Source organism: Cytobacillus gottheilii (assembly GCF_018582665.1).
GTDB classification, from domain to species: Bacteria; Bacillota; Bacilli; order Bacillales; family Cytobacillaceae; genus Cytobacillus; species Cytobacillus gottheilii.
In genome coordinates, this window is record NZ_CP071709.1 from 2,854,705 (window position 1) to 2,912,375 (window position 57,671).

The window sequence follows — 57,671 nt, forward strand, 5'->3', positions numbered from 1 at the left end:
ATAATTCAACACAATATAAAACTAGGACATACCAATGATATATCAATAATTATGTAAGGTCAATATAATCCTGTGCACAAAGTTGGAAACAAAGTGATTAATATTGCTTTCATTCATTATTTTGCCATTTCCGAACAAATAAATTCAATAGCTGTTTCACTTGATCTTCCAGAATTTGATTTTTATACTTCTCCTCCATATGCTCTAATGGCAGCGAAGGCAGCCAGATCAAGTCACCTTCCAGGTTTCCTTCATGCATTTTCCAATTACTGTCACTAGTTACATAGAAAACATGTGAAAATCCTTGTGACATTAACTCTGTTTCCCAGTGCTTTATATCACTGACAAGTTTATCTTCATTTGCATTCTTTAAATAGGAAAAACCAGGAAGCATTAATAATCTCCCTTTAAACTGTCTCTCTAATTGAACGGAGAGCAATGATATGAATTCTGTCATGCCTACAGCCTGCTTAATATCATCGCCGAAAGAGACAGGATATAAAGGCAGAACAACTGTATCAATATATTGTTTTTCCTTTATAAACATTTCAATGTCCTCTGAATTCCACTTCATCCAAATCACCCCAAAAAGATACTATTTTAGCTAATCATAACATGTCCAGGAATCGGCAACAATGATCCTATTTCAGCGAATGCATTTTTACAATGTGTGTGTTTCAGCAGAAGTCTAATCGAAAAAATATATGTATCCATTCAAAAAAAATAAGCCTGCACAATTGTACAGACTCTTTCTATCACTTTTTAAGTTTTTTTAATTGATCTGTTAAAGCTGCAAATGCTTCCTTATCATGACGATCTAATGCCTCATCAATAAGGGACAGCAATTTTTCTTTTTGAAATTTCTCAATGCTCTCAGTAAGGAATCTTTCCGCTATGATACGGTCCTTATCACTTATTTGCAGCTTCTTCGGCATAAATGGATTCTCTTCGAGTACAGCTGCATACTGATGGGCTTGATTTGACGCATGGAAGTTTAACTGAATATAAATCTCTTCTTCTCTGTTTAGCCGGATGTCATGAAACGACTTTTCCGCGTCAGTTGTCATCACATTGCCTTTATAAAAGCGAAAAGGCGCTTCATCTACACAATGTGCTGACATGATTAAACCTCGCGGACAATATTGTGCCTGGTCCACAAAATGAACCTTCTCCATTAAACCATCATGACTCATCAGATAGTTTAAAATCCAGACACATTCCCGTCTCTTCAGTTGATAGTGATTCAAAAACCAGCGAATAAAATCTTTTTTTTCGTTGACAGATACAGGGGCCGTCAATGTGATTCCCTCCTCTGCTAACAGCCAGATTTTTAGAACGATCCTTTACATGTATTCGTCTGTAATCCGTGCCAATACATCCGCATACTCCCCATTTTCCGGATCGAGCTTTATGAGTTGCTTAAAGATTTCTGCAGCTTCCTCTCTTTTTCCTTCCTCAATTAGAAAATAACCGTACTCAGAAAGAAAATCCGGCTGCTGTTTAAAATAAGTATATGCAAGCTGATATTTGTTTAATGCCTGTGAAAATTCTTCAAGATGCTGATAAGCTACAGCAGCATCCCATAAAATTTGCGGCTCCTCATTTTCAAACTGCTCCATTAAAGTGACAATTTCAAGCATATCTTCATATTGTTCCTGCTTTAAAAATACTTTATTTAAAGTTAGGGCAGCTTCTGTATATTCAGGATCAAGAGCTAACGCCTGTCTGAATAAATCAACAGCTTCATCTTCTTTTCCCAGTTTCAGCGCAAGCTTTCCTCCATAGAAAAATAGCTCCTTATTAAACTCATCTTGTGCAATGCCTGTTTTGATGCTATTAAACGCATTTTCCAGCTCTTCTTCGCGCTCATAGCTTTTAGCAAGATGATAATAAAGTGAATGATATTCGTGATCTAATTCTTTTAATTCATTAAACTTTTCAATGGCTGTACGATTAAATCCTGCTTGTAAGGCAGTAAAGGCATAGCTGAATAAGGTATTGATCTCAAGTTTATGCTCTAATGCTTTTTCAAAGAAAGGCAATGCATCCTCAAAGGCTCCAGACGCACTTAAAACGTCGGCAAGTCTTTCGTTTACATTTACCCCCGCAATAACTTCATCAGTCTTTAAGACCTTCTGGTAAGCCTTTATGGCGTCAAGAAACTTGCCTTCCTCGGAAAATAACTCGCCGAGCGCAAAATCAATGACACGCTCCTCAGGCAGGATAGACTTTGCCTGTAAAAGCTTTTGTTCACTTACTTCAAACAAACCCTGCATTTGGTATAAATCAGCAAGGAGCAGAAGAGCTTGGGGGTAACTTGGATCATTGTGATCTATTTTTTCAAGAACAAGAATCGCTTCCTCTTCATTGCCAAGATCGATCTCTATTTCTGCCAGTAAAACGAGCAGCTCCCCTTCTTCTGGATAGGCTTGTAATAAGCGTTCGAACAGGGCTTTTGCTTCTTCAAGAAATCCGAATTGGAGCAGCTCCTCCGCTAACACAAACCTTTCTTCGTGGGATCCATCTTTTAATATATCTTTATAATTGTTAATTGCTTCTTCATGCTGACCGTTTTCTAATAGAGAAATGATTTGCTTAACTTTATCCATGTATTTTTCCTTTCGCTCTCTAATCTCCAAATGTAAAATAAGAAGGAGTTTTAATAAGTACGTGTTCCCCGGCTCCGGGTCTGTACATAACCTCATCACCGGCTCGGATTACTGTTCCTTTATGAACCGTAACCGCTAACCTTTCTTTATGATAATCATTAAGCTCTAATTCTTCAATTTTTATGATTTCCCTGCCAGGAAGATAAAGATTATAGGAGAGCTCACTTCCTATTTGAATTGCCGCTTTTAAAGGATAGATGCCAATTTTCGCCAATATACTTTTGGACAGATTTTGCTTTTCCGGCAGTTCCCCCAATAAGGCAGGGATTTTCTCATTCTTAACAATCATCTTCCACGTCTTTAATGCCAATGTCCGCTCGGAAGGCTGCTCGTATTTTATAACAGGGATCAAAGGACTATTGTATGGAAACATGGCTTCTCGAATCCAGCCCCAAGGCATATTTTTCAATTCTTCAACACTATCTATTTCTATAAATAATGCGGGAATCCTCTCCTGTTTCGATTTTAACAAAAAAGATGTTGTTAATAGTCTCAGGGGGATGCGCACTCCGATTATATAGTCAATCGGACTGTTAAGCAAATTTGTTTTCAAACGCTTAATATTGGTTTTAAGATCCTTTTCAAAGTGCACATAGACGGATGTCAGCACTGCAGTAGTTCCTTTTAAAATATACTCCTCTGTAAAATAGCTTTTCTGATTAAGATGAGAGCCCAGATTTGGAAATTTTGAATCATACATCACATGGATTGGTGTCAGCAAAAAAGAATTGGCATTCATCCTCATATGCTTATAGCGTGGAAATGCAGTTTTCAACGTGGAAATTTTCCCTTCCTCAACGAAGAGTGAAGACTCTTTAATTGTATCTCCGCTAACAATATTTGCATTTTCAATAATGTACGCCATCAAATCACCCTCTTAACGGTCTTAAGACAAGCTATGAAGATGGTGTGAAAATAATGACTAATACATCTTAGAAAATAGAGCATAACAAGTTGTTTCAAGAAAATTTCAAGTTAACTATTTTTATAGGATCAAACAGTAAAAAACAGCCCAGTCATCAGTGGTCTGAATTTCCTAACCACCGTTTCAGGCTGCTTTTTTCCTTGCAATAATTTATTCTGCAATCAAACTCTGTAAGTGCTCAAAAAAATTCGGGTATGAGACCGAGATGGCTTCAGCTTCTTCTAATTGGATCTCTTCTTTGCTGATGACAGCAGCAATAGCAAGCATCATTCCAATGCGGTGGTCGCCGTGGCTTGATACTTTGCCGCCTGAAATAGCCGACTTTCCATCAATCACCATTCCATCATCGGTTGCAGTAATCTTCACACCAAGTTTACGGAGCTCATTCACAACCGTATCAATACGATTCGTTTCTTTTACCTTCAATTCCTCTGCATCTTTTATAATCGTTTGACCCTCTGCTTGACTTGCGAGAAGAGCAATAATCGGAATTTCGTCAATAAGCCGAGGAATTAATTCACCATCAATGACAGTCCCTTTTAAAGCCGATGTCTGAATGGTAAGATCTCCAGCTGGTTCTGCCTGTCCGTTTTCGTATGGAGCCACTTGTAAATTTGCTCCCATTGCTGATAACACATCAATCATACCTGTACGCGTTGGGTTTAAACCGACATTTTTTAAGGTGATCTTACTGTTTGGCACAATGGCACCAGCTGCGAGAAAAAAAGCCGCTGAAGATATATCACCAGGAACATGCACCGTTGTGCCTTTAAGCTCTTGACCGCCTTGCACACTGACCTTTAATCCATCAACTTCCACTTTCCCGCCAAAAGCCTTGATCATTTTTTCTGTATGATCCCTTGTTCTTGCCTGCTCGATGATTGTTGTTGTTCCTTCTGCCTGCAGGCCAGCAAACAACAATGCCGATTTTACCTGGGCACTCGCAATCGGCATTTCATATGTAGTTCCCTGTAAAGGACCGCCATTTAAAGAAATTGGCGTGAATTCTGCATTTTTTCTTCCTTGAATGCTTGCACCAAATTGCTGAAGCGGCTTTGTTACTCTTGTCATTGGCCGTTTGGCAATTGATTCATCCCCAATCAGAACGGAGTGAAAATCTCTGCCAGCCAAAATTCCCATCATTAGTCGAATGGTTGTGCCTGAATTACCAACATGTAAAATATCTTCAGGTTCTTTTAAACCAGCTAAGCCTGATCCTTTAATAACCACCTGATCTTCCTGTAAGTCTATTTGGACACCAAGTTTTCTAAAACAGGAAATTGTGCTTAAACAATCATCCCCTTGCAGAAAATTCGTTACTTTTGTTTCTCCAGTGGCGATTGCCCCAAACATGATCGAGCGATGTGATATTGATTTATCACCTGGCACCTGTACGTTTCCTTTTAATCCAGGAATATCATGTACTAGCTTCACATTTTTTACCTCCTATAACCCTATTGTTGTGTCATATTGTGTATGATGCTTTATACAAGAAATGGCTCTGCTGCGATCTTCGTCTGTTTGAAAGCTGATGACGAGCACACCCATAATATCTTCCCTTGTTTCCCGTATGCTTATATTTGTAATGCTAATTTCTTCTTTAGCTAAGTATCCCGTAATTTCCGAAATGACACCAGGATAATCAGGCACATCTACAAACAAATCATAAAAAGCGGGAATAGCCCCTTTCTGCTTTTGGGGCAGATCATCACGATAATGCTTGGCATCGGCAAAATAGTGATGAATTTCCGAACCACTAGCAGAAGTAAGCATCGTTTTCACTTTTTCCATCTCAAGCTGCCAATCCTCCAAAAGATCGAGCAGGACAGCTTTGTTGTGCAATAAAATGTCTCTCCACATGTTTGGATTACTTGAGGCAATTCTTGTTATATCTCTAAATCCACCAGCAGCTAAACGTGCTACAAGCTCATGCGTTTCGCCAGACCTCTTAGCCTGATGAACAAGGGAGGCTGCAATAATATGCGGAAAATGACTGATAACCCCTGTTAATTGGTCATGTTCTTTTGGACTGACAACTAAAAATCTTGCATTGGTTCCTGAGAGCCAATTTTGCAGGAGATCTAGTTGATCTTCTTTAATATGCTCTTCAGGTGTGAGCAAATAAAAGGCATTTTCAAAAAGCAGCGGGCGAGCTGCAGAAACGCCGCTTTTATGTGAACCTGCCATTGGATGACCTCCAATAAAGGCAATGTTCTTTTCTTTGAATTTCGCACCTGCACGAACAATCTCCTGCTTTGTACTTCCAGCATCCGAAATAATAACATTTTCCTTAAGCTCGAGCCTCAATAATTGATGAAGGATATGCTCGGTTTCTATAACAGGAGCTGCAATTATAATCAAATCAGCCTTCACCGCTTCCTCATCAATTGAGACTGCTAATTCATCTACAACTGTCAGCATCTTTGCTAACCTTCCTTGTTCTTCATTAACATCATAGCCAACAACCCAAGCTTTTTCATGAGCTTTTTTAATTGAAAGGGCAAGAGATCCGCCAATAAGCCCCAATCCGATCATCAATACTCTTCCTTGCATGTTATGACCTCTCCCTTTAAAACGAGTTTCACACTGTACCAATCATTAGTTTCTTGCTTGTAGTAATAAGGAAAGACTCAATTTCTGTTTAAATTGAAAAAAATTCAGAGGCAGATCGATCACCTCTGAAACTATTTTAATTTCGTGCATTCTGAACTTTGAGATATTGCTCCATTGCAGAAATAACTCCTTCATTCTGCTGTTCTGAACCGATTGTTACTCTCACTGCTTCAGGAAATCCAAGCGCTTTGCCGGAACGGACAATATAACCTTTTTCTAGTAAATATTGAAAAACTTCATCTGCATCTGCAGCAAAATCGATTAAAATAAAGTTTGCTTGGGAAGGGTAATACTTCAGATTCCTGTTTTTGCAGAAAGTATAAAACTGTTCTAATCCCTTCCTGTTAGCTTCTTTACAGTTTTCAATAAAAGATTGGTCTCCAACGGCAGCTATTGCTGCAGCCTGAGCAAATCTATTTGCATTGAAAGGTTCACGGACAGGCTCTAAGCCGCGAATGATCTTCTCATTAGCAATTCCATAGCCAATTCGAAGACTGGCAAGGCCATATATTTTTGAGAAAGTTCTTAACGCAATGACGTTTGGAAAACGTTCTACAAGTTTTACAGAATCATGATAGTCTTCTGCAGTGGTATACTCACAATAAGCTTCATCAATTACAACTAAAACATCTTCAGAAACTTTTTCTATAAATGCAATAAGATCCTTTTCAGGAATATAGACACCTGTTGGATTATTTGGTGTACAGATCCATACAACAGATGTATTCTCATCGATAAGCTCCAGCATCTTATCTAAGTCAAAGCCGCCATTCTTAAGCGGTGCTTCTCTAATCTCTGCACCTTCAACAATAGCGTTATGCTTGTATTGAGGAAAAGTAGGAGCAGATGTAATGGTGTTCGTCCCAGGACTTAGCAATGCTCTTGCTATCATTAAAATAATTTCATCGGATCCATTTCCAAAGATTAATTGACTTGGTTTTACTTTCAAAAAGCTTGAAAGCGTATCACGCAGTTCCTGTGCATAACCATCCGGATATAAAGCGTAATATGAAAGGTCCTTCTGCATAGCATCAGATGCTGCCTGGGAGCAGCCAAATGGGTTTTCATTTGATGCCAGCTTTGTGATTTCTGCTAAGCCATATTGCTTTTTCACTTCTTCAATTGATTTTCCTGGCTGATATGGTGTTAAACTTAAAAGCTGTTCCTTCCATTTCATCGTTATCCCCACCTCTAATTAAAAAGCCTCATTAATAGTGTTTATTCTTTTTCCGTTTCCGCCAAGTCCGGTCGCAGCGAAATGGCATTACGCAAGTATACATGATTTATTTCCTGCTGTGATCTGTCTGTATTGACATGCATCATCACCCGTACACACAGAGACAAGGATTCTGGCACAGGAATTTCTCGTGTACACATGACAGGAACGTATTTCCAGCCGTCAATTGCTCTCATTGCTTTTGCAGGAAAACACGCAGTCAGATCTTCTGTGACTGAAAAGAGTACAGAGGCAACTTGCTCCGCTTCGAGCTTATTTTCTTTAATTATTTCTTTGAGCAAAATTTCTGTCTCTTCTAAAATGAGCTTTTCACTGTCTTCGTCAACCGTGGTTGCTCCTCTAATCCCTCTGATCACTTTTTTTCCTCCTTTACATCCTGTCTAAGTATTGTTGCTTTTCGTCTTATCCCTTTTTGACAAAACGCTCAAGTTCCATCATTAAAGCTTCATCATCTATTTTCATCATCATTGGATTTCCTATTGCTTCAAGCAATACGAATGTAATGGAAGAACCAATAGTTTTTTTATCTTGCTTCATGCGCAGCAGAAGTTTTTCAGCTGGAATTTCAGCTGGGATCTCTGTTTCGTATCCTAATGTAATTAGCCAGTTTGTAAATTCTTCATCATTAAAAGCGAATTTATTATACTTTTTACTTAATTGGATGGCATACCTCATGCCGACAATAATCGCTTCTCCGTGTGACCAGCCGCCATAGCCCATCTCTGCTTCAACTGCATGACCAAGTGTATGGCCAAAATTTAAAAAGGCACGTTTACCTGTTTCTTTCTCATCTTCTCCTACTATATTCGCTTTAATCTCAATACCTCTAGCTAAAAAAGGCTGTATTAGCCGTGCTTGAATATCTTCTATTGTTTTGACCTTTTCTTTGAGCTCCTCATAAAAAGAGAGGTCATGAATAAGAGCATGTTTGATTACTTCTGCAAATCCAGATCTCTTTTCTCTTTCTGGCAGTGTATGCAAATATTCTAAATCATAAAAAACGGCTTCTGGCTGGTAAAAGGCACCAACCATATTTTTCCCGAGCTCATGGTTAATCGCCACTTTTCCTCCAACCGCACTATCGTGTGCCAAAATGGTAGTAGGGATCTGGATGAAAGGAATACCGCGCATATACGTTGCAGCAACAAACCCGCTTAAATCTCCTACTGCTCCGCCGCCAAATGCCAGTATGAGTGATTTACGGTCCAGCTGCTGTTTTAGCGCAAAAGTCAGGCATTCATGGTATACTTCAAACGTTTTTGCATTTTCACCATTAGGAACAATGATATGACTGGATTCAAAGTCTGAAAGCACTTCAAGCAAATCTTGTAAATATAATTTGCCAATGTTTTCATCCGTTATAATCATCAGTTTTGTCAGCTGAGGAAATTCATTATGTAAAAAAAGGGGAAGCTCATGGATGATCTTTTCCCCTATTAAAACTGGATACTCTTTTGAAGAAGTTTGAACAGAAACAGCCTTCATTAAAATTCCCTCGCATATGTTCTTTGCATTTCCACTGTCTCCAGAAGAGTCTCGAAGCGGTCTGCATAAAACTGGCTCATAAGTGCTGAGGCAAGCTCCCATGCCACTGCATGCTCTGCTACAACTGCTGCAGCAGGAACAGCACAGCTGTCGGATCTTTCAATGCTGGCCGTAAATGGTTCTTTTGTTTCAATATCCACACTTTGCAATGGTTTATACAGTGTAGGAATTGGTTTCATAACACCACGGACGACGATTGGCATTCCCGTTGTCATACCGCCTTCAAAACCTCCGAGGTTATTAGACTTGCGGTAGTAGCCATCTGTTTCGTTCCATGCAATTTCATCATGCACTTCACTTCCAGGTTTTCTTGCAGCTTGAAAACCAATGCCAAATTCTACTCCTTTAAAGGCATTAATACTGACAATGGCGGAAGCAAGCTTCGCATCCAGCTTTCGATCATAGTGAACATAACTGCCAACTCCAGGAGGCATGCCTTCAACAATTACTTCAACAATACCGCCAATTGAATCACCATTTTGCTTTGCTTCATCTATTAAGTTCATCATTTTCTGTCCAGCATTTTCATCGAGACAGCGGACAGGAGAAGCTTCGGAAATTTTCATCATTTCATCAATTGGCGGATATTCTTTAATATCTGCACTAATTCCGCCAATTTCACGAACGTGAGAAGTAATTTTTATGCCTAATAGGCTTAGTAGTTTTTTGGCAACAGAACCAGCTGCAACCCGCACAGTTGTTTCACGTGCTGAAGAGCGTTCCAGTACATTTCTCATATCTCTGTGGCCATATTTTAAAGCACCATTCAGATCAGCATGTCCAGGTCTTGGTCTTGAAATGACCCTTTTCATTTCAGCCAATTCGTCCTCATTTAACGGCTCAGCCCCCATTATTTTGGTCCAATGCTTCCAGTCATTATTTTCGACTGCAAGGCATACTGGTGAGCCAAGGGTATAACCATGTCGTACACCGCTTGTAATGTTGACTGTATCTTTTTCAATTTGCATGCGGCGCCCTCTTCCATGACCTTTTTGGCGCCTTGATAATTCTTCATTTATATCCGAATCGACTAGCGGCATCCCAGCTGGTAACCCTTCAATGATTGCTGTCAGCTGTGGCCCATGTGATTCTCCAGATGTTAAGTATCTCAAAACTCTTTCCCCCTTCAACTTGTTAAAGGATTATGTACCAATATAACATATGCCCTTATGTAAAACATAGAAAAATTTTTGAATTTCGAAAATTTTTCTTGTTTGATCAATTGCAGTCATTTTACCATGAAGGCTTTAAGCTGAAAAGCAGAGTGCTGGTTGGGAGATGCGGCACTGTCGATAAAAATAAGAGAGTTGGCTGGGGCAAAACTAGATTAATATGTCTTGAATACGAAATTCAATGTTCATGGTTTGGTTATTTAAACTAGCATGTTCTACCCGCTTTCCTCTATTGTCCACAGAAGTCGAGTGTTCTCCGCTCATTACACTTATGAATGAAAAAGATATATTTTAGAAATACAAATAAAAAACGAATGTTAGAAAGATCGACTTTCTAACCATTCGTTTCTATGGTCGTGCTATATAATGTCCAGCATCTTCTTTTCAGCTTTTTTTATAAAAGAATGTATCCTCTGTCTGGAAACCATATTTTCCCGGATTGAAAATCTGTTCTGTGCTTCCGACAAAAAAGAACCCTTCTGGCTTTAATGCTTGGCTGAATTTATGATAAAGGCCATCTTTGGCTTCTTCCGTAAAATAGATGAGAACATTTCTGCAAACAATTAAATCAAAAGGCCCGCCAAATGAATCAGACAGCAGATTTTGCTTTTTAAATGTCACCGTTTTTTTGATTTCATTTGAAATTTTATATAAACTGCCTTCTTTTTGAAAGTATTTCTGTTTCATTTCAGAAGGAACTTCATTTAAAGATCTTTCAGGATAAATCCCAATTTTGGCGCGATCAATGACCTTTTCATCCAGGTCTGTTGCGAGAATGTTAATTTGGGCGAGCGGCATCACTTTTGACATAATCATAGCAAGCGTATAGGGCTCCTCACCAGTAGAACAAGCTGCACTCCAAACCTTTACTTGCTTTGTTCTTCCGTATATTTGAGGCAGGATTTTATTCTCCAATACCTCCCACCGCTTCGCATTTCGGTAAAATTCCGATACATTAATGGTCATACGGTCCAAGAAATCATCCAGAAGGCTTTTATCCTGGTTGATAGCGTGAAAAAAATCACGAAATGATGTAAATCCTTTTTTATCGTATAAAGACTCCAGGCGTCTTTTCATTTGTGCTTCCTTATATGCCCCTAAGTCAATTCCTGTCTTCTTCTTAATATTCATTATAAATTCCTGATATTCTTGAACCATTTCTATTCTCCTCTATCGATAGTCCTAGTTAAAAGTATAACGGAAAATAGAAGAAAATAGAATCACCTAAATTTTCTCTTAAACATTGTATACGGTTACAAAAAACCACTTGCAAATGCAAGTGGTTTTAAGCTTAGCTATGTTCTTAAATTTATACAATGATTAATTAATCCAATCATTCATTAATTTATTATATTCAACTAATTCTTCTTGTTTAAAGAATAAGCCAATTTCACGTTCTGCACTTTCAGGAGAATCTGAACCATGAATGATGTTTTTGCCGACAATCACACCAAAGTCTCCGCGCACAGTTCCAGGAGCTGCATCCTTTGGATTAGTAGAACCCATCATTTGACGAGCAATTGCAATCACATTCTCGCCTTCCCAAACCATAGCAAACACTGGGCCAGAAGTAATAAAATCAACAAGCTCACCGAAAAATGGACGTTCTTTATGTTCACCGTAATGCTCTTCGGCAAGCTCTTTTGGAATACTCATTAATTTTGCTCCAACTAACTGAAAGCCTTTCTTTTCAAAACGAGAAACAATTTCACCAATTAAATTCCGCTGTACCCCATCAGGCTTGACCATTAAAAACGTCTTTTGCATAGTCTCCACTCCTAAGTTATATGTATATGGCTGTCATAGACAATCCACGAAAATATTAACACTTATTTGACAATTATTCAACTTCAAATTTTTCTGTCAAATAAAATAACTTAGAAAAGTGAAAATCAAGTTAGAATCGCCGCTTCCCGATCACACGCACAAGATCTCGAAATGCCCGCTTTGAGCGGTTAGTTGGAAGTTCGTCAATCAGCACAAGTGCCTTTTGCAAATATTGGTCACTGACCTTTAAAGAGCGTTCGATTGCACCAGAATTTTTAATAAGCGTAATGATTTCTTGTATTTGCTCACGTGTTGTATGCTCTGAAACATTGATCATTTTATCATGTATTTGCTTATTTTCACTCGCAAATAATGCGGGAAGTGTTATATTTCCCTGAAGCAGATCACCGCCAGCAGGCTTTCCAAGCTCTTGTTCTGTTCCGATAAAATCCAGCACATCATCTATGATTTGATATGACATGCCAATATAATAGCCAATTTTATATAATTTTTTGTGCAGCTCTTCCTCTACATCAGCAGCAATGGCTCCTAGCTGACAGCTGACAGCAATTAAAATAGCTGTCTTTCTTTTGATTCTGCGCAAATAACTGCGCAGGTTTTGATCAAAGTTATATTTGTCTTTTATTTGCTCAATTTCACCTATGCAAAGTTCAACTAGTGTATTAGATAATATTTGATGTGCATATGGCTTATCGATATTGGATATTAGTTCAAGAGCTCGCGCAAATATATAATCGCCAGTATACATGGCGATTCGATTGTCCCACTTCGCTTTTATGGTCAGCTGACCTCTGCGCAGCTCTGCATCATCAATCACATCATCATGAACAAGTGAAGCCATATGAATCAGCTCAAGTGAAACAGCAACATCCTTCATTTTGTTGATGTCATAGTCTCCAAATTTACCTGCAAGCAATACAAATACAGGTCGCAGTCTTTTCCCCCCTGCTTGCAATAAGTGCAGAGAAGCCTGGTGAAGCAGCGGTGACTGGGCTTGAATAGCGTTTTCCAATGCTTCTTCTATCACGTTTATATCTGAATTTAAAAATGAGTACATCATTTTCAATTTCATATCTTCATCTCACCTAGCTTATAAATCCCTAATGCATCATACACTTAGTAATGAACAAAGCATTCAGATCCAATATTATTTTTCCTTCATCCCTATGTGAACAGCAGCTACTCCGCCACTGTACGATTTATAATGAACATTCGTCAATCCAGCAGTTTTAAATAATTCTGCAAGCTCCTTCATGCCGGGAAAATCCTTTGCCGATTCGTGCAGCCATGCATATTCATCAAAGCTCTTTGCAAATAGTTTACCAAAAAACGGCATGATATGACGGAAATATAAGTAAAACAGCTGTTTATATACCGGCAGAGTAGGCTGTGACGTTTCAAGACAGACGACCTTTCCTCCTGGCTTAACAACACGGCGCATTTCTTTTAATACCTCCAGATAATCTGGTACATTTCTAAGGCCAAAACCAATTGTTACAAAATCGAATGAATCATCTGGAAAGGGAAGCTCCATCGCATTGCCATGCACTAGCTTTACATGGTTTAACTGCAATTCTTTTACTTTTTGCTCTCCAATTTTGAGCATATTTTTACTGAAATCCAATCCAAAAACTTCCCCTTGATCTCCAACGGCGTCAGCTAATGCAATGGACCAATCAGCAGTGCCGCAGCATACATCAAGCGCTTTTGCACCCTTAGGCACATTCATTCGTTTCATGACATCCTTACGCCATCTAACATGCTGCTGAAAACTAATGACAGAATTCATTTTGTCATAATTCCCATAAATCTTCTCAAACACCTTATGAACGCGTTCTTCTTTTGATTGTTGCATGCTTACCCTTCCTCCGCAAATGATTTCACCTTATGTGTATCATAATCTATCATTGCCTGAATTTTTTGCTGAAGTGAGCTGTTCATATAAGGAATTTGTTTGTACAATTTTTCAATTTCCTGCCTTGTATTTTCTATATACGAATCAGCAACTGATATTAATTCATCTCTATAGTCCAATGAGCTATTTTGCAGATCAGCCTCTGGAAAAACAAGCTCTCCTAATGCTTCAAAAACAATTGAAGGCTTCTCTTTAAAGAAGCGATCTCTTTCCATTAGAAGCTTTTTGTAAAATAAAATATTCGCTGTGAAGCCCTGTAAATTCTCACTATTAAAGTAAGTAAGAACTCTTTCAAAAAGTGCAGATTCTATTTTCTTTACCGAGTCCATTAAGGTTTTAATACTTTTACTATCTTTACGATAGACAGAAATTTTATGTTCATTAACCTCTTTAATTCCTTCTGCAAGCGTACGAATCATTCCTACATCTTCAATTGATGATAAAATTTTATAATAAAGACCGCTATAATAAGTTCCCGCTAAAATAGTCAGCTGTCTGCTTTTATGCAATTCGGCATTCAGTTCTCCATTTTCAACGAGTTCATGAGTGTCTAATGCTATTTGGACGAGCATTGCAGTCACAGCATATTGTTCGGCTTGCATTTTTGGCAGATCATATAGAGAAAAAATTGAAGTGAATAATAAAAGTTTATCTTCATCTATAACGGGTTCATTTATATATTTAAATAAGTATGAGTGTTTGACATGCTCATGTATTTGTGATTTCACATCTGCTAAATTAGTGGTAAGTTTTTGCATGCAATCACCCTTGATTCAAAAGTTTTCATCTATCTACCATTGAGTCAGACAGCCGGTCCTAAAAAACCTCTTTTACTCTTAAGGAATAAGCAATCATGTTTTATTGGCGGAATAGATCTATCTATTATGTTTGGCATTTTTAAAAATAAAATGATATGTATATATAATTTTTACGTTTAGCTTTTTCATTTAATAAACAAGGTTCAATTCTATAAAAAAAGCACCTGAAGCGGTTACTTTTGAACTTGTATTTGACTTTGCCACTGCCCATTTAAGGCAGAGACAATTATATCATAAATCACAGTACCATGTTAGAGGAATATAAAAGGAATTTGCACGCTGCCAGTTTAGCAGCGTGCTTATTTCTTTGCATCGCTTTCAATTTCTCCATAGGATGTCTTTATAATTGCATTTCCTCTAATTTTAATCGCTGATGTATGCTCCGTAAATTGTGCGATCAGCACTTCACCTTCATCAAGTTTTTCAGAGTGATGAAACTTTGTGTCGGAACCTCTTGTAAGTCCAATTACATTTACACCATCTTCAATAGCTTTGATGACAATATAATCATTATTGTTTTTTTCCACCATGATCATCCTTTTTCTTGAAGTACTAAGGCAGAGAATTAATTGTTGAGAATTTCATTGCTGCTCTGCCCATAAAACATGTTCCTTCAGTTTAGCTTGAATTGCTATCGCTTATTTCTTCGCTATAAGTGAAAGTACTTCTGAGCGTGAAATAGCATCCTCTGCAAAAACTCCTCTTACTGCAGATGTAATCGTTTTTGAACCAGGCTTTTTAACACCGCGCATTGTCATGCACATATGCTCTGCTTCAACAACAACCATAACGCCATGCGGCTCTAATGTTTCAAGAATTGAATCTGCTACTGTAGATGTAATTCGTTCTTGAAGCTGCGGACGTTTCGCAACAGCCTCTACTGCCCTTGCCAGCTTGCTTAATCCTGTTACTTTTCCGTTTTTCGGTATATATGCTACATGTGCGACACCAAAAAACGGGACAAGATGATGTTCACACATAGAATAAAACGGGATATCTTTCACTAACACGAGTTCTTCATGATCTTCGCCAAATACAGTCTGGAAATATTCTTTAGGATCCTGATTTAATCCCATAAATACTTCTTCATACATTTTTGCCACTCGTTTTGGCGTATCTAATAGCCCTTCTCTATTGGGATTTTCTCCAATAGCTTCTAGTATGAGACGGACTGCTTCTTCTATCTGTGCAGTATTAACTGATGCCATGATTGTTCCTCCTAATCATCACTGGTTCTTATAGCTCATAACTTTCATATTAGCATAATCTATGACTTACTAGCAAAAACATCTTGCCGAATCGTTTAAGGCCGATCTATTCATCCTAATGTTTAGCTTGAACAATCTCTCTCAAGGTCAAGTTGCTAACGGAAGCCCCTTTAGCATAAATTTACATTTCTTAAGCACAAACAAAAACCGCGAGAATGATCTCGCGGTTTCTATCGCACATATATGTACTTATTTTACAGCGTCTTTAAGCGCTTTTCCTGGTTTGAAAGCAGGAACTTTGCTTGCAGCGATTTCGATTTCTTCGCCTGTTTGCGGGTTGCGGCCTTTACGTGCTGCACGCTCGCGCACTTCAAAGTTTCCGAAACCGATTAGTTGAATTTTATCACCGTTTTTAAGCGCTTCTAAAATTGTATCGAAAACAGCATCGACTGCTTTAGTAGCATCCTTTTTGGAAAGCTCGCTAGCTTCAGCAACTGCGTTGATTAGTTCTGTCTTGTTCATTACTTTCACCTCCTCCCAAAAACAATATAACTCAGTAAATAGATTCTTACATTCATTTGTAAACAAAATTACTGAATTCTATACGTTGTGACGTATATTTGTTTAAGCATGCCTTATCATATATCAACTCGCGGAATTTTTCAATCAATAACGCAAAAAATCCTTTTGTGATAAGGGTTTAAGCATCACAACAGTAATTCTGTTAAAAGATTATCATAATCATTTATGCATATCAAGAATATTTCACGATTTAATGGGAATCTTTTCTTTTTTGAAATATAACTGTAATACGCCCAACAGAAAGATGTATTCCCCATCTTGCACTTTGACAAACCACTAGAATATATTTATACCATTAAATGTTCTACTTTTTTCTATTTATCCTTCCTATGAATTATTGTAGTTTATTTATGATTAAATGCAAAAAAAAGACCCCTAAAAGGAGTCCGTTGCCTTGCATCCATATACTTATAGGATAATGGCGATTAGGCCGCCAGAACCTTCATTAATGATTCTTTCCAGCGTTTCTTTCAGTTTATAGCGAGCATTTTCAGGCATAAGGGAGAGCTTTGCTTGTATGCCTTCTCTTACTATCGAACTCAGGCTTCTGCCAAAAATATCTGAATTCCAAATGGATAGCGGATCGTCCTCGAAGTCCTGCATTAAGTAACGAACCAGCTCTTCACTTTGTTTTTCCGTGCCAATGATTGGTGAAAATTCGGATTCAACATCCACTTTAATCATATGAATGGATGGTGCCACCGCTTTTAAACGGACTCCAAATCTTGAGCCATGACGCGTAATTTCTGGTTCATCCAAGCTCATATCAGCTAAAGATGGAGCGGCGATCCCATAACCTGTTTGCTTAACCATTGTAAGCGCATCAGATATCTGATCATATTCTGCTTTCGCATGAGAAAATTCCTGCATAAGCTCTAATAAATGATCTTTTCCTCTGATCTCAACACCGACAATTTCCTTAAGCACATCATCATACAAGTCATCCGGAGCAAATAGATCAATCTCCGCTATTCCCTGCCCCATCTCAATCCCTGCCAATCCAGCGCGCTCAATGAATTCAAAGTCTCCAAATTGATGGACAACCCGATCGACATCTCTTAATCTTTTAATATCCTTCACTGTTTCCTTCACAGCTTCCTGGTAGCTCTCACGAAGCCAGTGATCCTCACGGAGTACCATTACCCAACTTGGTAAGTTAACATTAACTTCGAGGACTGGAAACTCGTAAAGGGCTTCTCTCATTACATTTAGAACATCTGACTCTCTCATTCCCTCCACACTCATCGCAAGGACAGGAATATCATACTGTTCAGCTAATTGCTCTCTTAACGCCTCAGTATTCGGGTGATGAGGCTGTACGCTGTTAATCACCATAATAAATGGTTTTCCAACTTCCTTCAGTTCGTCAATCACCCTAGCCTCTGCCTCTAAATAGCTCGATCTTGGAATTTCACCAATTGTACCATCCGTAGTGATGACGACACCAATGGTAGAATGCTCCTGAATAACTTTTCTCGTGCCGATTTCAGCTGCCTCATGAAAAGGAATCGGCTCTTCATACCAAGGAGTATTGATCATTCTTGGACCATTTTCATCTTCATAGCCCATTGCCCCAGGAACTGTATACCCCACACAATCGACAAGACGAATATTTACGTTAAGACCTTCATCAACATGTACAGATGCAGCCTGGTTTGGAACAAATTTCGGTTCTGTTGTCATGATTGTTTTCCCTGCAGCACTTTGCGGAAGTTCATCCTGAGTACGTGCCCGTTCAGCTTCATTTTCCATGCTCGGTAAAACAACTAATTCCATAAATTTTTTAATAAACGTTGATTTCCCTGTACGTACTGCACCTACTACTCCGAAATAGATATCGCCTCCGGTTCTTTCGGCAATATCTTTAAACACATCTACCTTTTCCAAGTGATCCCCTCCTGAATCTCCGAGTTAGTGGGAAATATTATCCTATTAAGTATATCTGGACACTATATGTTTATGATGTTGTCCTACATCGTTATGCCAACTTTTTTATAAAATTTCCCCTCTCCCTAAAATAAAGTATCTTTCTATATCTCTTATCCTTTGTAAACAGTGTATTCACCAGGTTTGAGAAGCTAATATTTATGAATAGCAGATAAGAACTAATCATGAATGTTAACAAAGGAGTATTGCTGATTACTCGGCAGTATAGTAAAACAAAAAAAACCTTTCTCTTACAATATATTTTGTAAAAGAAAGGTTATGACTATTTCACCAAAAAGATTGGTTCACTGTCTTCATTTATTGTGTAAGGCAAAGAATAGGAAGGCACAAAAGGAGAATCTTCCACTAAAATATTCCGGATGTCTTCTCCCTGTTTTAACGTAGTATCCGTTTGATCTACAGCCTCAAATAAATCACTGCGATAATCAACATAAATTTCACCATCACCTGTAATCACAAATGGCAGATTTCTGCCGGAGTACGGGCTGATAGCTACAGGATCCTCTTTATAGCCGAGTTTTTCAAAATCGAGAGTGAATACATGGCTTTCGATTTGCTCTTTAAAAGGAGGGTACTCATGACCTTTTAAACGGATTTTAATTTCGCGGATCGTTTCAGCCATACGTAAATCAAAGATCCTTACAGCAGGCTCTGTTTCGGCATTTACGATGACATATTGAAACACACCACCCATTTCAAAAGCATTTCCTGGCGGTTCGGCCATAAATGCAGGGGTTAGCTTATTAAAATCAATTAAATATTTTTGATAGATTGGCGTATCCATATCCTTCGTTTTTATCGGGAGAAGCCCCGTATTTGTTTCCCTGAATTGGTCGACTGCATTTTGAACAGCAGCAAGCTGATCCTCATATGGAATTTGATTCTGCGCCAGCCGCTCCTGTGGATATGCACAGCCAGCCAAACATATTAATATAGTGGCTGCACCTATTAAACGCAGCAAGCTTTTTTTCATGATTATCAATCCTTTAGTATGTATATCTAGTGTTTTTTGCAAAAGACTTCTGTTCTGAATGGGAACTCCAGACAGCAGAATGATCTATCCCTTAAACAGAATTATTCAGGTGTAGGTCCTCCAAATACGATCAGGAATATAATAATACCGCTAATAATCATAAGAATATAGGCAATAAAGGCTGTAATAAATTTTAGTGTTTTATTTTTTAATTTAAATCGGCTTAAGTATATTAACAAAATGGATATAAACATAAAGCCCATGGATGATAGAGAAATCCACATTTTCATTAAAGAATCTGACATTCATTTCACTCCTTTTTCCGAAAAGTATTATAACATAGAAAAAGCAGGAAATATAGGCTGTACACAAACGTTTTCATGCTTATTAAAACCTTTGCACCCTTCCTTTTCTTTGTATAAAAATAACCGGGAAATCGGAAGGGGCATTTCCAATTTCCCGGCAATATGACTAAATTAACCTACACCCTGATCATGTTACCAGTTTGCTTCGTTGCATTGTATGCAATTCCATTTCTTCCTGTATCGTTTAAATGCCTATATTTTTCAAATAAATTACCGCCATTGATCATATAAAGCAAATGAATGAACAGAAGAAAGAAGTCTAAAATGGCGGTTACTGGCCGCCAAGCAAATTTGTAAGGTCTTCCATTTCATGCGTTTTTCCACGTGCCATTAGCAATTCTACAGCGTCTTTTGCACTGACATTCTCAAAAAGCACACTATAAAGCACGTCTGTAATCGGCATTGTTACTTGATATTTTTCAGCAAGCTGATGAGCAGCCTTCGTTGTGCGGACACCTTCAACCACCATGCCCATATTATCAAGCACTTCCTGCAAATTCTGGCCTTTACCGAGTAAGTTTCCCGCTCTCCAGTTTCTGGAATGAACGCTTGTACAAGTAACAATTAAGTCACCAATCCCTGTTAAACCAGAGAATGTAAGCGGGCTGGCACCCATTTTAACCCCTAAACGGGCGATCTCAGCCAATCCTCTTGTGATGAGCGCTGCCTTGGCATTGTCCCCATAGCCAAGACCATCTGTAATCCCAGCAGCCAGTGCAATAATATTTTTTAATGCTCCGCCTATTTCAACACCGATAATATCAGGGTTGGTATAGACACGAAAATGCTGATTAATAAATAAATCTTGAATTCTCTCTGCTTCCTCTAATTCTTTTGAAGAAACAGTAACTGTTGTTGGCTGTCTTAAACTGACCTCTTCAGCGTGGCTTGGGCCAGAAAGCACCACTACACTTTTTAAAAGATGGGAGGGTGTCTCCTCTTCAATCATTTCTGAGATGCGCATTAAGCTATTCGGCTCTATCCCTTTACTCACATGCACGATTGTCATCGGGTCTTTTCTGATTACAGCAATTTTGTTGACGACTTCACGGATCGCTTTGGTCGGAACAGCAAGAACAAGCACCTCTGCGTCTTCTATAGCTTCTCCGAGGGATACATGACCGATAATATTTTTTGGCAAAGTTATATCCGGTAAATATTTTTGGTTTGTATGATGTGTATTAATTTCATCAATTTGTTCTGGTTTATGACCCCAAAGCCTTACATCATGTCCGTTATCAGCTAAAACCATGGCAAGGGCAGTACCCCAGCTTCCTGCGCCAATGACGGCAATTGATTCAACACTTTTCATTATCATCACCGCTTTTTAACTTATTGTCCTGCTTCAAAGATTTAGGCTAATCGCCTTACAGAGCCTTTATCACAGATTTGTATCTATAAAACCTGTCCTAATGTACAGTGCTTTTATTGATTTTATTTTCTTTCGCGAGAAAAAATCTTAATCGGTGTGCCTTCAAAGCCAAAAGCATCTCTGATTCGATTTTCTAAGAAGCGTTCGTAAGAGAAATGCATGAGTTCAGGATCATTTACGAAAATAACAAAAGTAGGCGGTTTAACTGCTACTTGTGTTGCAAAGTAAATGCGCAGTCGTTTTCCTTTATCTGTTGGAGTTGGGTTCATAGCAACGGCATCCATGATCACATCATTCAGTATGCTCGTTTCAACACGCAATGCATGATTTTCACTAGCAGTATTAATCATTGGGATCAGAGTATGAATCCGTTTTTTCGTTTTAGCAGATAAAAAGACAATTGGCGCATAGTCGAGGAACAAAAAGTGCTCTCTAATATTCGTTTCGAACGCTTTCATCGTTTTTTCATCTTTTTCTACAGCATCCCATTTATTCACAACGATTACCACTGCACGGCCTGCTTCATGTGCATACCCTGCAATACGTTTATCCTGTTCGATTATTCCTTCTTCTCCGTCTATTACAACAAGAACAACGTCAGAACGTTCAATTGCACGAAGGGCTCTTAAAACACTGTATTTTTCAGTTGTTTCGTAGACCTTTCCTTTTTTCCTCATGCCAGCTGTATCAATGATGACATATTTCTCACCGTTGTAAGTCAGCTGGGAGTCAATTGCATCTCTAGTTGTTCCTGCCACATTACTGACGATTACACGATCTTCTCCTAAAATGGCATTTACTAAAGACGATTTGCCGACATTTGGTCTGCCGATTAAAGAGAATTTAATGACATCATCAGCATATTCATTTCCGCCATGTTTTGGAAAATGCTTAGCAGCCTCATCCAAAAGGTCTCCTAAACCAAGTCCATGTGAACCGGAGATTGGAAAAGGTTCTCCAAAGCCTAATGCGTAAAAGTCATAAATCTGGTCACGCATTTCTGGATTATCAATTTTATTCACACCAAGCACAACAGGTTTCTTTGCCTTATATAAGATTTTGGCAACTTCTTCGTCCGCACTAGTAACACCTTCACGGCCGTTAACAAGAAAGACGATAACGTCTGCTTCTTCTATGGCAATCTCTGCCTGCTGTCTAATTTGCTCTAAGAAAGGCTCGTCCCCTATATCAATACCGCCTGTATCGATAATATTAAAATCATGTGTAAGCCATTCTGCAGAGCTGTATATACGATCCCTCGTTACACCGGGAATATCTTCGACAATGGATATTCTTTCTCCTACAATTCTGTTAAAAATAGTTGATTTACCAACATTCGGACGTCCGACAATAGCCACTACTGGTTTTGCCATAACATCACCCCTTCAAGGTTTTTATTTATACTTTAAAATCGTATAGGTTATCAGCGCTGGAGATCATTCGACGCAGTTGCTAATTTGGAATAAGGTATAAGTGCAACTAAGCCTCTGGCTTCGCCTTTCAGGCTTGCCAATCAGCATGTTCTATTTAAGAGCAATATGACGAGTTATTCTGTAATAAACAATGAAAATCATTCATATCTCAAAAATAACCCTTCTATGAAAAAGAAGGGTCTAACTTCACTATTTTATCAGAGCTTCTTCATAGAGGCAACATTTGGATAAGTTTTGTGCTATACTCTTCTGTAATTTATATGATTAGTGCTTAACAATAACATATAATTCCTCTGTTAACATATGGGCGATACCATCTAATATCGCTTCCAGATTTGCTGCGATCGTCTCCATTTCCTGTTTGCTGTCACAATAAAAAACAGCAGTTCCGCCAGGTATTTTGGAAGAATTGGTTGTAATGGCTGCCAATATATATTTTTCTAAAACCATTCTTTATTTCCCCTCGCCTTCTACATGACGTTCGCTTGGCATCCTAATCGCATTTTCAAGGGTTGGAACAGCTCCAATTATTTTAATTGCCCGTTTTATATCCTTTTCCTGCGGCAGAACGAACACCCCAACACGACCATCATCCAAATCTCGCTTAGCAAGCGGAACGAGCGCTGGTGTGCCCGAATCTCTATAAACACCAAGAGCAGTTGAAACATCATGTAAAATCGCTTGACGCTGGCCAAGGTTTGCAATTGTTGATCTGGAATTAAAGTTTTTTGGCTTTAAAATGAACCCCATTCCATACCGCAGTACTTCTTCTTGCCGCTGAGGAAGACCGATATTCATAATATAAATATTGTCAACGTAAAGACCAGGACCATCAAAACGAGGCTCTACATATTCTATCTCAACAATATCCTTTAAACGCCCGCCGGACATAAGCACTTTAGCGATCAAGACACAAATAATTGCAGCGATCAGGGCAGCCCATACATTTATTAATAAATAGATTAGTGTACTTACTAGTGATGTAAAGATGACAAGATAATTTCTGCTCTCAAACGCAATGGCGATTCCTTCAATATACGTCTTGCCTCTTGGCACCATTTCGTAGCTGTCCAGCTCAGTTAAGGTGTTTCTTTCCATATTGCGAACCTCACGAAATTGAGAGGCTGCTAACGTTAAAAACGTAATGGCCGTAAAATCCTCTTCCATGATTGAAGGGATTGCTACTGTCCCAAGTCCCGCTGCGATAAACCCAAGTGCTACATGAATAATTTTGCCATGCAGATAGGTAGGGTATTGCCGATAATCTGTACGCAGCATGTACATTCTTGTTGCAGTTCCAATAATCAAACCAAATAAAATGGGATATGTATATTCACTCATGATGGTTTTCCCCTCTCTTTTTCAAGCTGGTTAAAGTAAGACCCTAAATAGGCAGTAATATACTCTACTCCATTCCATAAAAGCAGGATCAGAGCAGCCAGTGCCAGAACATCTAAATAAACAAAAGACCCTATTGTATAGGGAAAAGAAAATGAATGAAAAATAATTCCATTAACCACTTCTCCATGTATTCCAGCTGATGCAAGCAGCAAGACCCGTTCGAATCTTTTTCTCATTAAAATTAAAGATACAAGCACCATCATGACAGAAAGCATCCATTCTCTGTCCATAATGACCCATACAGGATCAAACATTTCAAATAAATGAAAACTAACATATGCTAAAACTCCAATTAACTGGCACACCAAAAAATAAAAAAGCTTTTTGTTTTTATATTTAGCCAATAATGAATAAACGGTTAGAACGACTAAAATAGCCGAAAAAGAAACAGAAACAGCATCAATAGAAAAGTAATAACCTGAAAAAATAATGAGCAGCAATATCCATGCTGAAAACCCTAGCCTATAACGCTGTTTCTTATCTATTAAAAAGCTGGAAAGAATCCAAATTCCCCACGCTGTAAAATAAAATATTATTCCGTCCAACCCGACACCTCCTATCATTACCATTATGACTAAATCCTATGTATTTTAATCTTTACAGTATAAACTTTCAGGAAAGCTTCATCTTAAACATAGGAGGTGTGTATTATGGGAAGAGATCGTCAAGAAAAGAAGCTTAAAAACAGCGGAAGAGTAGAATCTGATCGTGATCAGGCACTCCACTATCCTGGAGCAACAAAATTACAAAGCCCCAAAGAAGCAAGAGCCCTAAACGACAACATGAAGACACAGCATTAACAGAAAAGCGGAGGCGGCTCGCTCAGCTGCGACAAGCATAAGGCGAGCCAGGCAGAAGGTCGTTCTTTGACCTTTTGACTGGATTGACTTATGACCTCGAGCAGCTAGCCGCCGGAGCTAGACAATAAAGAAATGCGGAAGGCGCTTGCTCAGGGACGACAAGCTTAAGACAAGCCAGGCAGAAGGTCGTTCTTTGACCTTTTGACTGGATTGGCTTAAGACCTCGAGTCCCTAGCGCCTGAAGCTAGACAATACGAAAAGCGGAGGCGGCTCGCTCAGCTGCGACAAGCTTAAGACAAGCCAGGCAGGTCAAATCCGTTCTTAAAATAACAAAGGTCAATATTCATTTTTTACACACAAAAAAAAAGCAAGCAGAGATATGTAAATATCCCTGCTTGCTTTTTATATGATATGAATCTCAATTACTTGATAGATCTCTGGCTATAAATTTCCGTGTTGACGCCTCTTTGCTGTAACCAATGGTGCACATCACCGCTTAGAAGAAGTGGAGCTTGCTGCAGTTGTTTGAGGGTCTTCGCTCCTAATGCGGTCATAATCATTTTTAACTCCTGGTGCAGGAGACCGATTTCATCAATGAGATTCTCTAAATCCCCTTTAATAAGCACCTTTAAGAGGGCACCAGCCATGCCTGCAGCATTTGCACCAAGTGCTATGGATTTGGCAGCCTCTGTACTCGTTTGAATACCTCCTGATGCTAGGATAGTTATATTTCCTTTGTGCGCTGATGTTTCGGCAATTGAAACGGCTGTCGGAATGCCCCATGAATCAAAAAATGGGATATGTCTTTGTCTCCGTTCATTTTCAATTCTTGAAAAATTGGTGCCGCCAAAACCGCCAACATCTACAATAGCTACTCCTGCTTCTTTTAGTTTCCAAATCGTTTCTTTGCTAATCCCAAATCCAACTTCTTTCACTATGACCGGAACTTCCAAATTATGTACAATGTGTTCAATTCTTTTTAACGCCCCAGTAAAGTCACGATCACCTTCAGGCATAACCAGCTCCTGAACTACATTCAAGTGAATCTGAAGAGCATTTGCCTCAATCATATCGACAGCCGCTTTTGCCTGGTCAAGAGTGGCTTCACTGCCCAGATTGGCAAACAGAATGCCATCAGGGTTTTCTTTCCGAACAACTCGATAAGATTCTGCTTCGTTCTGATCTTTTAAGGCTGACATTTGTGAACCCACCGCAATTGCTACACCAGTCTGCCTTGCAGCGATGGCCAGATCACGATTAATCTGGTAGGTTTTCTCTCCTCCGCCTCCAGTCATTGCATTGATAAAAATTGGCGAACTTAATAATAGTTCGCCAATTTCTGATGCTAATGATATGTGATCTAGACTTGTGTCTGGCAGGCTTTGATGGATAAAAGTAACGTCTTGAAAACCGGTAAGTGACTTTTGCCCGGTAGATAGCGCGTTTTGAATATGATCCCATTTCCTTTTTGCTCTAGACACTATTTATCACCATTATTTATTTAAATTCTTTAATTGGTCGCCAATCATTTCACCAAGCTGGAAACCTTTAGATTCTTCTGGCAGTTCATAATCTGTTGGAACTTCTTCCTCTTTTTCCAGCAGATCTTTAATGCTTAAGGACAATCTTTGCTCCTCTTCATTTGCTTCAAGTACTTTTACTTTTACTTGTTCGCCTTCTTTCAGCACTTCATGTGGAGTGCCGATATGTTTGTGAGCTATTTGAGAGATATGAACAAGCCCTTCAACACCAGGGAATACTTCAACAAATGCACCATAAGAAACAAGTCTTCTAACAGTTCCGTCTAAAACAGTGCCTTTAGGCGCTTTTTCGCCGATTTGATCCCATGGTCCAGGAAGTGTTTCTTTAATAGAAAGAGAAATCCGCTCATTGTCGCGATCAACACTAAGCACTTTTACTTTTACTTGCTGGCCCTCTGCCACTACATCAGATGGCTTCTCAACATGTTCATAGGAAAGCTGAGAAATATGAACTAAACCGTCAACCCCGCCGATATCAACAAATGCACCGAAGTCTGTAATTCTTTGTACAGTACCATCCAGCACTTCACCAGCTTTTAAAGAGTCAAGCAATTCGTTTTTTTGCTTTCCTTTTTCTTCTTCAACAACTGCTTTGTGAGATAAAATCAAACGATTTTTTTCTTTATCCAGCTCAACAATTTTAAAAGTCATTGTCTTGCCTTTATAATCAGAGAAATCTTCAACAAAGAATGCTTCAACTAAAGAAGCCGGTACAAAGCCTCGTACGCCTAGATCAACGACAAGACCGCCTTTTACAACATCCTTAATTTCTGCTTCGAAAACTTCACCATCATTGTATCTTTTTTCAAGGTCTTCCCAGGATTTTTCTGCGTCTACTTTTCTTTTTGATAAAATTAACGCTTCTTCTTCAACTTTTAATACTTCTAGCTCAAGTTCTTCACCTTCAGCTACAGCATCACTTGCTTTTTCGATATGCAGGCTTGAAAGCTCGCTGATTGGGATAATCCCGTCCAGCTTGCTGTCTGCAATATGCACAATTACTTGTTTTTCCTCAACTTTTGTCACTTGGCCAGTAACTTTTTCTCCAACTTCAAAGGTTTTCACTTCTACATCATTCATTTCTTCTGACATATGTAATCCTCCTTAATCCAATGGCTGCTTCAGATTTTATGCTGGAAATCCATCCGCAACATTTAATTGTAAATTGAAGCAAAATGGTTATGATCTTATGACACGCACTGCTTAGTTTGTGCCGTATACTCAATGCAGCGATTAATCACTGCACAGCTACTGCAGCTATAGCCTAAAATATGATTAAAGACTATTTTCAGAAAACATTGTATTTAAATGCAATACAAAAAACGCCTTTTATTAAACTTCTTACAAATGGCTGTTTTTGTCAAGCAAGAAGACTTATTGATAAGCATTGATCAGAGTGCGAATTTCATTCATAATCATATCCGTCGTTTCTTCTGCAGATGCCTTTCTATTGCGCAATTCCTGGATGTTGATTGGCTTACCATAAACAACTTTAATTTTTCTAAAGGGTTTATACGGGCCAATTATAGCACATGGAACGACTTCTGCACTTGAGCGGAGAGCAAAAAATCCAGCTCCTGCCAAACCTTTTCCCAGCTCACCATTTTTACTTCTAGTTCCCTCTGGAAACAGACCTAAAACATTGCCCTCTTTAATAATTTTGAGACCATTTCTTAAGGCTTCCCGGTCACTCATTCCCCTTTTAACCGGAAAGGCATGAATTTTAGGCAGCAGCTTCCCCAGCACGGGCACATTGAACAGCTCTTCTTTTGCCATAAAGTATACGGGGCGTGGCGCCGTAATTCCTACTACAGGCGGATCTAAATTATCTATATGGTTGGCACAGAGCAAAACGCCGCCTTCTTTTGGGAAATTTTCTCTCCCGATCACTTCATAACGGTAGATCGGTTTTAATACTGCATTTACAGCAGACCTTGCAAATCCATATAATGTCATATCATTAATTCCTTTCAGCAGCTAAAGCTAAAATACGATCTGCTACTTCCCCAATAGACATAGATGTAGTGTCGATTTCTTCAGCGTCTTCTGCCTTCCTCAATGGTGCAACTTCCCGCTCGGAATCCAGCTTGTCCCTTGTTGCAATTTCTTTCTTTAGCTGTTCTAGGTCAGTTGGGAATCCCTTCGATTGATTTTCAGCATGACGCCTTGCAGCCCGCTCATCTACAGATGCAAGAAGAAAAACTTTTACCTCAGCATTTGGCAATACATGTGTGCCGATATCCCTGCCATCCATCACAACTCCGCCTTCAGCCCCAAATTCCTGCTGTCTGGCAACCATCTCTGCCCGAATGGCACGGTGTTTTGCTACAGCTGATACCGAATTCGTGACTTGAGCTGAACGGATATCATTTGTAACGTTTTCACCATCAAGAATAATAATTTGTCCCTCTTCACCAGGCATAAGCTCTATACTCGTTTTTTGCAGGACAGCAAGTAATTCCTGCTCATTTTCCAGATTCACGTGATTTTGGATCGCTTTATATGTGAGCGCTCTATACATGGCACCTGTATCTATATATATGTAAGATAGTTTTTCAGCAACGATCTTTGCTACTGTACTTTTACCTGCAGCAGCAGGACCATCAATAGCTATTGAGATTTTCTTCATAGTTCCTCCTGTAAAACAATAATATCGAATTTATTTTAACACAGAAATAAGAGAATCGGTGTTCATTTCGTGTGATAATCTCTCAAAATGTAGCATTCCCTATTTTAAAAATATGACTTATTTTTCTATTTGTTAAAGGTGTGCAGATATCATTTCCAAAAAAAAATCAAAACCTTGCTAAAAATATAAAAAAAGCAAGCAAAAATCTGCTTACTTTTTAGAGTTAAAGGTTTCGAGCAGTTCAGTAAAGTTCTGATCTGTGACTCCTTCATATTGAGTTAGCTGTTTGATTTCAGGAAACACATTCCATTTGTGGAAAAAAAGCTGAGAACATAGCAAGAAAAGAAACTGCACAACGATTATTTTTAAAAGAATACGTTCAAACGTTTTCATAGCTAAACCTCTCGATACTTGTCTGATATTCCAAGTATGGAGAAGTTTTCGTTATTTTATGCTTCAATTCCGCGTTTTTTATAGGCAAGCTGACGATCAAAGCAATAGCGCAATAATAATTGCCGTTCATTCGGAGTAATGTTTGAAAACTGAACTGAGATTTTTCGGTTATTCTCCTTCGTATTTATAATACGGACAATCTTGCTCTTTAAGTTTAGATAATGGTATTCGCCGCCATGCATAAGGAGAACAAGCCATAGGTTTACATTCATTTCTGGTTCTACATGAATTTGTGATTTTGTTGAAAAAGAGGCTCCCCCTGCACTAATATCCTCTGTAACACAAACTAAGGGAGGAAAATTCTCCTCAGGAGAATGCAAAGCTGCATCAACAGCCGTTTCAACTCGTACATATTGCCGGCGCTGAATTTTCATCAGCTGTTCATCTCCAGGATATGTAAGCATGATCATCGGAACATTGCGTTTGACTTTGCCGGCAACCTCACTGTCAAATAGGTAAACTGCACCTGCAGCAGCAACAAAAGAAGCTTTTAATTGTGTGCCATCCAATAAGAAGGCCGTTTTATGTGTTTCCATGTTTTTTGGATAATCTATGTATATATAGTGTTCTGACTGATCAATTACTTTACTTTGATACCTCTCCCCGCTTTCAGAGTATTTTGTCTCTAATATAATTGTGTCCCCTATCTTAATCAATTACCGCACTTCCCCTGTCCGAAAGGATAAACTTGTCAGTTAATTATGACATGTGACTCATATATGTTGCAAGACCATTTTACGAAATACACAGGAAATAAGATATAGTTTATAGAAAAAAAAGGAAAAGCTTAGTTCGCTTTTCCTACACCACATCTTCATATACAGGCTCTGCATTCTTTAATTTATCTACTTTTTCTTCAATGCCTGTATCTGCATTAATATAAATTCGATACGTATCTTCCCCTAAAGTACCCATAAACTCATAACAGAGTACTTCTTCGCTTATATCATTGATGATGATTGCCAGCCGGTTCTCCATAACCTCTACTGCTGGATTAATCTTTTCTCGGGCTTCATCAACTGTAATCCCTGGATCAGGAATTTCTCTTGCATGATGCGCTTTTAAATAATCTTCAGCAGAGAAGCCTAAGATTTTGCCATTATCAAGAGCCATTTTCATTTTGATGGAATCCGGATATACACGCACACCATCTTGCGTAGAGACAAAAGTGAAAACACCCATGTTGTCATATTGCGCACTTTCAAAGAGATCAAGATTTTCAAATTGATTCTTCTTTAAAAACTCAACCGCTTTGTTGCTTGCTTCATTTAAACTGATTTTTTGATCTGTTACTTCCCTTGACATAAGGTACCAGATCGGATATCCGCCTTTTTTGGTTATATCCATATTGGCTTCCTGTTTTGATTTTTTATCTTGAAGTGTCACACTAAAGAAGCCGTAGTCAGAGCCATCTCCATTTTCCGTCACTTTTACATTCACATCATTGCCTAATCCAGCATATTCCTTAGCTTCTTTGATCGCTGCGTTTTCTGTAATTTCTTTACCCTCTAGATACTTAAAGTTTTCATCCTTCTTCTGCATGTTGACAAATGCAGGGCCAAAATCAGTTTCCCCGTATCCATCTACAGTCTTTTCAACCGTTTGAAAGCCGTCAATGATTGTATTATCTCCTGCTTCATCTCCTGCTGCCAATGCCATTTCAACGTCCATCCAGCGCAGATTATTTTCCAGTACCATATGCTGAACTTCACGCAAATCATTTTGAACATCTGCTGCTTGTGTGTATAACTGTTTTAGTGAATCGTATTCTTTGTCTGATAAAGGTTCTTTATTTAAATCTCTGACTGCAGTCTGATAGCTGAAATCTCCTATCTTCGCCAAAAATTCTTCTGTTTTATTGAATGGCAGCAAAGAAAGGGGAAGCTGACCGACATCCGTATGTGCTTCTGAGGTAACCCTCCATACCTCAGCAAGTGCCGGTGACAAAGATTCTCTTGAATTCATTGCTAATGTTGTTCCAATTTTATCGTGCAGCAAATCAATCTGATAGGTTAGATCATGAAATGCTCTCTGATAGTTATTTTCAGCGTTGATCAGGATGGCATTTTTTTCTCTATGCTCCTGATACCCCCAAAAGGCTGTTCCTGCGACTCCTAATGTCAGTACACCAATTAAAACGCCTCTTAGCATGCTTTCACCCCTTATTTACAGAATATATGTTTTCCAATTCTCTTAATTTGCGGACGTGTCCATATCCAGCCGCTTGTTGCCGTGTCTGGGTTAAAATAGTATAAAGCATTTCCGGTAGGATCCCAGCCATTAATGGCATCTAATACTGCTTCACGTGCTTTTTCGTTTGGTGTGAGCCAAATTTGCCCATCAGCTACAGCTGTAAAAGCTCTAGGTTCGAAAATGACGCCAGAAACGGTGTTTGGAAATGTTGCACTTTCTACCCGATTCAAAATAACTGCTGCAACAGCAACCTGCCCAGTATATGGCTCTCCGCGTGCTTCACCATAAACCGCATTTGCCATTAACTGTATATCATTTTCAGAATATCCGTTTGGCATATTTGCTGCCGTTGGTTTTTGCTGAGCAGGTGCCTGATTTGCCGCTCCTCCGCCATTCCCAGTTTGTCCTTGAGTGCCGCCGGTTTGTCCTTGGTTACCGCCAGTTTGTCCCTGAGTCCCGCCGGTTTGTCCTTGGTTACCGCCAGTTTGCCCTTGAGTTCCGCCGCCAGATTGACCACCACCTGTCTGTCCTTGTTTAGCAGGCTGTTTCTTTTGGTTTGCGCCACCGGAAGGAGCAGGTTTTTTCTGCTTATTTAAATCTACACCGCCATAATGAGTAAATTTATTACCTTTGTTAATTTGCTCTTTCACAAATTGCTCGTTATAGTTTGAAGCTTTCGCTAACTTTTCTTTCGTTTTTTGACCAGCAAGCCCATCAATAGGCAAACCGAATTCGTATTGAAAATTCCTTAATGCCCAATAGGTTCCCCAGCCAAATACACCATCGATTTTTCCATTGTAAAAACCAAGATATTGCAGCCTTGATTGAAGTTCAATGACATCATCTCCAACAGCTCCTTGCTGTATGACCTGATCAGAGAAGGCAGCTGCTTTTTCGCCATTTCCAATCAAAGGAATCATCAGCACAAGAAAGGAGATTATGATCATTATCTTGGATAGAAGCAACTTTTTATTCATGTATAATAACCTCCAAAAGTAATTCTTTATTACATTAACCCTATTTTCTGTAGCGTCTGGATTTTTATACAAAAAACTAGGATCAGATTGAGTGGGGTATTTTACCAATGGAGATCTTTCAAGAAGGAAGTCTGATAAGAGAACAAATAAGAATATGTAGCCACACCTTTGAATTTCTTTCAAACAGCTGTTTACATAGTATTTAATAGCAAAAAAGCACTGATAACATCTAGGTTATCAGTGCTTTTTTATATGACAGACCATTTTATCTATAAGATCTTTACATGTTTAAAGGGGGTTCAAATTTGAAGGCGTCCTGATTTTGCCGGATGGTTAAAATTCTCGCCTTTTTCACCTTTCTCATACCCAGCCACCATAGGAAAATCATAAATGGTACCATGAAATACGGCCAATACTTGAAAGTTAATAAAATGTAATCATATGTGCCATGCAGCAAAAAAGGCACAAATAAGGATAATATAAGCCATTTTCCTCGAGAAGTTGCTGAAAATTTCACTTTTCCTATATAATAACCCATGATTACACCAAAAAGGGCATGACTCGATACAGGAAGAAGCGCTCTGCCTACAGCATGTTCAATGCCAAGTGCAAATAAATATAATATGTTTTCAACTGTTGCGAATCCTAATGAGACAGATACACCATATACAATGCCATCGTATGGCTCATCAAAATTCACATGCTGATAGACTGTGTAAAATAAAATAAACCATTTGAAAAACTCTTCCAGCATGCCAGATGTGAGAAATGCACTAATGAAGCTGGAATCAATTAAATGCTCCGTTTCCATGACATGCTGGATAAACATGATGGGAAACACCAGCAGCGCACCTGACATGAACGTTTTAAACACCATTGAAAAGGGCTCTGACTCATATTGATCTTTCAAGTAAAAATAGCTTAATAACGCTAAACCTGGGGCAATTCCCGCAGATAATATTCCAAACATGAGCCAACCTCCTTTTCAAATCGTCTCTATAATCGTAACATGATCATATTGGATTGAAAATGCATTACAGTATAATTAATTATATTCTATATTTTTCAAATTAGGGAGGACAAAGCATTGAATCGAAAAAAAATTCTGCTTATACATACAGGAGGCACCATATCTATGAGTGAAGACAGCTCAACTGGTGCAGTCTCAACAAATGAAAAAAACCCATTAACAGATAAAACAAATGAATTGCATGCTCTTGCTGATCTTATAGTGGAGGAGCCCTTTAATTTACCTTCGCCTCATATTACGGTAAAAGAAATGTACATATTAAAGAACTTAATTGAAGATCACGTAGAAAGGAAAGATATATCTGGTGTTGTCATTACACATGGAACTGACACATTAGAGGAAACGGCCTATTTTCTGGACTTAACAGTTGACGTGCAGCTGCCGGTTGTACTTACTGGCGCCATGCGTTCAAGCAATGAAATCGGTTCTGATGGATTATATAATCTAATATCTTCTATAAGAGTGGCAATGAGTGAAGAGGCTCATTACAAAGGTGTTCTTGTTGTACTAAACGACGAAATACATACAGCCAAAAATGTCACAAAAACGCATACCAGTAATGTTTCTACATTCCAAAGTCCTCAATATGGGCCAATTGGAATCGTAACGAAAAGAGGCATTCTTTTTCACCATATGCCAACAAAAAAAGAGCTATATGAAATAAAGAATTTAAACCAAAAGGTAGCACTATTGAAAGCACACGCCGGAATGGACTCTACCCTCCTTCATGCCATTAAAGAACTCAATTATGATGGAGTGGTTATTGAGGCACTCGGTCAAGGAAACCTTCCTCCTGCTGCTATTGATGGGATTAAAGAAATGACAGCTGCCAACATTCCTGTTGTCATTGTTTCAAGGTGCTTTAACGGAATCGCCCAGGATGTGTACGGCTATGAAGGCGGAGGCAAACACCTAAAAGAACTAGGCGTCATCTTCTCAAACGGATTAAACGGCCAAAAAGCCCGCCTAAAACTAATGATCGGCCTAGCCAACCAACAAACCAAACCCGAAATCGAAAAAATGTTTGGGTTATAAGAAATGCGGAGGCGGCTTGTTCAGCCCCCCCCCCCGAGTATAACAAAAGGCTGTTCCATTCAGGAATCAGCCTTTTGTTTTTGAACGATAGAAGCTGCGATTTCAGCTCCATGAAACCTGCCATTTTCAATAAAAATCTCATTGGCATTATTGCCTGCAGCAATAACACCAGCTATATAAATACCCTCTACATTCGTCTCCTTCGTTTCCTCCGTATATAAAGGTCTTCCAGTACTTTCATCAATTCCTATTCCAACGCTCTTTAAGAATTGATGATCCGGATGATAGCCTGTCATTGCAAAGACGAAATCATTCTCTATTTCATGTGTCTCACCATTTACTTCATAAATGACTGTATCATCTTTGATTTCTACTACATGGGACTGAAAAACCATTGAAATCGCACCCGACCGGACCAGTGAATCAAATTCGGGAAGGATCCACGGCTTTACGCTTGGTGAATAAGACTCTCCTCTGTATAAAACAGTCACTCTTGCACCTGCTTTTACCAATTCCAAAGCAGCATCTACACTAGAATTTTTCCCGCCAATAACCACTACATCTTTATCGAAATAAGGATGAGCCTCTTTAAAATAGTGGAACACTTTCGGTAGATCTTCTCCAGGTATGTCCATATAATTTGGATGATCATAATATCCAGTCGCAATAACGACGTATGGTGTTTTATATGTTTGTTTGTCACTAACAACCATAAACTGTCCATCTTCTTTTTTCGCAACAGATAACACCTTTTCATATGCATGAATGTCCAGGTTCTTTCTTTTAACTACTTCACGATAATACGTTAATGCCTGATTCCGAGTTGGTTTATGTTCCACTGTAATAAAAGGCACTTCACCAATTTCAAGTTTTTGGCTGGAACTGAAGAATGTCTGATGTGTTGGATAATGGTAAATGGCATTGACAATATTCCCTTTTTCGATAACAAGCGGACTAATTCCGACATCCTGAAGAGCAATTGCAGCTGCCAGGCCACACGGTCCCCCGCCTATTATGATTGCTTCTTGTTCATTCAAAAAAATCAGCTCCCCGATCTATAATTAAATTCTGTTATGTATGTAGAATTGCTTTATGTCTCGCAATGCGAATGTAGAAACACATCCGATTTTTATCCTTCTTCAATTCTACAATTGTATACTTACCCTATACGCAAAAGCGACGAGCTTAAAAGATACAAAAAATCTCCCATCCATATATGATAGGAGATTTTTTAAATACATACAATGAATTCACATTATTGTTGAAAATTAAATCCAGCCGCGGAACCTTGATGCTTCAGCCATTTTTCTAACACCAACCATATATGCAGCCAGGCGCATATTCACTCGGCGTGTTTGAGCGAGATCATAAATATTATTAAACGATTTACTCAATATTTTCTCAAGCTTCTCTTCCACTTCTTCTTCAGTCCAATAATATCCTTGGTTGTTTTGCACCCATTCAAAGTAAGAAACTGTAACACCGCCAGCAGAAGCAAGCACATCAGGAACAAGCAGGATGCCTCGTTCTGTTAAAATCTCCGTTGCTTCAAGTGTTGTTGGGCCATTGGCTGCTTCCACTACAATACTCGCGCGGATTTTGTGGGCATTTTCTTCAGTAATTTGGTTTTCAATAGCCGCGGGAACTAAAATATCACAATCCAACTCAAGCAGCTCTTTATTTGTAATCGTATCATTAAATAATTTAGTCACAGTTCCAAAGCTGTCACGGCGGTCCAATAAATAATCTATATCAAGACCTTCAGGGTCATATAACCCGCCATATGCATCTGAAATACCAACCACTTTAGCGCCAGCATCATGCATAAATTTAGAAAGGAAGCTGCCTGCGTTTCCGAACCCCTGGACAACCACTCTAGCACCTTTAAGGTCAATTCCTCTCTTCTTAGCAGCTTCATGTATACAAATCGTTACACCTTTAGCAGTAGCCGATTCACGGCCATGAGATCCACCAAGCACTAATGGTTTTCCTGTGATAAAACCTGGTGAGTTATATTCATCTATTCGGCTGTATTCATCCATCATCCATGCCATGATTTGTGAATTTGTAAATACATCAGGTGCAGGAATATCTTTAGTAGGTCCAACAATTTGGCTAATTGCACGTACATAACCACGGCTCAACCGCTCAAGTTCGCGGAAAGACATATCACGTGGATCACAGACAATCCCGCCTTTTCCTCCTCCGTATGGCAAGTCAACAATACCGCACTTTAAACTCATCCAAATAGATAGAGCTTTGACTTCTTTTTCTGTTACGTGAGGGTGAAAACGTATACCGCCTTTTGTTGGGCCGACGGAATCATTATGCTGCGCCCGGTAGCCAGTAAAGACTTTAACTGTTCCATCATCCATTCGAACTGGTATCTTAACCGTCATTAATCGCATTGGCTCTTTTAAGAGCTCATATACTTCTTCCGGATAACCCAGCTTTTCCAATGCTTTATGGATAACTGTTTGAGTTGATTTTAAAACATCATGTTTGTCTTCATTGTTTTTATGATCAGTACCTTTATCGGCTACCATTTGTAAACCTCCTAGAAAAATCACTTTCTTTAGTTGTCCGCTTTCATGACATAGTATACACTTTTGATTGATTTATGCAAGAAGAAAAAACTTATTTTACGCATTTTTCTATCATTTTATGTAAACGCTACCAACGTTGATGCAGCAAGGGAATTTTCAGTATATTCTAATGATTTCAGCATCAGCTTCTGCTAGTTCTATCAGCTTCTCTTCTTAGTCTTATTCCACTTTGGATTCCAATTCCTTTTTCACTCTGCTAATTGTTCCTATCTTTTTCATTTGAGGAACTGTGAGGGATGAATTACAATCATAAGCCTCCTCTCTAACAGCCAAGTGGAGGCTTACTGTTATGCAGTATTAAGGGCTGCTTTCTAAGATAGCACTCACCCATGAAAGTAATGATGTATATTTTGGATCGCTTTTTCTTTGATTACCGGCTTTCCATATTCAAGTAAATAATGACTGGTAAGACTACTTAAACTGCCGTATTCTTCTGTTAAGGCAAATAATTGTTTTGCAGCTTGTGAAGAATCAGCCTTTAATATACAGAAGTATTTATTGTTCCAGTAGTAGACGCTTCCTCCATCAAAACCATTCCTATACAATGTCCCTGCAAGCAGGATAATGTCATCAAATTCGTTAAATTCATAGACGCTCTCTTCTGTGCTGTCTATTGTGACCTGCATCTCAACAAAGCCTTCTTGCAGCAGTTCTTCTTCTTCAGTATGCTCTTCCATCGTAACGATCATAATCATCCCTTGTGCCTGCACAGAAAAGATTTCCACTGCAACTGATCCATGTATTTCAAACCCAAAAGTTTCACTTGCTTCTTCTAGCATTTCATGAAATAACTGATGCCATTTCAGTGAATCTTTCCAAATATCCTCTTTTGTCAAACCTTTGTCTATTAAATCGTCCAATGAAAGGAAAATTTTGATTTTGTTATAATTCAAACGTTCTAAGCGCATATTTATGCCCCCTGCTGAACCAACTCTTGCGATAGTGTATGAAAGAAATCTGAGATGGTGATTAGTCCAATGCTGTCATATTTAACAATTCATCATTGCTGTTGGCAAACAGGGATTTATACTCACTTTAACACATCAGTTACCATTAGAGATTTGAGTTTTTAATTGTGAGAACATGGGTTTCAGCTTTTGCTCCTAGCCGAAGAGGCAGCGCGGTAGTGCCATAACCATTACTAACCAAAATGGTAGCGGTGTCCGCCTTTTTTATCTTCCCCTTTTCATACAAACCAAATCCTAAAAAATGAATTTGCCCTCCATGTGTATGTCCGCTTAGAACTAAAGAAATACGATGATCATTCTTCAGTTTGCTCATAACTCTTGGCTCATGACTTACTAGTATTCTAAAATCAGCGTCTTCTGCATCTTTTATCGCTAAATCAAGACGATCCTTTTTTAAGCTGATATCATTAATTCCTAATAGCGCATAAGATTCATTTAACGCAGACTTGAAGGTAACAGCACAGTTATCCAATATTTTTACACCGCATTCCATTAGCAATGCATTCAATTTTTTAACATCAACCTCATAATCATTATTTCCCCAAATGAAATATACCGGCGCAACACTCTTTAATTTCTGCAGATTCTCTTTTACTCTTGACAAAGGAACCTTTTTCTCCAACAAGTCTCCGCCGATAATCACCATATCAGGGTTGGAAGCAGAGGCTTCATTAATAATATCCTCATGGATTTTTCTCTTATGGATATCTGATATAAAGAAAATCTTAACTTCTCCGAACCCGATCGGAAAATCATCAAAAGCTAATTCCTGATGCAGGATTCTATTGGCAAATGCCTCTTTTACCATATATAGAAGCAGAAAAATCATTAATAGTACGAACAGCACGATAAAATAAATCATATGAACCCCCAAAAAAGCTCTCAAAGAGCGTCATCCATTTTCAATTTCGTCAAAGCGACGAATGTTATGATTTTATCACACAATTTTTAAAAGTATAAAGAAAACTCGCCATCAAAGGCCAGCTTATTTAAATGACTATTTAGTGTATGTAATGGGAAAGATGGAAGTTCCGAGGAGAATATATAGTTTGCACCTTGTACAATTCAATAGCGGGGCTACACTTATCATGCTTAATTGCCGTCAAGAAATTCTCTTCTTGCAGCTTTTTCTTTTATTATATTTTATTGAAATTGAAGGTATTTTTTAAAAGTAACAAAAAAACCGGATGATTAGAAAGTGTTATGTTCTAATCATCCGGATGGATCACGGTACTAACTATTTATGTCCCAGCCCATTGCCTCTTACATTTCCTGAATGCTTATAATTCTAAAGCCTGAGCTTTCCAGTTTTTTAGTAAACTTATCTATATTTTCATTCTTTTCGACTTTCATTACAATACGCCTAACAAGCTTATCTGTCTCATCAAAGGTTACTAAGGAAATAATATGCTCGTGGAATTGATGAGCAATTTCTGCAAGCCGTGCAATTCTGCCCTCAGATTCTACCGATGTAAAAGCAATTCTTACTCCTGGGCGATTGGTGCCAAAAGCAGATTGAAACTGTGCGAGGACATCAAATCTAGTCACAATCCCAAGGAACTTCTGATTTGGTCCTACTACAGCTAACAGCGGGAAATCTTTTAATTCCAGCAATGTATTCTCAAACACTTCGCTTCCCTCTAAGTATTTGTCTACAAAAGTAACAATATCTTTTGCGAGCGTATTGTTTAGATAATCTTCTTTCGATCCGCCTTTTGAGAAAAACGATTCATAAATGTGATATCTCGTAACAATTCCAGCATATTGTTCGCCTTTTAGTACTGGAAGCGCATCAATTTTGTGTTCCTCCAGCTTCTCCAAGGCAGCTTGTAAAGTTTCATCTTCCTGAATAGTTATACATCCATGCTTAGGAATCATGCTATTTTTTACAAACATTAAAACCACCTCACCTATTCTTTTCAGTATATACGTATATTTCCACATATCCATGAAAATACCTCTTTTATGAGCAAAACTAACTTGAATTTCACATTTAATTCATAAACTATTTTAAAACATTAAAATTGATATCAAATGAATAAGTTTTCACTTGACTGTTACCCAAAAATTAAATTCTTTACCCATTTGTATGATGTAAACCAAGTGCCCGAAGCAATTAAAATAAAATATTCTTCACTGCATACTAATTCCTTTATAAATATATAAAACAGATCCCAATATAGATGGTATTTACGATTTAATGTTATTTCAGAATAAAAAAAAGAAGCTCAGCGCTTCTTTTTTTATTCACTATTTATTTTCATGATATAAATTAACATCAAATGTTTTTTTCATCATTTCATATACCAAGTGGCGATTTTTCCATTCTTCTTCTTTTTTCCATAAATCCTTGCTCTTGTCGATGATTTCACATCTTAAAGCATTAAATTCTTTATCCGCTTTTTCGCGTTTTTCTTTTAAGACATTCATAAAGCCGTATAAAGCAACGATAAAGACCAGCATATACATATTAAATGGCAAATGAACAAATGCAGAAAACATGGCCTCAAAAGAATAAGAGTATGGCTCCATAACATTCTTATATAATAAGAGAAGATATAAGAATGAAGCAATTACCACGGCCCACATGACATATAAATGCCAGAGCTTTAAATTATCAAATTTTTTCTTTTTATCCACGACTTTTTGCAGCATTTGCCTTGTAGCCTGATCTGTTCGGTGATCCAGTTCAATAATGGCTGTTTCCATCCGTACCCCTCCCTATCATCCGTACATCATATGAGCTTGTACGCTTAAATATGATCAATAAGGGGTAGTTATAGTTATTGATTTAAAGGGATTTTTAAGACTTGTCCAGCTTGAATTTCATTGCTTGAAAGGCCATTAGCCTGCTTAATGATTTCTACTCCATCAGGAGAACCATAATAATTCATGCTGACCCGAAACAATGTTTCACTTGCTTTCACAGTATGATAGACGATTTTCCCTTCTGCTGGTTCACTATTTTGCTTATTGCTCTCATTTGTAATTTCGTCTTGCTGCTTATCGGTGTCGTCTGCTGGCTCTTTTGGATTGTTCTGTTCAGGTTTATTAGAAGAATCAGGTTCAGAGGGCTGTTCAGCAGGATCAGCTTTCTGATCTTGATCCTCCGTTTGCTGCTTGTCCTCCTCTGGCTGTTCTTCTTTGTTCTCGTCCATTTGTTCATCTATTTCAAAAATCACTTCATTTTCATTCTCGTTGTTTTTCCCGTAATCAAACGTCTCAAAGCCTGAAGAAGCTGTCGTCGTTTCACTATCTCCCCAATTCGCATACGTGTAAACAGTAAAAATAATAATTGGAAGCAAAATAAAGAATAGAGCAAGCAGCCGAATCACTGGGTATTTAACTTTAATACCTTTTTTCGTCTGCTTGTTTCTGTGCACCCTGCTCCGTGGAGGAAGCTCCTCTTTCACGACATCTGTTTTCTCAGCAGCTTTTTTGGTAATCTTTTTTCGCAGCCTTTCTGCTTGATCTCTATATGGACCCTCTTTATTCATAAATCATCCCTGCCTATACTGAAGTATTCGTGTTTTTTCCATACTTAATAATGACCCCAAGTAAAAAATCAATCAAAAAGTGCATGAAAATAGTCACAAATAAATTTTCTGTTATAACATAAATATAACCAATAAAAAAACTGAGTGCCACAATATTTAAAAATAAATACCAGTGAAATAAATATCGAAAATGAATAAGGGCAAAAACAGCGCTTGAGATAATAAGCCCAAAATGAGTTTGTATGACACCGCGGAAGAGGATCTCTTCGCTTATGGCCACCACAAGTGAAATAACTGCGATGTGCCATACTGGACGCTTGCTGAAAATTTTTGCATTCAATCCGCCATCATCATAATAAGATTTCGGCAGAATCTTCATCATGATAGTATCAAAAAGAACAACAAGAATACCCGCTCCGCCGCCAATTAACACGATTTCTTTCATATCCCATTTAAACAGAGCGAACATTTCACTGTATTTGTCAAAAAATATCCACGCTAATAACGCTGAAAGTGCTAGCAGAATAACTTGCGTCAAATATAGGTGAAATACGAGCTCACGATCAGAAATTTCCTCCAATAAATCACTTTGGCGATTCTTCAATGCTCTCCCTCTCGTTTCTTCAGCAGTATGTCTGCCAATCTTTCTTTCCAGTTGACCTCTTTGTGTTTGCTTTCTGTATTTTCTGCTTCTATGCGCTCAAATGGCACTATCGAAAATCCGCAATGATCACAGCAATCATTCATCTGCTGCTGCTCCGACTCTTCAAAGTAATCAAGCAGCTGAAGTCTTCTGCACTTTTCCGAACGGATCCAATTGACCATTTCTTCAATTTTACTTTTTTTACTATCCAGACGTTCCCTAATAAAGTTTTTAAATTTAGAACTGAACACTGAGAAGTCATTTCCGTTAGCCAGGCAATTCTTTAAGTAATCAAGAGTTAATCTAAGCTGAATTTCATTCAATCCGCAAATCAATGATAATTCTTCTTCAAACTCTGTCACATTCTGAAGGGTTGGTTTTTGTTCATTCAGCCAGTTTTCAAGAAGGGATATTTGTGATTCATCCGGCAGCTCTCCTTCAATTAACTGATGCTGAAGCATTTCATCTCCCGCACTATAAAGCATAAATGCAATAGAGGGATGACCATCCCTCCCGGCTCGGCCAATTTCCTGCACATACGATTCAAATTGCATCGGCATATGAAAATGAATGACATATCGGATATTTTCTTTATTGATTCCCATCCCGAAAGCACTTGTGGCACATATAAGATCCAGCTGCCCATGAAGAAATTGCTGCTGAATGAGCATTCTAGTCTCCTGCTCAAGACCACCATGGTATGGCATCACATTTCCGACTCCCTGCTGTTTTAAATCAGCAGCTATTTGCTCTGCCAATTTTTTACTTGAAAAGTAAACAATACCGGGTCCTTGTAATCTTTTTGCAAGTTCAATTAAGCGATCCCTTTTTTCCCGATAATGCTGAAAGTGCTCTACAGCAATTGTAATGTTAGGTCTGTTAACAGAATAAATAATTTGTTCGCAATCCTGAAGTGAAAGTGAATGAATGATATCGGCACGGACTTCACTTGTTGCCGTTGCTGTCAGGGCAACTGTCAGGGGATTTCCCAGCTGCTCGCGAATATAACCCAGCTTTAAGTAATCTGGTCTAAAATCATGACCCCATTGCGATATACAATGAGCTTCATCAATAACAAACAAGGCGATATTTAAACTTTTCATTCTTGCTAAAACATTTTCTGTCACCAGCATTTCCGGTGAGATAAAAATAAATTTAAATGTATTTAATTGTCTTAAAGCATTCAGCTTTTCATCAAACGATAAAAAAGAATTAATGGCAATGACACTTTTTTCTCCATTTATTTTCAGCTGATCAACCTGATCCTGCATTAAAGAAAGCAAAGGGGACACAATAACTACTTGTCCATTTAGCATATAACCTGGCAGCTGATAACAGAGTGATTTCCCTGTACCTGTTGGAAGCATAGCCAGCGTATTTTTCCCTGCTAAAAGGGTGGTAATAACTTCTTTTTGACCGCTTCTGAAATGGCTATAGCCAAAACGTTCTTTTAATACTTCTTCAATTATCATAGTGAGTCACCAAATACCGCAAGCACTAACCTTATTTCAAAATACTGTGCATGCGGAACAATCGTTTTAATATGTTTTAGCTGTTTCGATGTTACTTTTTTTACTGCTTCTGCTATTTCGGCCACATTTTTATCAGTAACAAATCTTCCTATTTCAAAATCAGGCTTGTTGAGTGCAAGTTCGACAATATGGTCCTCTATTGTGTTTCTCTTTAGCTTTCTAAAAGTTGCTATTTCTTCAATTGTGAAGCCCTGCTGCAATAATTCTTCCGTTCTTTGCGCAGAGACGGTCATCGTAAATTCAGTTTCAGCAGACTGTATTACTTTATTCAGCAATGGCAATTGAACAGGTTTCTCTTTTATCACCGTAAGCATAGTATGCAGAATACTTTGAAACTGCAGCTCAAAATAATCCTGGTCCATTGAATACTGTAATGCTGCCTGTTCTTTCGTAAGACCAATTGTCTCCGCTCCGGTCAGCCTGCTGATCAAAAACTCCGGCTGTATACTTGTGCTATTTTCTAGACAATCGACCACTTCATTAAACACTTTTTGGGCAAGAACTTGCCTGTCCATCTTCGTGTCCTGTAAAAACTGTTTAAGCCATAAATGTGTTTCTTTTTTACGCTGAATCGGCAAATATTTAGAATTGCTATACATGAGGTTTGAAATAACCTGTACGAGCAATGAAAGTCTTTCCCAAAATACAACAGATAGCTGATGATATTTCCAGCCGTTTAAGTTTACAGGCAGCGGCTGCTTTTTTAATTGTTCCTTTAGTGCCTCTCTGCCCAGGTCTGTAAGACGATACTGAGAAGGTTCATATTCTAAAATCCATATTTCCTTTATCATTTCTGACAGGTGCTGATCAAATTGCAGCCTTGTCATAGAAGGATATACACGAAAAAATGGTGTGAGCTGAAAAAGAAAAGCATCTTGGATCGTTTGGGAGGATTTTTTACCGTTTAATAAATGGAAAACTGAATAGACGGTGCGTTCATCTGCTATTCGGTGGAGGCAATATAGGATAATGCTCTTTTTATAACACCCAAACATTGTATTGTATCCCCTTTTCAAATTTCGTATAAATTAAAAAGTGAACAGTTATCTTTTAAACCGTTACGATCATTGTATCATGAAAGAAAAAGGGTTGTTTAATGTAAGCGTTTTATTCGTTTACAAAACACGAAAACCCTACTGTGATAAGTATTCTCAACATCTTTTTATTGAAAAGTTGAAGTTTCAGTTTTACAATAGGAATGAGGGACGAGATTCTGCAGCGCGCAGAAGAACAAGATATATTTCTTTTTTTAATTCATTCAGGAGGTTTTTTTAAGATGGCTAAATATACAATCGTTGACAAAGATACATGTATCGCATGCGGGGCTTGCGGAGCTGCTGCTCCAGATATTTATGATTATGATGATGAAGGCATTGCCTTTGTTACATTAGATGATAACCAGGGTACGGTTGAAGTTCCTGATGTTCTAATGGACGATATGATGGATGCTTTTGAAGGCTGTCCAACTGATTCTATTAAAGTGGCAGATGATTCCTTTGAGGGAGATCCGCTTAAATACGAATAAAAAAGGTTTCTTCTAAAATCTCCTTTCAGCTGAAAGGAGATTTTTCTTTTTAAGGTGTAAATAAAAAGAGCAGCTTCTTAGGCTGCTCTTTTTACATTTAAACGGCACTTTTAAGTGTATTTTGACTTTGTTTGGTTATCCATACACTCATTTTAGAGTAAATCAGCATAAATACGGCTGCAATCAATAATCCTTTGATGATATTAAAAGGCAGGATCCCCGTAACAACCATTGTCCGCATTTCAGGAGCAGACATCGCAGGAAAATTCAAAAAGAATGTGTACGCCGGAAGAATCACTATATAATTGAGTACGCTCATCATAATCGCCATGATGATTGAACCCGAGATCAGTCCAATTGTCATTCCTTTTTTCGATTTAAGACGATTGAAAATATAGTAAACGGGAAGAACAAATAAGATTCCAGCAAGAAAATTCGATATATGTCCAACAGGAACTCCAGTAGCACTTCCTGTCATAAAATAATCCAGAATATTTTTAAATAATTCAACCAAAATGCCAGCCAGCGGTCCAAAGATTAATGCAGCGATTAGTGCAGGAATATCACTGAAATCAATCATTAGAAAGTTTGGAAATGGCGGCAGCGGGAAGTTCAGCAGCATTAATACATATGCGATACTGCTCAGCATTCCAATTGCTACATAAGCTTTTACATTCAATTTTTTCATTTTTTCCTCTCTCCTTTTTAGGCTATCTCTCCTAAAGAAGAAAGGTTCAGCAAAGTAAGCGGCATTAAAAAACCCCCAAGTGTGTACTTGAGGGAGAAATAGGCACGCTTTAATAAACGCTCAAAATCCTGCATTTTTTGAACGCTTGCGGAACCTCCATCTTCTCCCATCCAGACTGTACTGTCGGCTTTGGAATCGCACCAAATCCTGCTTAATTTAACGTATGGCTTGTGAGTGAAGTGCATCATCACACCATACAATCAGGCTCGCGGGCTTAAAGCATTGTGCTTATCACCGCCGGTCGGGAATTTCACCCTGCCCCGAAGATAGACCATATTAAATTATCATACAGGTACATTATACTGAAGAAAGATCCTTTTGTGAAGAAATAAATCTCAGACCAAGTATTTTAACTCTTTAAAGCGTTTCCTTTTTACATTAGTGCATAATTTAAATTGACAGACTATTGGCGTTCTTGTAAAATAGTCAAAAAAATCGCACTCTCCAGGGGGATCTTATGTATACCGTATTAGTTTCAGATGCTATAAATGCTGAAGGACTCAAACCGCTTCTCGACATGCCTAATCTAGAAATTATTCAGAAGAAAAGTGATGATCCATCCGTTCGTCTTGAAAGCATTGATGCTTTGCTTGTCAGAAGTGCTACTAAAGTTACTGAACAGCTGTTGGATCAAATGCCTAACTTGAAAATTATTGGCAGAGCAGGAGTAGGCGTAGACAATATTGATGTTCCGGCTGCCACTAAGAAAGGGATCGTAGTCGTCAATGCACCAGACGGCAATACAATCTCAACGGCGGAGCATACCTTTGCTATGATGGCTTCGTTAATGAGAAGGATTCCACAAGCTTATGTAAGCGTAAAAAACACAGAATGGAAACGCAGTACATTTGTTGGAACGGAGCTTCATGGAAAAACATTAGGAATTGTTGGATTAGGCAGAATCGGAGCAGAGCTTGCTAAACGCGCCAAGGCTTTTGGCATGACGATCACAGTCTTTGATCCATTTTTAACTAAAGAACGTGCAGCTAAACTTGGCGTTGAATCCGCATCACTAGAGCAGTTGCTTCAATCATCTGATATTATCACCGTACATACACCACTCACTCCAGAAACCAAAGGACTTATTAATTCTAAAAGCTTATCACTCACCAAGAAAGGCGTATATTTCTTAAATTGTGCACGCGGAGGTATTATTGATGAACTCGCTCTCGCTGACTATATTGGGAGCGGACATGTAGCTGGTGCAGCACTTGATGTTTTTGAATTAGAACCGCCCGGAGAGCACCCGCTTCTTAAATTTGATCAAGTCATTGCCACCCCTCACCTCGGGGCATCAACAAAAGAAGCTCAATTAAATGTAGCTACACAAGTTGCAAAGGAAGTCCGGTTATTCCTTGAAGATATGCCTGTTTCCAATTCAATCAATTTACCTGCCATATCAAAAGACTTATATGCTAAGTTGCAGCCTTTTCATCAGCTCGCTAAACAAATGGGAGCGATCCTGTCTCAATGTGTAAAAACCGGTATTCATGAATTGAGCATCACCTATTCTGGATCGGCAACAGACTTAGAAACACCATACTTAACAAAAGCGCTAATTTCCGGCTTTTTCAAGAACAGAATTGATGCTTATGTAAATGAAGTAAATGCCCTGTTAACAGCAAAAGAGCGCGGCATTACAATTGGTGAAAAAATCTCTGTAGACGCATTTGGCTATTCTAATTGCATTACGGTGACAGCTAAAGGAGAAGACTCGGCTTTCACTGTAAGAGGAACATATATTGATCATTATGGTCCTCGAATTGTTTTTTTAAATGGCTTTAATATTGACTTTCTCCCAGATGGAAACCTTCTATATATTCAGCATATGGACCGCCCTGGGGTCATTGGCCGCGTAGGAAAAATTCTGGGTGACTTATCAGTCAATATTGCCACCATGCAAGTTGGCCGGAAAGAAGCCGGTGGAGAAGCGATTATGGTCTTATCATTTGATAATCCAATAGAGGAACAAACATTATCCGCTTTATCTAAGTTAGAGGACATTGTATCCATTAATTCCATTTTGCTTTAGCAGTTTACCTTTAACAAAAGCTAAAAGCGCGCCGCAAATATGCAGCGCGCTTTATATTTTATTTCCTTCTCAATCCGTCTCGTTAGCCAATCGGGTATTCTTTTCTTTCTCCCTTTGAAAAAGTCATAATTGATGTATAACCAATCTCTTTTGCAAGTTTCAGAGCTTGATCAAAGTTCGCTCCGACATGTTCTGGAAAATGGGCATCTGATGATAAAACAATCGGAATGTTTTTCTCGAAGCATTTTTGCAGCAATCTAGGATCTGGATATATTTCGCCAACCGGTTTTCTTAACCCGGCCGTGCTGATTTCTACACAAGTCTTTGACTTCGCTAATGCATCAGTTGCCCGTTCATATTGCTGAAGTAAAAATTCTTCATCATCTGGTACATATTTAAATATTTTCACTAAATCAAGATGACCGACGATATCAAATAAATTAGACTCTGCCAATGTAACAACCTGGTCAAAATAAGCCTTATAGACTTGTGCAACGTCTCTTCTGTCCCATTCTTTTCTGTACTCAGCTAAATCAATGCCGAAGTCACCGACCCAATGAATGGAGCCAATCACATAATCGAAATCATAGCTTTTGATAAATTGCTCCATTTCTTTATGCTTTCCTGGAGTATAATCCATTTCTATTGACATTTTGACATCTATATCACGTTTCCAAGCCTGCTGAAATAAAGCTTCATAGTCTTTCATATCGTAATAGCGTCTTTCATTTACCCATGGATTCTGTAATATATCAGCCGTCTGGTAAAAATGATAAGCATGTTCTGAAATACCAAAGCTTTCTATTCCATGTTCTTTTGCCTTATCTGTAAATTTTGTTAAATAATCTAATGATAGCGTTCCGTTTTCCAAATGATTATGATAATCCGTGAGCATGTAATCTCCCCCTTAATTTAGACATCATTATACGCTTATCAGAAAAATCAGGCAATGGACAAGTTTGATTTTCTCACTAAAAAACTCCTGCTCTGTTGAAAAACAGCGATCGAGCAGGAGAAAAAAGGTTAATTTGAGATCATGATTCTCTCATTTATTTGAATTGTATCGTCATTTAACATATTTAAATCTTTTAACTCTTGTACTGTAAGATTCTTCTCTTCAGCAATAGAAGACAAGGTATCCCCTCTTTTCACCAAATAAACCTTATCAGGATCTATGTCGGGAATTATTAAACTTTGTTCAGGCTCAATATGATCTGAGTCAAGCTTGTTTGCCTCTTGAATGGAGATGACATCCATTTTATACTGAACTGAAATATCCCATAGGGTTTCACCGCTCTGCACAATATGGGTAATAGACTCATGTTCCTCTGTCTTTTTTGCACTATTGTTTTCATCTTCCTCTGATTCATGATCATAATTCTGTCCTCTTGAACCAAATTCATTGAGTACAGCTGCAGTCCTTATGTTAACAGCAGAATCCTCTCTTCCAAATACTTCGACTGAATCACCCAGTGATTCAGGACCAAAAGCTAAAAATGGATCAAGAGCATTCTCTTTTTCATATGTCCATTCATGTTTATGTATTTCGAAATGTAAATGTACGCCAGAAGAGTTTCCAGTACTGCCCATCTTGCCAATTACCTCTCCTTGTTCTACTTCATCTCCTTCTTCCCCAAGGCGCTCTTGTAAATGGGCATATATCGTTTCAGTGCCATTCTTATGTTTGACAAAAATAACATGACCGTAAGAACCAGAATAATAGGATTTCGTGATCGTACCCTGATCTACAGCGTAAATAGGTGTTCCCGAGTCTGCTGCTATATCAATCCCTTTATGTTTTCCATTTCTTGTCCCAAAAGTATCTGTAATGACTCCATCAGCTGGCCATATCCAGTGTGTTGTTTCGTTCGTAATATTAAACGTTTCAGCTTTTATTGTCTTTCCACCAAGAAACAGCAAACTAACACAAAGCGCCAAACCCCCAGCGATTAATAAACGCTTTATATAATCCTTCAATGTTTTTCCTCCTAATTTTGACTGCAGCTTATTTTCGAAGCTTTAAGCACATATTTTCCAACCAAATAAAGCAGAAATTTATTTCAAATGTGCAGCAGCCTTTTATTCTAAAACTCTCTTTCACAGCCTATGAAGGCATGTACATAATTAGAACATTAAATATTTGAGAGTCTCTCAGCAAAGACACGTTTTTTAGTATGTGTCCCTATACAGGGTGATTATGCAATAAAAAAAAAAAAACGAGCATATAGGCTCGTTTTAAGGCAACTCTTTTTGATTTGGTGCTATTGGAAGTTCCAGCTCCTGACTGAGGTTAAATCTGCCAATTGTATCAACATCTGCATTTTCCACTCTGACATGCTCGTAATGAAATTCCTTAGCCGTTAATAATAAGGCTTCAATCATATGCGCTGTTTCTTCATTATCTTCAATTACTGACTCATCGGTAAACGTGATTACTACTGTTTCATCATCTACATTCGCTTCAAAATCAATATCTTCTGGAATTGATGCCTTTAGAAAATGTGTATCAACATCTTGTTTCATGAAGTTGAATACTTCCTGAATCGTTTCTGGCTGTTCAAGCTGCACATATGGAACAAACATTGGCTGTTCCTCTTGGTCATTCGGATAAAATAGATAGTATCCAGGATAAGCTGTAACATCATTAGGACTAAACTCTGTGATTGGCTCATTGTGTTCAAAATCAACGCCTGGCTCTCCATCAGTCATTAATGTGATTTTTTCAAGATCAAAATCAGACCATAGATTGCTTAGTACAGTATTGATAAATAGACTATTGGCAGGACCATAGCTATATCCATGATCTTCAAACATGTCAACAGTCAGCGTTTTCTGCTCATCATTATAAATAAGATCAGCTTCCAATGGATAGTTGTCGGATAATCCCCATTGTTCTTCTGTTAACAATGGCATTGTTTCTTTATATAAATCAAACTTTGATTTCCCATCTTCTTTAGGAACTAAAACACTGACAGAAACTATATTTTGGACTGCATTATCCAGTATGGGATATGTGAGTACTTCCTGATCCTCAAGTTCCTCTTCATATACAGCTGTTGTATAGTCACTTTCCCGTTGTATTTCCCCCTCGGATTTAACGCCTTGATCATCATCTATAGTATTCTCAGGATTTTCATTACTTGTAAAGTCATTCTCGGATGAACTTGTATCTTCTTCCTGAGTAATTTCAGCTCTATCAGCTGATTCATTGGTAGCAGTACTATATTGCGCCGATTCGTTTGAACCGCTCGAGGATTCTTCAGCGGTATCTTGCCCGCCCATCATTCCAGGTATAAGAATAACCAAAAGAAGCAGTGCGGCAGCGGCGGCTGCTGTAGGAATAAGCCATGACTGCCGTTTGCGCCGGTTCATTTTCATGGTCACATTTTGATAAACTTCCCGTTTCCCGCGCTGATCTTTCACTTTTGGCATTTGTTTTAATAAATCTTCGATATCCCTATCGCTATGATCATTCTTCCGCATTATCCACACCCTCCTTTACCATTAATTCTTCCATATGTTGCTTTAGCACTTTTAGTGCCCTATGCTGAGTTGTTTTGACTTTGCTTTCCGTCCAGTTCAACGCCTCAGCCGTTTCAGCAATTGTTAATTCTTGTATATATCTCATCACAATGACAGATCTCTGATCAACCGTACAATAGCCTAGGCATTTATACATTACGCGCACTTCTTCCTTCTGCATGAGGATATCTTCTGGTATAGGCAGATCATCCTTCACTTGATGTGTTGACCAATCAAAGGTTTCGATCAGTTTCTGCTTCCATCCTTTTTGCTTGCGGAATGAGTCGATTGCAACGTTTCGGGCAATCGAAAAAAGCCAGGTTTTTTCACTGCTTTTCCCCTCAAATTTTTCATAAGATTTCAATACTCTTATATATACTTCCTGCACCAAATCCTCGGCCAGTTCCTTGTTTCTTACCATATAAAATAAAAATTGAAAAACGTCATGATGATATTTATTGTATAGGTCATCAAAAACGGAGTCCATCGATTCCCCTCCCCGTTCAATATAATAGTCGTAAATTGAGGATAAAAAGTTACAATCTAAATATAATATTTATCATAGAAAAAAGGAAGGATCACAATGCCATATCCTTCCTTTCTCCTATTCATCATATGTGATTGTTTCTTGTGAATCAAGAACAATCGGCATATTTTTAGCATTTATTCAATATTTCGCGGAATAAATATAGAAAATGTCGTACCATGTCCAAGCCTGCTCTGCACAGTAATATGACCTTTATGTGCATCAATAATATTCTTTGCAATAGCTAAGCCCAGACCTGTACCGGATCTTCCTCGTGTTCTTGCCTTGTCCTCTTTGTAAAATCGTTCGAAGATAAACGGCAGATCTTCTTCCGGAATTCCTGATCCAGAGTCGGCTACCTCCATGTACAAACCGCGTTCATCCATACTCGAGGCAACGGAAATTGTTCCTCTCTCCGGTGTGTGCCGCATGGCATTATCAATTAAGTTTGTTAAAACCTGCTCCAAACGATCCGGATCAAACATAAAGACATAATCTCCTTGCAGCAGCTCTCCCAAAGAGATGCCTTTTTCTTTGGCCAGTCCTTGGAATTTACGGATGATTTTTTGGATAAAAGGAGTTACATCAACCTGCTCTTTTGTTAACTGAATATGCCCTGCTTCCATTCTTGCGAGATCTAGCAGTTCATTTACAAGGCGTCCCATCCGCAGTGATTCATCGTGAATGACCTTAATCATCTCATTTTTTTCTTCCTCTGTGGAAGCTATATTGTCAACAATTGCCTCACTATAGCCCTGCATCATTGCGATTGGTGTTCTTAACTCATGTGAAACATTGGCAATAAAGTCTTTCCGCAGCTTATCGAGCTGTCTTTCTTCTGTCATATCACGGATAACAGCAACGGCTCCGCGAATATTCTTCTGATTATAGAGAGGACTGATGATCATGACCCAGAAGCGGCCCTGGATGGACAATTCACCAACCTGCTCCTTTTCCGTACTGACTGCAAGCTGAAATAACTCACTTACTTTTGACGGCACTGCTTCTGAAGTATGATTATATTCATTGCCTTTTTCAAAATACCAGCTTTGCAAAAACCTCTCTGCAGGTGGATTGGTAATCAATATCGTTCCATCGCGATTAAAGGTAATGACTCCATCTGCCATTCCGCTTAAAATACTTGCGAGCTGTTCTTTTTCCTGGCTCAGGGCATCCATATTAAATTTAAGCTGCCTTCCCATTTGGTTAAAGGCGGTAGCCAATTCTCCGATTTCGTCATAAGACAAAAATGGAACCTTCGTATCAAATTTTCCCTTAGCTGCCTCCGAAACGGCTTCCCGCATTTTTCGGAGCGGCGCAGTAATCCTCGTTGATAAGAAGAAAGCAAAAATAGTGGTTAATATGATTGCCACACCAGCCGCCAGAAGGATGAATTTTGTTGTTGTCTTTGTTGTTTCCTGCATTACTTCGATTGATTGATAAATAAAGACGGCGCCATCTTCACTCTCATTAGCAGGAAGCGGAACACCAATTATTAATGCCCTTGCCTCGTCTTCATCTTCTGGATTAGCTGAAAAATAGGAAGATATCTTTCGAACAGTATGATCATCCGTAAAGACTTGATTTAATTCATCATCATCTCTTAAATACGAAATAGGCAATTTTTCTGAATCATTCAAGTGATTGGGAGAATAATAATATTCATCATCTTCCTTAATAATAATGACTTTTGTAACATCATCAATCAATTCCCAGGCAATCTCTAGACCTATATCCTGATCATGTTCTTCTAGAATCCTTGAAATCTTTATGGCTGTGGCTTCTAGTCCCTTATCAGTTTCATCTATATGATAGTTTTCAAAAAACTCTAATAGCATGACTGTTAAAATAAATAAAACAAAGGAAACGAGCAGAATAATGGTAATCCACAGCTTACCTACTACACTTCGCCAAAGCATCATTCATTAATAACCTCGAATTTATAGCCTACTCCCCAAACAGTTACAATCATTCTTGCTGCCTGTTCTGAAACCTTATTCAGCTTTTCGCGCAGTCGTTTCACATGGGTATCAACTGTTCTTAAATCTCCGAAAAACTCATAGTGCCAAACTTCTTTAAGAAGCTGTTCCCGATCAAATACCTTATCAGGAGACTTCGCCAGAAAATACAGCAGTTCATATTCCTTCGGAGTTAAACTAACTTCTTTTCCATCCGCTAAAACTCTATGTGCATCATTATCAATGGTTAAATGCTGAAAAACGATTACATCTTTAGCTGACGGTTCTGCCTGCACATAACTTGAAGCAGAAGAACGGCGGAGCAGTGCTTTTACTCGCAGAACGACTTCTCTCGGACTAAACGGTTTTACGATATAATCATCTGTTCCAACCTCAAAACCTTGGACCCGGTTTACTTCTTCTCCCTTAGCTGTCAGCATGATAATAGGTGTCGCTTTTTTTTCTCTAATTTCACGGCACACTTCAAGTCCGTCTTTTCCTGGCATCATTAAGTCGAGAAGTATGACATCATATTCATGATGAAGTGCTTTTTCTAATGCCTCATTCCCATCTTCAGCTTCTTCAATTATGTAATCTTCTCTCTCTAGGTACATCTTTAATAAGCGGCGAATTCTTTCCTCATCATCTACAACTAAAATTTTTGCATTTTGATCCATGATATTCATCTCCTTATTAAAAGTAACGATTTGTTTTAAAAGAAAGCCTTCACTTTTAATAGTGAAGGCTATGAGATTATGATATAAATCACTTTACATTTCAGTCATGCTGAACAGCTTAGGAACCTGCATAGGAGTGTAATCCGGCAATAACCAGGTTCACGACAATAAGGTTAAACATAATAATGATAAACCCGATTACACCAAGCCACGCTGATTTCTTCCCATGCCAGCCTTTTGAGAGACGCAGATGCAAATAGGCTGCATAAAATAAGAAGGTGATAAGAGCCCAAACTTCTTTTGGATCCCAGCCCCAGAAACGCGTCCAGGCAATTTGCGCCCAAATCATCGCAAACACGAGTGCACCGAGAGTAAATACAGGAAATCCAATTAATACGGAACGATAGCCAATCTCATCAACTAAATCTGCGTTTACCTTCGTTGTCAGAGGCTGAAGAGCTGCTGAAATGCGTTTCCGCAAAATTAATCTTAATAGAAGATATAATACAATTCCCGCCATGATCGACCAAATAACAGTATTTAATTTTTTTGCATTAATGATTCCCGGCATTTCAACCAGCGGCTCCATTGCCCCTTCAGTCAAGCTCTCTCCCTGATTGGGACCAACTAGCGGAGGCAGCTGATACTCGGCAATCGACTCTACATTATTTTTATCTACCCAACTGAAATCCGCTTTATACCCTGAAGCAGAGAATCCTGTTGAAATAAAGATAAATCCTAATGTACATACAAGACCGAACATAACGGCTTCAAGCCAAAAACTTTCTTTAGACTTTTTTGTATGATCAATCACTTTTACCAGGTAAAGAAGACCAGCAGCAAAACTGATGGCTAAGATTGCTTGTCCCATCGCTGCTGTTGTTACGTGAATATGGAGCCAGTGGCTCTGCAATGATGGTACCAGCGGTGCAATATCTCTAGGAAACATAGCTGCATAGCCAATCAGAAGCATTGCAATTGGAAGTGTAAATAGTCCTAATACCGCCGTTTTGTATATAAAGTAGATAACAATAAATGCTCCAACTAGTGACATTCCAAAGAAGGTAGTAAATTCAAACAGATTACTGACAGGAGCGTGCCCAGCAGCAATCCATCTTAAAATAAAGTATCCTAACTGTGAAATGAAACCTGCAATTGTAATGGCAATCCCAGTCTTCGCCCATTTGTTCGGGCCAGTGCCTTTTTCTCTTTCTTTTGCACGTTTATCTTTAATAGAGCCGGCAAAAAATACCGTGCCTACTAAGTAGAGCAAAAAGGCTATAAAAAGAAGATTGCCGCTCAAACTTACTAAATCCACCTAAAGTTCCCCCCTATGTTTACTCTTTCTTATCAAGCTGATCTGCTGGTTCGTTCAAGTCTGTTCCATCAATAACAGAAGCTATATCACGTTTAAGACCATGCCAGTTTTTATTTGTATGTCCTGCCATCCAGACTTCGCCATCGACTTTTCGCAGCCAGATTCGGCGATGATTCCAGTAGGATCCTTGTGCGACGCCAATCATAAAAATGAATCCGCCCAGTGCCAGCACCCATAACGTTAAATCTTTTCTGACGGTTAAGGCTGTAACATCTTTCGTTTCTACCGCTTTAAAAGACATTTTGTATTCATTGTCGGTGAAAGGTTCAATGGTTTGCTGTATTGCTACAAAACTCACTTCTCCCTCAGGCTTGTCTGGTGTAAACATTTTAAATACAAATGCTGGATTGTTCGGTATTCTTGATTTTGTAATAGGCTCAGAGTTTTCGTCAAATTCAAAATCAGGGAAATAACTAACAATCTCTACTTGATATCCATTACCAAGATCATAGGTGTCCTTTGGATCATACAAGTCAATGGTTAAATCTCCATATTCCTCATTTGTTTCTTTGTTGGATAAAGCAAAGGTCATTTGATTTAGCTCATCAAGCTTATAGTCTACTTGATATAAGGCCAAATCTTCGAATTTAAGTGGATGATTAACACGGATGCTGTCATCTCTTACTTTTTCCAGTTGTGGTGTTTCACCATGAACTGTTTCTCCCTTTGTTTTATACAAAGTGACATCTGACTGGAAGTTCTTCGCCACCATTCCTTTATCATCAATGGCTGCAGCAAATTCTTGTTTAGAATTTTCTTTGTCATACGTCTCAAGAATAAATTCGTGATTTTCAAGATAATATTGGCCGTCCGTTTCAGGAATAACTTTTGTTTCGCCTTCCCTCACCCATAAAATTTCATCGACATACATCCCAGGAACAAATCTAAGCATACCGCCTATTAAGAAAATAATTAGGCCAACATGGTTCACATATGGACCCCATCTAGAAAATCTGCCTTTTTCAGCGAGGATATTTCCATCTTCTTCACGTATGCGATAACGTTTTGCTTTTAGCTTTTCTTTAACTGATTCAAACGTTTGATCTTCGCTTCCTGCCTCTGACACACTGAATAGTCTCTGTCTCTTTAAAAACCCTTCATGTCTTGTTACTCTCTGTGTTTTTAAAGACCTGTAAAGAGGAATCCCTCTATCTAAGCTGGCAATAATGATAGAGATTCCAATAGAGGCTATTAAGAGCAGATACCACCAAGAACTGTATAAATTATGAAAGCCAAGTGTATAATATAGTTGCCCTAACCAGCCGTATTGGTCTTCATAGTATTCAGATGCAGGCATAACTGGCGGTATGTACATTTCTTGCGGAAATATTGTACCTAGTGCTGAAGCAATCAATGTGATGACAATTAGCCATACGCCCACTTTGACAGAAGAGAAGAAGTTCCAGATTTTATCAATAATTGTTTTATTGTAGGTTTG

At 38.5% G+C, this 57,671-nt stretch carries 58 protein-coding genes and 1 riboswitch (1 of these 59 running past the window's edge); of the genes, 4 read left to right on the forward strand and 54 right to left on the reverse strand.

The genetic code is table 11. From position 1 onward, the window contains the following. Positions 1 to 109 precede the first annotated feature (109 nt). The 26 genes from J1899_RS14110 to J1899_RS14235 form a co-directional block, all read right to left on the reverse strand. Positions 110 to 574 (reverse strand): YpiF family protein, encoded by a 465-nt coding sequence (locus tag J1899_RS14110; RefSeq protein WP_214474701.1) that lies wholly within the window; start codon positions 572 to 574, stop codon positions 110 to 112. A 181-nt stretch (positions 575 to 755) separates the two neighbouring features. Further along, positions 756 to 1,298: a ReoY family proteolytic degradation factor gene (locus tag J1899_RS14115; protein ID WP_066444193.1), complete on the reverse strand. Its 543-nt coding sequence runs from the start codon at positions 1,296 to 1,298 to the stop codon at positions 756 to 758. A 45-nt stretch (positions 1,299 to 1,343) separates the two neighbouring features. Beyond that, positions 1,344 to 2,609 carry a tetratricopeptide repeat protein gene (locus tag J1899_RS14120; protein ID WP_214474703.1) on the reverse strand — a complete coding sequence of 422 codons (1,266 nt, stop codon included), beginning with the start codon at positions 2,607 to 2,609 and terminating at the stop codon, positions 1,344 to 1,346. Positions 2,610 to 2,628: 19 nt separating this feature from the next. After that, positions 2,629 to 3,534, reverse strand: coding sequence for a hypothetical protein (locus tag J1899_RS14125; protein WP_214474710.1), 906 nt, complete (start codon positions 3,532 to 3,534; stop codon positions 2,629 to 2,631). A 210-nt stretch (positions 3,535 to 3,744) separates the two neighbouring features. Next, positions 3,745 to 5,028 carry a 3-phosphoshikimate 1-carboxyvinyltransferase gene (gene aroA, locus J1899_RS14130; RefSeq protein WP_214474712.1) on the reverse strand — a complete coding sequence of 428 codons (1,284 nt, stop codon included), beginning with the start codon at positions 5,026 to 5,028 and terminating at the stop codon, positions 3,745 to 3,747. 12 nt (positions 5,029 to 5,040) lie between these two features. Then, positions 5,041 to 6,147, reverse strand: coding sequence for a prephenate dehydrogenase (locus J1899_RS14135; protein WP_214474714.1), 1,107 nt, complete (start codon positions 6,145 to 6,147; stop codon positions 5,041 to 5,043). 136 nt (positions 6,148 to 6,283) lie between these two features. Continuing rightward, positions 6,284 to 7,384, reverse strand: a complete 1,101-nt coding sequence (gene hisC / locus J1899_RS14140) for a histidinol-phosphate transaminase (protein WP_214474716.1) — start codon at positions 7,382 to 7,384, stop codon at positions 6,284 to 6,286. Between the two features lie 41 nt (positions 7,385 to 7,425). Beyond that, on the reverse strand, positions 7,426 to 7,800 hold the full coding sequence (gene aroH, locus J1899_RS14145) for a chorismate mutase (RefSeq protein WP_066444175.1): 375 nt from the start codon (positions 7,798 to 7,800) through the stop codon (positions 7,426 to 7,428). A 46-nt stretch (positions 7,801 to 7,846) separates the two neighbouring features. Then, positions 7,847 to 8,929: a 3-dehydroquinate synthase gene (gene aroB / locus J1899_RS14150; RefSeq protein WP_214474724.1), complete on the reverse strand. Its 1,083-nt coding sequence runs from the start codon at positions 8,927 to 8,929 to the stop codon at positions 7,847 to 7,849. Then, entirely contained in the window at positions 8,929 to 10,101 is a 1,173-nt protein-coding gene (gene aroC / locus J1899_RS14155; RefSeq protein ID WP_214474733.1) for a chorismate synthase, read from the reverse strand. The genes aroB and aroC overlap by 1 nt, the downstream gene beginning before the upstream one ends. A 444-nt stretch (positions 10,102 to 10,545) precedes the next feature. Beyond that, a complete protein-coding gene (locus tag J1899_RS14160; protein WP_214474735.1) occupies positions 10,546 to 11,319 on the reverse strand; it encodes a CheR family methyltransferase in 774 nt (257 codons plus the stop codon). A 162-nt stretch (positions 11,320 to 11,481) separates the two neighbouring features. Further along, positions 11,482 to 11,928 (reverse strand): nucleoside-diphosphate kinase, encoded by a 447-nt coding sequence (gene ndk / locus J1899_RS14165; RefSeq protein ID WP_066444162.1) that lies wholly within the window; start codon positions 11,926 to 11,928, stop codon positions 11,482 to 11,484. 130 nt (positions 11,929 to 12,058) lie between these two features. Then, positions 12,059 to 13,021 carry a heptaprenyl diphosphate synthase component II gene (hepT, locus tag J1899_RS14170; RefSeq protein WP_214474737.1) on the reverse strand — a complete coding sequence of 321 codons (963 nt, stop codon included), beginning with the start codon at positions 13,019 to 13,021 and terminating at the stop codon, positions 12,059 to 12,061. A gap of 75 nt (positions 13,022 to 13,096) precedes the next feature. Next, positions 13,097 to 13,804: a demethylmenaquinone methyltransferase gene (locus J1899_RS14175; protein WP_066444157.1), complete on the reverse strand. Its 708-nt coding sequence runs from the start codon at positions 13,802 to 13,804 to the stop codon at positions 13,097 to 13,099. 2 nt (positions 13,805 to 13,806) lie between these two features. Further along, on the reverse strand, positions 13,807 to 14,622 hold the full coding sequence (locus J1899_RS14180) for a heptaprenyl diphosphate synthase component 1 (protein ID WP_066444155.1): 816 nt from the start codon (positions 14,620 to 14,622) through the stop codon (positions 13,807 to 13,809). A gap of 359 nt (positions 14,623 to 14,981) precedes the next feature. Further along, a complete protein-coding gene (mtrB, locus tag J1899_RS14185) occupies positions 14,982 to 15,212 on the reverse strand; it encodes a trp RNA-binding attenuation protein MtrB (protein ID WP_066444152.1) in 231 nt (76 codons plus the stop codon). A gap of 108 nt (positions 15,213 to 15,320) precedes the next feature. Then, complete coding sequence (gene folE, locus J1899_RS14190) at positions 15,321 to 15,890, reverse strand: GTP cyclohydrolase I FolE (protein ID WP_066444150.1); 570 nt, start codon at positions 15,888 to 15,890, stop codon at positions 15,321 to 15,323. A 249-nt stretch (positions 15,891 to 16,139) separates the two neighbouring features. Beyond that, positions 16,140 to 16,412, reverse strand: coding sequence for a non-specific DNA-binding protein Hbs (hbs, locus tag J1899_RS14195; protein ID WP_066444147.1), 273 nt, complete (start codon positions 16,410 to 16,412; stop codon positions 16,140 to 16,142). Positions 16,413 to 16,880: 468 nt separating this feature from the next. Further along, complete coding sequence (gene spoIVA, locus J1899_RS14200; protein ID WP_066444143.1) at positions 16,881 to 18,359, reverse strand: stage IV sporulation protein A; 1,479 nt, start codon at positions 18,357 to 18,359, stop codon at positions 16,881 to 16,883. A gap of 322 nt (positions 18,360 to 18,681) precedes the next feature. Beyond that, positions 18,682 to 19,392 (reverse strand): hypothetical protein, encoded by a 711-nt coding sequence (locus J1899_RS14205; RefSeq protein WP_214474739.1) that lies wholly within the window; start codon positions 19,390 to 19,392, stop codon positions 18,682 to 18,684. Between the two features lie 101 nt (positions 19,393 to 19,493). Next, entirely contained in the window at positions 19,494 to 19,697 is a 204-nt protein-coding gene (locus tag J1899_RS14210; RefSeq protein ID WP_066444135.1) for a DUF2768 domain-containing protein, read from the reverse strand. A 331-nt stretch (positions 19,698 to 20,028) separates the two neighbouring features. After that, positions 20,029 to 21,069: an NAD(P)H-dependent glycerol-3-phosphate dehydrogenase gene (locus tag J1899_RS14215; RefSeq protein ID WP_246586491.1), complete on the reverse strand. Its 1,041-nt coding sequence runs from the start codon at positions 21,067 to 21,069 to the stop codon at positions 20,029 to 20,031. 122 nt (positions 21,070 to 21,191) lie between these two features. Next, positions 21,192 to 22,502: a ribosome biogenesis GTPase Der gene (gene der / locus J1899_RS14220; RefSeq protein WP_151573094.1), complete on the reverse strand. Its 1,311-nt coding sequence runs from the start codon at positions 22,500 to 22,502 to the stop codon at positions 21,192 to 21,194. Positions 22,503 to 22,826: 324 nt separating this feature from the next. Next, the gene (locus J1899_RS14225; protein ID WP_066444128.1) at positions 22,827 to 23,012 is read right to left on the reverse strand and encodes a capping complex subunit for YIEGIA; all 186 of its coding nucleotides are present in this window, start codon (positions 23,010 to 23,012) and stop codon (positions 22,827 to 22,829) included. A 3-nt stretch (positions 23,013 to 23,015) separates the two neighbouring features. Next, complete coding sequence (locus J1899_RS14230) at positions 23,016 to 23,903, reverse strand: YIEGIA family protein (protein WP_066444126.1); 888 nt, start codon at positions 23,901 to 23,903, stop codon at positions 23,016 to 23,018. Further along, entirely contained in the window at positions 23,900 to 24,508 is a 609-nt protein-coding gene (locus J1899_RS14235) for a YphA family membrane protein (RefSeq protein ID WP_214474742.1), read from the reverse strand. Before J1899_RS14235 ends, J1899_RS14230 begins: the two co-directional genes overlap by 4 nt. Before the next feature lie 105 nt (positions 24,509 to 24,613). On the opposite strand from J1899_RS14235, the gene J1899_RS14240 reads away from it, so the two are divergent. Then, positions 24,614 to 24,763, forward strand: a complete 150-nt coding sequence (locus tag J1899_RS14240) for a YpzI family protein (RefSeq protein ID WP_066444122.1) — start codon at positions 24,614 to 24,616, stop codon at positions 24,761 to 24,763. Positions 24,764 to 25,185: 422 nt separating this feature from the next. Here J1899_RS14240 and fni read toward each other — a convergent pair whose 3' ends face one another. The 9 genes from fni to prsW form a co-directional block, all read right to left on the reverse strand. Next, complete coding sequence (fni, locus tag J1899_RS14245; protein WP_214474758.1) at positions 25,186 to 26,244, reverse strand: type 2 isopentenyl-diphosphate Delta-isomerase; 1,059 nt, start codon at positions 26,242 to 26,244, stop codon at positions 25,186 to 25,188. Between the two features lie 12 nt (positions 26,245 to 26,256). Next, positions 26,257 to 27,396, reverse strand: a complete 1,140-nt coding sequence (rpsA, locus tag J1899_RS14250; protein WP_066444112.1) for a 30S ribosomal protein S1 — start codon at positions 27,394 to 27,396, stop codon at positions 26,257 to 26,259. 282 nt (positions 27,397 to 27,678) lie between these two features. Next, positions 27,679 to 28,260 (reverse strand): lysophospholipid acyltransferase family protein, encoded by a 582-nt coding sequence (locus tag J1899_RS14255; RefSeq protein ID WP_214474760.1) that lies wholly within the window; start codon positions 28,258 to 28,260, stop codon positions 27,679 to 27,681. Positions 28,261 to 28,264: 4 nt separating this feature from the next. Beyond that, positions 28,265 to 28,933: a (d)CMP kinase gene (gene cmk / locus J1899_RS14260; protein WP_066444107.1), complete on the reverse strand. Its 669-nt coding sequence runs from the start codon at positions 28,931 to 28,933 to the stop codon at positions 28,265 to 28,267. 210 nt (positions 28,934 to 29,143) lie between these two features. Further along, entirely contained in the window at positions 29,144 to 29,326 is a 183-nt protein-coding gene (locus J1899_RS14265) for a YpfB family protein (RefSeq protein WP_066444104.1), read from the reverse strand. Between the two features lie 56 nt (positions 29,327 to 29,382). Then, entirely contained in the window at positions 29,383 to 30,042 is a 660-nt protein-coding gene (locus J1899_RS14270) for a flagellar brake protein (protein WP_066444102.1), read from the reverse strand. A 145-nt stretch (positions 30,043 to 30,187) separates the two neighbouring features. Then, positions 30,188 to 31,537, reverse strand: a complete 1,350-nt coding sequence (ypeB, locus tag J1899_RS14275; RefSeq protein WP_066444099.1) for a germination protein YpeB — start codon at positions 31,535 to 31,537, stop codon at positions 30,188 to 30,190. A gap of 11 nt (positions 31,538 to 31,548) precedes the next feature. Beyond that, positions 31,549 to 32,556 (reverse strand): spore cortex-lytic enzyme, encoded by a 1,008-nt coding sequence (sleB, locus tag J1899_RS14280; RefSeq protein WP_246586492.1) that lies wholly within the window; start codon positions 32,554 to 32,556, stop codon positions 31,549 to 31,551. A 280-nt stretch (positions 32,557 to 32,836) separates the two neighbouring features. Further along, positions 32,837 to 33,526: a glutamic-type intramembrane protease PrsW gene (gene prsW / locus J1899_RS14285; protein ID WP_214474768.1), complete on the reverse strand. Its 690-nt coding sequence runs from the start codon at positions 33,524 to 33,526 to the stop codon at positions 32,837 to 32,839. Between the two features lie 117 nt (positions 33,527 to 33,643). Between prsW and J1899_RS14290 the strand changes: the two genes are divergently transcribed. Continuing rightward, entirely contained in the window at positions 33,644 to 34,621 is a 978-nt protein-coding gene (locus J1899_RS14290; protein WP_214474770.1) for an asparaginase, read from the forward strand. Positions 34,622 to 34,680: 59 nt separating this feature from the next. Here J1899_RS14290 and J1899_RS14295 read toward each other — a convergent pair whose 3' ends face one another. The 10 genes from J1899_RS14295 to J1899_RS14340 all read right to left on the reverse strand — a co-directional run bounded on the left by J1899_RS14295 (position 34,681) and on the right by J1899_RS14340 (position 44,862). Continuing rightward, positions 34,681 to 35,658, reverse strand: a complete 978-nt coding sequence (locus tag J1899_RS14295) for a YpdA family putative bacillithiol disulfide reductase (RefSeq protein WP_214474777.1) — start codon at positions 35,656 to 35,658, stop codon at positions 34,681 to 34,683. A 231-nt stretch (positions 35,659 to 35,889) separates the two neighbouring features. Next, the gene (locus J1899_RS14300) at positions 35,890 to 37,167 is read right to left on the reverse strand and encodes a Glu/Leu/Phe/Val family dehydrogenase (RefSeq protein WP_066444082.1); all 1,278 of its coding nucleotides are present in this window, start codon (positions 37,165 to 37,167) and stop codon (positions 35,890 to 35,892) included. 383 nt (positions 37,168 to 37,550) lie between these two features. Beyond that, complete coding sequence (locus J1899_RS14305) at positions 37,551 to 38,135, reverse strand: genetic competence negative regulator (protein WP_066444079.1); 585 nt, start codon at positions 38,133 to 38,135, stop codon at positions 37,551 to 37,553. 145 nt (positions 38,136 to 38,280) lie between these two features. After that, the gene (locus J1899_RS14310) at positions 38,281 to 39,057 is read right to left on the reverse strand and encodes a metallophosphoesterase (protein WP_214474779.1); all 777 of its coding nucleotides are present in this window, start codon (positions 39,055 to 39,057) and stop codon (positions 38,281 to 38,283) included. A 401-nt stretch (positions 39,058 to 39,458) separates the two neighbouring features. Further along, the gene (locus J1899_RS14315) at positions 39,459 to 40,091 is read right to left on the reverse strand and encodes a CBS domain-containing protein (protein WP_151573109.1); all 633 of its coding nucleotides are present in this window, start codon (positions 40,089 to 40,091) and stop codon (positions 39,459 to 39,461) included. A 354-nt stretch (positions 40,092 to 40,445) separates the two neighbouring features. Beyond that, positions 40,446 to 40,904, reverse strand: coding sequence for a YpbF family protein (locus tag J1899_RS14320; RefSeq protein ID WP_214474781.1), 459 nt, complete (start codon positions 40,902 to 40,904; stop codon positions 40,446 to 40,448). 74 nt (positions 40,905 to 40,978) lie between these two features. Then, positions 40,979 to 41,692 (reverse strand): LysM peptidoglycan-binding domain-containing protein, encoded by a 714-nt coding sequence (locus tag J1899_RS14325; RefSeq protein WP_214474789.1) that lies wholly within the window; start codon positions 41,690 to 41,692, stop codon positions 40,979 to 40,981. A 13-nt stretch (positions 41,693 to 41,705) separates the two neighbouring features. Next, the gene (locus tag J1899_RS14330) at positions 41,706 to 42,296 is read right to left on the reverse strand and encodes a CPBP family intramembrane glutamic endopeptidase (protein WP_066444068.1); all 591 of its coding nucleotides are present in this window, start codon (positions 42,294 to 42,296) and stop codon (positions 41,706 to 41,708) included. Beyond that, positions 42,293 to 43,807: a RecQ family ATP-dependent DNA helicase gene (locus tag J1899_RS14335; protein WP_214474791.1), complete on the reverse strand. Its 1,515-nt coding sequence runs from the start codon at positions 43,805 to 43,807 to the stop codon at positions 42,293 to 42,295. The genes J1899_RS14330 and J1899_RS14335 overlap by 4 nt, the downstream gene beginning before the upstream one ends. After that, positions 43,804 to 44,862 carry a YpbB family protein gene (locus J1899_RS14340; RefSeq protein ID WP_214474793.1) on the reverse strand — a complete coding sequence of 353 codons (1,059 nt, stop codon included), beginning with the start codon at positions 44,860 to 44,862 and terminating at the stop codon, positions 43,804 to 43,806. The genes J1899_RS14335 and J1899_RS14340 overlap by 4 nt, the downstream gene beginning before the upstream one ends. A 281-nt stretch (positions 44,863 to 45,143) precedes the next feature. On the opposite strand from J1899_RS14340, the gene J1899_RS14345 reads away from it, so the two are divergent. Continuing rightward, on the forward strand, positions 45,144 to 45,392 hold the full coding sequence (locus J1899_RS14345; RefSeq protein WP_066444059.1) for a ferredoxin: 249 nt from the start codon (positions 45,144 to 45,146) through the stop codon (positions 45,390 to 45,392). Positions 45,393 to 45,489: 97 nt separating this feature from the next. Here the strand turns inward: J1899_RS14345 and J1899_RS14350 are convergent, their stop codons facing one another. Beyond that, positions 45,490 to 46,080, reverse strand: a complete 591-nt coding sequence (locus J1899_RS14350; RefSeq protein ID WP_281420581.1) for an ECF transporter S component — start codon at positions 46,078 to 46,080, stop codon at positions 45,490 to 45,492. A gap of 154 nt (positions 46,081 to 46,234) precedes the next feature. Beyond that, positions 46,235 to 46,412, reverse strand: a riboswitch (FMN riboswitch). Positions 46,413 to 46,597: 185 nt separating this feature from the next. On the opposite strand from J1899_RS14350, the gene serA reads away from it, so the two are divergent. Further along, positions 46,598 to 48,172 (forward strand): phosphoglycerate dehydrogenase, encoded by a 1,575-nt coding sequence (gene serA / locus J1899_RS14355; RefSeq protein WP_214474795.1) that lies wholly within the window; start codon positions 46,598 to 46,600, stop codon positions 48,170 to 48,172. Positions 48,173 to 48,254: 82 nt separating this feature from the next. Here the strand turns inward: serA and J1899_RS14360 are convergent, their stop codons facing one another. The 8 genes from J1899_RS14360 to resB all read right to left on the reverse strand — a co-directional run. Beyond that, positions 48,255 to 49,067 carry a histidinol-phosphatase gene (locus J1899_RS14360; protein WP_214474797.1) on the reverse strand — a complete coding sequence of 271 codons (813 nt, stop codon included), beginning with the start codon at positions 49,065 to 49,067 and terminating at the stop codon, positions 48,255 to 48,257. Positions 49,068 to 49,195: 128 nt separating this feature from the next. Further along, positions 49,196 to 50,149, reverse strand: a complete 954-nt coding sequence (locus J1899_RS14365) for a peptidoglycan DD-metalloendopeptidase family protein (protein WP_214474799.1) — start codon at positions 50,147 to 50,149, stop codon at positions 49,196 to 49,198. 258 nt (positions 50,150 to 50,407) lie between these two features. Beyond that, positions 50,408 to 51,655: a hypothetical protein gene (locus J1899_RS14370; RefSeq protein WP_214474801.1), complete on the reverse strand. Its 1,248-nt coding sequence runs from the start codon at positions 51,653 to 51,655 to the stop codon at positions 50,408 to 50,410. Beyond that, entirely contained in the window at positions 51,642 to 52,181 is a 540-nt protein-coding gene (gene sigX, locus J1899_RS14375) for an RNA polymerase sigma factor SigX (protein ID WP_214474802.1), read from the reverse strand. Before sigX ends, J1899_RS14370 begins: the two co-directional genes overlap by 14 nt. Before the next feature lie 176 nt (positions 52,182 to 52,357). Next, entirely contained in the window at positions 52,358 to 54,142 is a 1,785-nt protein-coding gene (locus J1899_RS14380) for an ATP-binding protein (protein WP_214474804.1), read from the reverse strand. Further along, positions 54,139 to 54,855: a response regulator transcription factor gene (locus tag J1899_RS14385; protein WP_214474806.1), complete on the reverse strand. Its 717-nt coding sequence runs from the start codon at positions 54,853 to 54,855 to the stop codon at positions 54,139 to 54,141. The genes J1899_RS14380 and J1899_RS14385 overlap by 4 nt, the downstream gene beginning before the upstream one ends. Positions 54,856 to 54,973: 118 nt before the next feature. Next, complete coding sequence (gene ccsB / locus J1899_RS14390; protein ID WP_066444032.1) at positions 54,974 to 56,173, reverse strand: c-type cytochrome biogenesis protein CcsB; 1,200 nt, start codon at positions 56,171 to 56,173, stop codon at positions 54,974 to 54,976. Positions 56,174 to 56,192: 19 nt separating this feature from the next. Beyond that, a protein-coding gene (gene resB, locus J1899_RS14395; protein WP_214474815.1) for a cytochrome c biogenesis protein ResB crosses the window boundary here: on the reverse strand, positions 56,193 to 57,671 show its 3' portion. The gene runs 141 nt beyond the window's last position; only the last 1,479 of its 1,620 coding nucleotides appear in the window; its start codon lies off the right edge, out of view; its stop codon occupies positions 56,193 to 56,195.

Coding starts and splice junctions, on each gene's coding strand:
- sleB (WP_246586492.1), bottom strand. CDS start 32,556: ATGAATAAAAAGTTGCTTCTATCCAAGATAATGATCATAATCTCCTTT.
- J1899_RS14160 (WP_214474735.1), bottom strand. CDS start 11,319: ATGGTTCAAGAATATCAGGAATTTATAATGAATATTAAGAAGAAGACA.
- der (WP_151573094.1), bottom strand. CDS start 22,502: ATGGCAAAACCAGTAGTGGCTATTGTCGGACGTCCGAATGTTGGTAAA.
- J1899_RS14325 (WP_214474789.1), bottom strand. CDS start 41,692: ATGAATAAAGAGGGTCCATATAGAGATCAAGCAGAAAGGCTGCGAAAA.
- rpsA (WP_066444112.1), bottom strand. CDS start 27,396: ATGTCAGAAGAAATGAATGATGTAGAAGTGAAAACCTTTGAAGTTGGA.
- J1899_RS14380 (WP_214474804.1), bottom strand. CDS start 54,142: ATGATGCTTTGGCGAAGTGTAGTAGGTAAGCTGTGGATTACCATTATT.
- hisC (WP_214474716.1), bottom strand. CDS start 7,384: ATGAAATGGAAGGAACAGCTTTTAAGTTTAACACCATATCAGCCAGGA.
- J1899_RS14265 (WP_066444104.1), bottom strand. CDS start 29,326: ATGAAAACGTTTGAACGTATTCTTTTAAAAATAATCGTTGTGCAGTTT.
- J1899_RS14345 (WP_066444059.1), top strand. CDS start 45,144: ATGGCTAAATATACAATCGTTGACAAAGATACATGTATCGCATGCGGG.
- J1899_RS14300 (WP_066444082.1), bottom strand. CDS start 37,167: ATGGTAGCCGATAAAGGTACTGATCATAAAAACAATGAAGACAAACAT.
- J1899_RS14215 (WP_246586491.1), bottom strand. CDS start 21,069: ATGAAAAGTGTTGAATCAATTGCCGTCATTGGCGCAGGAAGCTGGGGT.
- ndk (WP_066444162.1), bottom strand. CDS start 11,928: ATGCAAAAGACGTTTTTAATGGTCAAGCCTGATGGGGTACAGCGGAAT.
- J1899_RS14320 (WP_214474781.1), bottom strand. CDS start 40,904: ATGGAAACAGCCATTATTGAACTGGATCACCGAACAGATCAGGCTACA.
- J1899_RS14240 (WP_066444122.1), top strand. CDS start 24,614: ATGGGAAGAGATCGTCAAGAAAAGAAGCTTAAAAACAGCGGAAGAGTA.
- J1899_RS14230 (WP_066444126.1), bottom strand. CDS start 23,903: ATGAGTGAATATACATATCCCATTTTATTTGGTTTGATTATTGGAACT.
- J1899_RS14385 (WP_214474806.1), bottom strand. CDS start 54,855: ATGGATCAAAATGCAAAAATTTTAGTTGTAGATGATGAGGAAAGAATT.
- prsW (WP_214474768.1), bottom strand. CDS start 33,526: ATGTTTGGAATATTATCTGCGGGAATTGCCCCAGGTTTAGCGTTATTA.
- J1899_RS14350 (WP_281420581.1), bottom strand. CDS start 46,080: ATGAAAAAATTGAATGTAAAAGCTTATGTAGCAATTGGAATGCTGAGC.
- J1899_RS14305 (WP_066444079.1), bottom strand. CDS start 38,135: ATGCGCTTAGAACGTTTGAATTATAACAAAATCAAAATTTTCCTTTCA.
- J1899_RS14120 (WP_214474703.1), bottom strand. CDS start 2,609: ATGGATAAAGTTAAGCAAATCATTTCTCTATTAGAAAACGGTCAGCAT.
- J1899_RS14360 (WP_214474797.1), bottom strand. CDS start 49,067: ATGCTCACGGATTATCATAATCATTTGGAAAACGGAACGCTATCATTA.
- J1899_RS14110 (WP_214474701.1), bottom strand. CDS start 574: ATGAAGTGGAATTCAGAGGACATTGAAATGTTTATAAAGGAAAAACAA.
- J1899_RS14135 (WP_214474714.1), bottom strand. CDS start 6,147: ATGCAAGGAAGAGTATTGATGATCGGATTGGGGCTTATTGGCGGATCT.
- serA (WP_214474795.1), top strand. CDS start 46,598: ATGTATACCGTATTAGTTTCAGATGCTATAAATGCTGAAGGACTCAAA.
- J1899_RS14125 (WP_214474710.1), bottom strand. CDS start 3,534: ATGGCGTACATTATTGAAAATGCAAATATTGTTAGCGGAGATACAATT.
- mtrB (WP_066444152.1), bottom strand. CDS start 15,212: ATGGTGGAAAAAAACAATAATGATTATATTGTCATCAAAGCTATTGAA.
- folE (WP_066444150.1), bottom strand. CDS start 15,890: ATGGCATCAGTTAATACTGCACAGATAGAAGAAGCAGTCCGTCTCATA.
- sigX (WP_214474802.1), bottom strand. CDS start 52,181: ATGGACTCCGTTTTTGATGACCTATACAATAAATATCATCATGACGTT.
- hbs (WP_066444147.1), bottom strand. CDS start 16,412: ATGAACAAGACAGAACTAATCAACGCAGTTGCTGAAGCTAGCGAGCTT.
- aroB (WP_214474724.1), bottom strand. CDS start 8,929: ATGAAGGCTGTTTCTGTTCAAACTTCTTCAAAAGAGTATCCAGTTTTA.
- J1899_RS14315 (WP_151573109.1), bottom strand. CDS start 40,091: ATGTTTGTAAAAAATAGCATGATTCCTAAGCATGGATGTATAACTATT.
- J1899_RS14255 (WP_214474760.1), bottom strand. CDS start 28,260: ATGACATTATATGGATTTGCAAGGTCTGCTGTAAATGCAGTATTAAAA.
- J1899_RS14310 (WP_214474779.1), bottom strand. CDS start 39,057: ATGATTTATTTTATCGTGCTGTTCGTACTATTAATGATTTTTCTGCTT.
- J1899_RS14210 (WP_066444135.1), bottom strand. CDS start 19,697: ATGTCAGATTCTTTAATGAAAATGTGGATTTCTCTATCATCCATGGGC.
- J1899_RS14205 (WP_214474739.1), bottom strand. CDS start 19,392: ATGAAAAAAAGCTTGCTGCGTTTAATAGGTGCAGCCACTATATTAATA.
- J1899_RS14225 (WP_066444128.1), bottom strand. CDS start 23,012: ATGGTTTTAGAAAAATATATATTGGCAGCCATTACAACCAATTCTTCC.
- J1899_RS14180 (WP_066444155.1), bottom strand. CDS start 14,622: ATGCAAAAACTTACCACTAATTTAGCAGATGTGAAATCACAAATACAT.
- ypeB (WP_066444099.1), bottom strand. CDS start 31,537: ATGCTAAGAGGCGTTTTAATTGGTGTACTGACATTAGGAGTCGCAGGA.
- J1899_RS14370 (WP_214474801.1), bottom strand. CDS start 51,655: ATGCGGAAGAATGATCATAGCGATAGGGATATCGAAGATTTATTAAAA.
- hepT (WP_214474737.1), bottom strand. CDS start 13,021: ATGAAATTGAAAATGATGTACTCATTTTTAAATTCAGATATAAACGTG.
- J1899_RS14175 (WP_066444157.1), bottom strand. CDS start 13,804: ATGCAACAATCAAAAGAAGAACGCGTTCATAAGGTGTTTGAGAAGATT.
- cmk (WP_066444107.1), bottom strand. CDS start 28,933: ATGAAGAAAATCTCAATAGCTATTGATGGTCCTGCTGCTGCAGGTAAA.
- J1899_RS14335 (WP_214474791.1), bottom strand. CDS start 43,807: ATGATAATTGAAGAAGTATTAAAAGAACGTTTTGGCTATAGCCATTTC.
- J1899_RS14340 (WP_214474793.1), bottom strand. CDS start 44,862: ATGTTTGGGTGTTATAAAAAGAGCATTATCCTATATTGCCTCCACCGA.